The following is a 57,671-nucleotide window of genomic DNA, read 5'->3' as shown; positions in this document are numbered from 1 at the left end:
AAGCTGCCGGCGCCCACGTACTCTCCGCGCACTTTCATCACTTTGGCGGCGAGCACGGCGTGACAGGTGTCGTGTTGCTCGCGGAGTCGCACGTCACGATTCACACGTGGCCCGAGCATCGCTTCGCCGCGCTCGATATCTTCATGTGCGGCAAGGCGCGTGCTGAAGACGCGGTCGCGCAGATCGCTCGCGAGTTGAAAGCGGAAGTACGGAATGTGCGCACGTGTGAGCGTGGGGTTGTGCCGCTGCGATAGATAGATCGGCAAAAGCGGGTTGTCTAAAGCAGCCGCTTGAAGAGCGGCTCGCATTAGACAATCAAAATCAGAAGTAGAAAAGCCGCTTCAAGGCGCTTTCGCTTTCGTTGCCGCCGCTGGCGTTGCCTTAACCGGCACCGCCACCGCAGGCTTGGAACCAACCGAAGTGTCCTGTGGATCAACTTCCCAACCGCCACCGAGCGCGAGGAACAGGTTGACCTGATCGATGGCCACCTGACCATCCGCGGCTGCGGCCTGAGACTTCGTGGAGGTCAACGTGCGCGTCGCGTCCAGATCCGAAATAAACGACTCCCGTCCCGCGCGATACAGCCGGTGCGTTTCATCCGCCGACTCGCTCGCCGACTTGACCGCGGCACGCAGCGCGTCGGCGCGTGCGTAATCCGACGAATAGGTTGCGAGATTGGTTTCGGTTTCGCGCAACGCGGTCAGCACCACGCCATCGAACTTCGCCAACGCGACCTGGCTCGACGCCTGCGCTTCACGCACACGGCCACGCGCGCCGTTCGTGGGGAACTGCCAACTGATCAACGGACCGAAGCCCCAGCGCGCCGTGGGCGATGTGCCGAGGTCTTCCAGAACGCCGGTCAAACCCGCCGACGCACCGATACTCACCGTCGGATACAGCGCTCCGGTAGCGACGCCGATCCGCGCCGTGGATGCCGCCAATTGACGCTCGGCCTCGCGCACATCCGGTCGGCGTTTGAGCAGCGCGGCGCCGTCGCCGATCGGAATCGGCTGGCGCAGTTGCGGCAGCCTGTCGCACGCGAGCACGGCCGGCGGCAGATCCGAAGGCGCGCGCGCGAGCAGCGCCGCGAGCCGGTACTGCGCGATCTTGCGACGCGCCGTATAACGCGGAATATCCGCTGACAACGTATCGACCTGGGTCTGCCCACGTGTCACGTCGGGCTGATTGCCGCGGCCCGCGTCGCGCAGGCGGCGCGAGACATCCACGCGCTGTTTCTGCAGGGCCAGCGACTGTTGTGCGATCCTGAGTTCCTCGGCGGCCGAACATTGCTCGACGTAAGAGCGCACCACGTCCGCCACCACGGTGATCCGCGCGAGATCGGCTGCGGCCTGTACCGATTCGGTGTCCGCTTGTGCCGCTTCCACGCCGCGCCGCAACTTGCCGAACAGATCGATTTCATACGAGATGCTGATGCCGATATCGCCTTCGTTGACGACCGGCAGCTTTTCGGTGAGCAGGTATTGCTCGGCGGATTCCTGCGCGCGTTCGATCAGCGCCGAACTCTTGCCGGAAAAGCCGCCCTGTGCCTGCGCTACACCCAACGCTTCACGCGAACGCGCAAGATTAGCCGCCGCGACGCGCAAGTCGGTATTCGATTGCAGTGCCTGGTCGACGAGTCCGTTCAGCACCGGATCGTCGTACAGCTTCCACCATACGGGCGGCACGCTCTGGCGCGTCGTGAGGGACGTGTCGGCGCCCTCGATCGGCGCATTGGCAAGCGGAGCGTTGATGAGTGCCTGTTGCGGCAGTGAGTAGTTGGGACCGACATTCATGCAGCCGTCGAGCGCAACCGCCAACGGCAGCAGAGGCAGCAACGGCAATAAGGGCAGGGCGCGCGACAGCTTCATTGCGAGGCGCCCGATGATGAGACCGCCGCCGACGCCGGCTGTGCAGCCGAAGCAGTCGAGCCAGTCGAAACAGCAGACGTAGCAGACGCCGCAGACGCAGCAGACGCCGACGAGGAAGCCGCCACCGCACCCGACGCCCCCGCATCCGGATGCTCCTTGCCGCCAGGCGACAAATCACGCACTGACACAGTCGCGGTGCGGCCCGCGATCATGCGGAAATCCGCAGGCACTTCATCGAGCGCCACGCGCACCGGAATCCGTTGCGCGAGCCGCACCCAACTGAAGGCCGGATTCACATTCGGCAGCAGATTCGAACCTTGCGTGCGGTCCCGATCCTCGATTGCGGCGACGATACTCTGCACATGTCCGCGCAACACCGCCGGTTCGCCCATCACCGTGATATCGACCGGCTGGCCGATGTCGATGCCACGCAGTTTGGTTTCCTCGAAATACCCGTCGACGCGGAACGAATGCATATCGACCACCGAGACCACCGCGCGCCCCGCCGCGACATATTCGCCGACGCGCGGCGCGCGGTCGTTCAGATAACCATCCACCGGACTCATGATCGTGGCGCGTTGCAGATTCAGCTTTGCGGTGTCGATCGCCACGTTTGCATCGGCGAGCGCGGCTTCCCCAGCCTCGACACGCGAGCGGCTTTCTTCCGACACTTCCGCCGCGACCAGGTTGCCGAGCTTACGGTTGCGCGCGTCTTCGCGACGCGCCTGATCGAGCGTGGCGCGACGTTGTTGCGCGGTGGCCTGCGCCTGGCGCAGCGCGAGCGTGTAGCGGGCCTGATCGATCACGAACAGCGCCTGGCCTTGCTTGACCTGCTGGTTGTCCACCACGTCGACGGACGAAATCAGTCCCGAGATGTCCGGTGCGACCTGGATCACGTCGGCGCGCACGTGTCCGTCGCGAGTCCACGGCGCGAACATGTAGTAGCCGATCAGTTTCCACAGCACGAGGGCCGCGGCGACGACGACGATCAGGGTCAGCAGAATTTGACCGACGGAGAACCAGGTTTTTTTCACGTTATTAGTCTGTGCGAAACGACGACGACAAGGCCCAGCACCAGCACATAGATGCCGAGATCGAAGATGGAGCGATGCCAGACGAAGCGGTAAAAGCCGACGCGCGCGAGCACCGTGCGAATGGCCAGGTTGATCAGATACGCGATCAACATCAGCACGAGCACGGCAGGCACGAACACGCCGAAGATATCGATTTCACCGATCATCGCGGGAGGTGGGCAAGAGGAAAGGAAATGGGCGACGGCATGAGCGCATCAGGCAGCGGCCTCCGGTTCGGGCGGCGCCGGTTGCGTCAGCGTGGCCGGAAACAGCGAAAGACGCAAGCCGACCAGCGCGTGCAGAGCCTCGCGCAACCGGCGTGCCGACGTTTGTGAGGTCGCGCCCGGCGCCCCTGCGTTGGCGAGCCCTTGTGCCGTTACGCGCGCCACGGCGGTGTCGATCGACGACATCAGGCTCTCCGGCACCGGCTCGCGCTTGCGGCGATCGACGCAGCTTTCATAGTACTGACGCACGTCGTCGAGCACGTGATCGATCGCGGCCGGCGCGTCGCCGCCAAGCTTGTGGGCCAGGCGGCGCAGATCGAGTGCGTTGAAGGCGATGCGCAGATCGCGAAAGCTCTCGATCGACGGATGACGATGGTCGTCGGTCGCAGCAAGGCGCGGGATCAGCTGCATCAGGCGGTCGAGCATGCGCGCGGCGAGATTGCGCGGATCGGCGATCGGCCGCGTCGACGCCGTGAGCGCCACGTCGGCCCAGCTCGAGCGTAACAGACGGGACGCCGCGAGTTCGGCGCCGAACGGCCGCGTTGCGCGCGTCCACAGGTACGCGTAGAGCAAGCCGGCGAGGCCCGCGAGATTGCTGTTCAGGAACACCAGGAAGTTAGCGTCGTAGGCGTCCTGAATGCTGATGAAGGTGGCCGTGTTCACGGCGACCAGCACCGTGGCGAGGTTGAACTGCGGGCGTGGAATCAGCGTGCCGACGAAGATGAACGGCGCGGCGAACATGATCACCAGCATCGGAAAGTCATGCACATGCGGCAGCACGACGAACAGATAGACGCCCGCCGCCACCACGCTAATGGCGGTAGCCACGAAGAAGCGGAAGATGAACGGCGCGGGCTCGTCGAGCGCCGCGAAGAAGCAGCATGCCACGGCCGCGAGCGTGACGGCGCTCGCTCCATCGTTCCAGCCCGAGCCGATCCACAAACTGCACGCGAGAACCACGGCCGCCGCAGCCGTGCCGGTCGAGAACAGCATGATGCCGCGATCGTAGAAGCGCTCCGTACCGCCTAGCCGCCAATGGCGGAAGCGTGGACGCCACGAGCCTTCTTCCCGCGTGATGATGATGCGCAGCGAGCGGCAGTCCTGCCAGACATCGATCACCTGCTTCATACGCCACAACGCGTTCGAAAGCAGCGCGCCATCCCAGCCCGCGAGCGCGGACGGCGGCGGTTGCATCGCCGCGATGCGCTCGCGCAATGCGTCGGCTGTCGGGTCCGGGTGATAGCCCTCGCTCACGGCGGGCATCGGCTCGTTGAACCATTTGATGACGTCGGCGAGCAGGCTTTCCAGCCCTTCGGGCCACGTCTGCCGGCCGCTGTTGTAAAGCGCGATCAGCGGATCGGCGAGCGACGACATGATGGGCAGCAGCAACTGCATGCGCCCGCGCAGTTCCTGCGCGCGCGCCAGTATGTCGGGCCGCGTGTGATCGTAGGCCAGCTGGCTGAGCAGCAATTCAAGGCCATTGATGGTGGCCGCGATGCGTTGCCGCGCGCCCGAAATGGCCGAGCCGGCAAGCCGTCCGGAGAGCGTTTCGGTTGCGTAGAACGCGGCGTCGCGAAACCACGCGTCCGTCTGCTTGATGATGGTGGGTGCAAGCCGGCTCGGAAACAGCGCACTGCCGACAATGCTCGCGCAGACAATGCCGAGCGTAATCTCCTCAGTGCGGCTCACCGCGAGATCGAACACGCCGCCAGGATTGGTCACCGAGGGCAGCGCGATGATCGGCATCGTATAACCGGCCAGCAGGAACACGTAGCTGCGGGCGGTGCGATCGGAGACCGCCAGATACAGCATCGTGCCGGTCCAGAGCGCCACGATCACGCTAAACAGATACGGCGATTCGACGAAGGGCGGCACCAGCAGCACCGCTGCCGAAGCACCGAGCATGGTGCCGAGTGCACGATAGAGCGCCTTGGAACGCGTCGCGCCGACAAACGGATTCGACACGATGTAGACGGTGGCCATCGCCCAATAAGGCCGCGGCAGTTCGAGCGCGAGGCCGATGTAGAGCGCGATCATCGCCGCGGCAAATGTCTTGACCGAAAACAGCCAGTCGCGAAGGGAAGGGTAGACCATCGACCGTTACGCCGGCTCGCCGCTGCGATCGCTGTTCTGATCGGCGCGTTCGGCGGCGTCGGCCGTGAACGCGGCGAGCACGCGCAAGGTCGCTTCGAGATCGCTGCGCGAGACGCCTTTTAGCGCTTGTGCCCGCAGCGTGACCAGTTCCTCTTCCATTTTCGCGGTAACGGCGCGGCCTTCTTCGGTGAGCACCACGGTTTTCGCGCGCCGGTCTTCGGGGTCTTCGTCGCGACGCATCAGGCCCGCGGCGCACAGTTGATCGAGCAGCCGCACGAGCGAGGGCCCTTCGATACCGATGTGATCGGCGAGCGTGACCTGGCGCACGGCCGCGCCGAGCCGGCTGGCGGTCAGCAGCGGCGTGGCGCATGCCTCGGAGACATTGAAGGCCGCCAGCACGCCATGGCTCGTGCGCCGCCATTTCCGGGCGGCGACGACCAGCGTGCTGCTGACTGTCCGGCGCAAGGTATCGAGATTCGACATGGCCGGTATTGTATTTCCAAAAAATTCGTTAGCAAACTATTGATTTCGGAATTTTTTATGACGATGCGGCGACCCCGCGCGCATTCACATGCGCGCGGGGTCGCTATGCCGGAGTGACTCAGGCCGCGAGCCCGAGCCTGACCGTGCGCGCCAGATCATCCAGCTGGAACGGCTTGCGTAAAATCGTGCAGCGCTTCACAGCGAGCCCGGAAATGTCTATGTCCGCATAACCGGTTGCGAGGATCACCGGCAAATCCTCGCGCATCTTGCGCGCCTCGGCGATCACATCGATCCCGTTCATGCCGGGCATCGCGAAGTCCACCATCAGCAGGTCCGGGTTGTCGCCCTGCAAACGGTTCAGGCCTGCGCGTCCATCGGCGGCTTCGGTCACGGTATAGCCGAGCATTCTCAGCGACTCGACCAGCATGGCGCGCACCTCGCTGTCGTCTTCGACCACCAGCACCCGCTTTTCGCCGACCACGTTCGCTTCCGCATCCGACGCCGCTTCGGCCTGCGGCGCCACGCGTTCGCGCAACGGCAGCCAGAGCTCCACGGTGGTGCCCACGCCTTCCTCGCTGAACAGACGCGCGGTGCCGCCGGCCTGCCTCGCAATGCCGTAGACCTGGCTCAAGCCGAGTCCCGTGCCTTTGCCGATCGGTTTGGTGGTGAAGAACGGATCGAATACGCGCGACACCACGTCGGGTGGCACACCCGAGCCGGTATCGGCGACTTCGACCACCACATAGCGGCCCTCAGCGAGTGTCTGATCGGGCGCCTCGCGCTGCTTTACGCGAATGCCGAGTTGGCCGCCGCCCGGCATCGCATCGCGCGCGTTGATGGCGAGGTTGAGAATGGCCAGTTCGAGTTGATTGGCGTCGGCCTGAGTCCACATCTCCTCGCCGTCGAACTCGTTGGTATAACGGATGCTCGATCCGAGCGACACGGTGATGATGTCGCGCATGCCTTGCAGCAACGCCACTACGTCTACCGCTTTCAGATCGAGGTTGCTGTTGCGTGAGAAAGTCAGCAACTGTCCCGTCAGTTTCGCGCCGCGTTCGGTCGCGCGTTTGACGGTGGCGGCCATGCTGCGAAGGCGCTCATCGCTGCTCACTCGCGCGATCAGCTCTGCGTTGACCATGATGACGTTCAGCAGATTATTGAAGTCGTGCGCGATGCCGCCGGTGAGTTGCCCGAGCGCTTCCATCTTCTGCGATTGCACCAGCACCGCCTGGACTTTGGCGCGCTCGTGAATTTCCATCATCAGCCGGTCGTTGGCGGAGGCAAGTTCCTGAGTGCGTTCGGCGATACGGCTTTCCAGCGAGTCGTTCAACTGCACCAGCGCCTCTTGCGCTTCGATCCGCTCGGCCAGATGACGGCGCGATTCATATTGCCGCGCGCGTGCGCGCAACGACGACGCCACCGCGCGCCGCAGCGTCTCCGAATTCAGCGGCCGTTCGAGCACGACCACGTTGCCGAGCCGTTCGAGCACTTCGAGGCCGCGTTCGGAGCGATGTCCGAGGCGTGAGGCGGCGAGCAGAATGAATGGGAAATCCGACCACGCCGGCTGCTGTTCGAGCCAGTCGAACAAGCGGGCCGCATGATTGCCCGCGAGCGCCTCCTCGGCGATCAGCGCGCTGCCCGCACCGGCGTCCAGCGCCGCGGTGAGCGCGTCGGCGTCGCGGCATGCCACGCAGAGGCGCTTATCTTTGTGCAGCACTTCGGCAATCACATCGGCGTCGCGGCCGAACGGCGCCAGAATGAGGACGCGTTGCTCCATAACCTACTGCCCGGACGATTCGATGACGCGGTTTGTCGCGCCGAGCAGCGCGGTGCTGCCGCGATAGGCTGGCAGTCCGGAGAGCACGCCCTCGAAGTCGCGCAGTGCCTCGCCGACTTCCAGGCCGCCGCGGCTGAGCCGGAACTGGCGGATCGAGCGCTCGTGAGAATTGGCGCGGCTCTTGACGGCCGTCACGGCCGTGAGCACTTCGCCGTGGTGCTCGAAGTAGCGGAACAGTACGACCACGTCGCTCAGATAGCTGATGTCGATATCGCTTTGCACCTCGCCGATAATGCCGTGCTGTCCCAGCACGAGCATCGTGATGACGCCCTGCTGATTCAGGTAGCCGAGCAGTTCGTGCATTTGCAGCAGCAGATAGCGCTCGCCGGGCATCGCCTGGAGATAGGCGTTCAGGCTGTCGATCGCGACATATCGCGCACCGTTCTTCTCGACTGAGCGGCGTACATCGCTGGCGAATTCACCGGGCGAGATTTCCGCCGGATCGATCTGACGCAGCGTCAGCAGACCGCTTTCGACGTGTGGCGCCAGATGCATGCCGAGCGCCGCGCAGCGGATCGTCAACGTGACGAGGGTTTCGTCGAACACGTAGTAGACGCAGCGCTCGCCGCGTTCCAGCGCCGCGATCAGGCACGACACCACCGTGGTGGTCTTGCCGACGCCCGAAGGACCGATCAACAGCGCATTGGTGCCGGGAATCAGACCGCCGCCGAGAAGCGCGTCGAGGCCGGGCGTGCCGGTGCTGGCCACCCCGGCATCGAATGTCGTGTGGTGTTCTGCCGCGACGAGGCGCGGATAGACGTGGAGGCCGCCGGTGTCGAGCGTGAAGTCGTGGTAACCCTCGCGGAATTTGATACCGCGCATCTTGGCGATGCGCGTGCGCCGCCGGTTGCCGCCGTAGTCGTGCACGAGATTGTCGAGGCTGATCACGCCGTGCGCGATGCTGTGCAACTGCACGTCGCCGGGATCGGACGAATTGTCGTCGAGCAGCAGCACCGTGCATTCACGGGTGGCGAAATAGCGCTTGAGCGCGAGAATCTGCCGCCGGTATCGCAGCGGGTTCTGCGACAGCAGACGCAACTCGGAAAGGCTGTCGAGCACGATGCGCGTCGGTTTGAGTTCATCGACCTGCTGGATGACGTTGCGCACCGTCTCGCCGAGTTCGACCTCGGCCGGATGCAGCACGGTCTGCTCGTACTGCGGGTCGAGACCTTCGTCCGAAACCAGTTCGAGAATATGGAAGCCGCTGATATCCCAGCCATGGCTTTCGGCCACCGAAATCAGTTCGGAGCGGGTTTCGGACAGCGTGATGTATAAGCCTCGCTGCCCTTCTTCGACACCCTTGAGTAAGAATTGCAAGGCCAGGGTAGTTTTACCCGTACCGGGCGCACCTTCCACCAAGTACATGCGGTTTGGGGTGAGACCGCCTCCCAGGATGTCGTCGATTCCATCGATCCCCGAGGAAAGGCGGGCCGGCATACCGGCAACGTGTCTGTTTGACATGGCGTAGCGTCTTGGTGTCGATAAGAGGCTGATGGATGCTCAGCCGGTACGGCCAGAATGCAATTTCTGTGCCCATGGATGGCGTCATGCGCCGGCGCGCTCCTTCACCAGTTGAATGAAGCGCGTGGCCGCGCTGTTGTGCAATGCCCTGGGATAGGCGAGGTGCAGCGGCGCGCTGAGCTTCGAGGGGTTGCCGAGCGTGCAGTATACGGTGCCCACCTGGTCGTAGCGCTGCATGGAAGCGGGCACCAACGTCACGCCCAGACCCGCCGCCACGAGGTTGATGCCCGACACCATGCGCGGCACTTCACGGGCAATGCGCGGGACGAAGCCCGCTTGCCGGCACGCGGCGAGGATATCGGCATACATGCCGGGTGCGCCTGGACGACGGACCAGAATGAAGTCTTCGTGCGCCAACGCTTTCAACGACACTTGCGGGCGCTTCTTGCCCTTGAGCAACGGATGACCGACCGGCAACACCACGACCATCGGTTCGTCGAGCAGCAGCTCGAACGCCACGCCTTCGCGCGCGTCGACTGGCTTGCGTAGAAAAGCCACCTGAATCTGACCCGCGGCCAGACGCTCGATGATCTCCGCCGCGTTGAGTTCGGCAAGCTCCACGGCGACCTCGGGGCAGACCGCGCGAAACGCGCGGATCGCCTCGGTCGTGAATGGGTGGAACGCAGCGGAGCTGGTCAGTCCGATCGAAATCGTGCCGAGTTCGCCGCGCGCAATCCGGCTCGCCTTTTCGACCGACTGCTGCAGATTGTGCAGCAAGCGTTGCGCGTCTTCCGCGAAGGCCTGACCGGCCGGCGTCAAGGTGACGCCACGCGGCATGCGCACGAATAGCTCAAAGCCGATCTCTTCTTCCAGTGTTCGAATCTGCTGCGAAAGCGGCGGCTGTTGCATGGCAAGCCGCTCAGCCGCGCGCGTGAATTGGCCTTCTTCGGCGACCGCCAGAAAGTAACGCAGATGCCGCAGCTCCATGGTGTTTCGTCTCCTGGGCGGCGCTCCCACGGTCGGTTCGCTGCCATATTCATTACATATGGATTGTACATAAAACGGGTATTTTACATTTGCCACGGCCCGCCCTACGATCTCGTTTCTGTCGAAGCGAACCGATGTGTATGCAACCGTCGCGTATGCCGCGTCCACGCACTACGCCGACGATCAGTACACGCCCGTCGGCTTGACGAGCGACACCGCGTTCGGTCCGAACCAGACCGGTGTGACGCTCGGTATTCGCCACCGGTTCTGAGTATCCGGTTTTTCAGCGGCGGATTTGACGACCCGCCGCGTTCAAGACAGTGCACGGTGATCAGGAGCAAGCTGCATGACTTTCAATCTTTCACGACGTCTCGCGGTGCTGTGTGCGTCGACAGGCGCGGCAGTGTTGGTGACGTTCGCGCAACCCGCGCTCGCGGTGCATGCCTACGAGCCGCATCTGAAGCCGGTGGCGACGATCTCGGATACGCGTTTCACGCTCGACACGCCGCAAGGGCAAGCGGAATTCCCGCTGTATCTGTCGAAGGATTGGAACGTCGCACAGCCGCAGGTGACGCGTGCGGTAATTGTGATTCACGGCAAGCTGCGCAATGCGGACGTGTACTTTCGCACCGCGCAGAATGCCCGCGATGCCGCACATGCTGACCCCGACGCCACGCTATTGATCGCGCCGCAATTCCTCGCCACGCTCGACACTCGCGTGCACGACGAGCCCGCCGATCTGCTGCGCTGGACCGGCGACGCCTGGATGGGCGGCGAAGCGGCGCGCGCGCCGTTGCCGATCAGTTCCTACGAGGTGCTGGACGCGATCGTCGCGCGTCTCGCCGATCGCAAGCTGTTTCCCAATCTGCGGCACGTGGTGTTCGCCGGGCATTCGGGCGGCGGGCAAGTCGTGCAGCGTTACGCCGTAGCGGCACGCAATATCGCCGCGCTGACCGGAGAGGGTATCGATGTGCGGTACGTCGTGGCGAGTCCGTCCACGTACGCATATTTCGATGCGCAACGGCCCAACGCGCAAGGCATTCCCGCGCCGTTCGACGCCCCGCAATGTCCCGACTTCAATCAATGGAAATACGGCATGGACAATCGGCCGCCGTATCTCGACGACCGGACGCCCGCGCAACTCGAAGCGACTTATACGGCGCGGCGGATCGACTATCTGGTCGGCGGCGCGGATGACGATCCGCAGCAGAGCGCGCTCGACAGAACCTGCGCCGCTAAAGCGCAAGGTCCGCAACGCGTCGCGCGCGCCGAGGCGTACTACCGGTACATTCAATCGCGGCATCCGCAAGGTCTCAAGCAGAGCTTTCATATCGTGCCGGGCGTGGGGCACGACGGTGCGCGCATGTTGACCTCGGTATGCGCGTTGTCAGCAATGTTCGACACTCCGGGATGCGAGCAATGAGCGAAGCGACCTTCAATCAGCGCGACGGTGCCGCGTCTGAAGCCGATGCATCGAACGGCCTGAGTCCGTCGATGGTGCGGCGCGCGATCTTCGCCTCCGTCCTCGGCAACGGCCTCGAGTGGTTCGACTTTCTGATCTACGGTTACTTCGCGAAGATCATCGCGCAAGTGTTCTTTCCCGGCGGCAGCGGCTTCGTGTCGATCATGCTGACGCTCGCCACGTTCGCCGTCGGTTTTATCGTGCGGCCAATCGGCGGCATTCTGCTCGGCATCTACGCGGACCGCGCGGGGCGCCGCAAAGCGCTCTCGCTGCTGATCATTTCGATGGCGGCGAGCACTTTGCTGATGGGACTCACACCGGGCTATGCGCGCATCGGCATCGCCGCGCCGCTGTTGGTGGTGCTTGCGCGCCTGTTGCAAGGACTCTCCGTGGGCGGACAGTTCGCGACGGCTTCCGCGATGCTGGTCGAGTATGCGCCGCCGCACAAGAAGATGTTTTACGGCAGCTTCAACATGTCGGCGCAGGCGTTTGCATTGCTGCTGTCCTCCGGGGTCGGCTATCTGTTGACCACGCAGCTCACGCATGAGCAACTGGTGGCTTGGGGCTGGCGTTTGCCGTTTCTGTTCGGCGCGCTGGCGGGACCGTTCGGTTTCTATATCCGGCATCGCGTGGCCGAGTCGCCGGAGTTCGAGCGGCTGCTCGACCACAAGGACAAACCGCCGCGCGTCACGATCCGCCAGTTCTTCCGCGATAACGGCGATGCGGCGATTTGCGCGATGGGCGTGATCATCGTCGGGGCGGCGACTAACTATGTGTGGCACTCGTATCTGTCGGTGTATGTCGAACGGCAATTGCACCTGCCGCTCTCCACCGCGTTGCTCGGCGCGTTCGTGTCCGGCGTGCTGAATCTGTTTCTGTTTCCACTGTCGGGCAAGCTCGCCGATCGTTATGGCGCATACCGGCTGTTCTATCCCATCGTGATCGCGTGGATGGTCTGCGTGTATCCGCTCTATCACTTCGTTGTGACGAATCCGACGCCGGGGCATCTGTTCATCGCGCAAATGATCGCGACGCTGTTCCTCGCGGCGATGTCCGGCGCGCATCCCGGCATGCTCGCGACCTTGTTCCCGGTGCGCAGCCGATCGGCGGGCGTGGCGCTGTCGTACAACATCGCGGTGACGCTGTTCGGCGGCATGGCGCCACTCACCATCACCGGCTTGACGCGCGTGACCGGCAGCAGCCTTACGCCCGCGTTCTACCTGATTTTTGCCGGCTTCGTGTCGCTCGCGATGGTGTACTTCACGCGCGCCGGGCGCATGTCGGGCGGCGCGGCGCCAAGGCCCGTCACTCATTGATCAACCAAGAGCCTATTGCATGACCGAGCCTTTCATCACAGACGACGAACGCGCGCCGAATGAACGTCCCGTCGCGGTCGTCGCGAGCCGGCATCTGAGCGTCGCGACGCAAGCCGGCAGCGGCACCGTGCCGGTGTTTTCGAACGGCGACTGGCTTGCGCCGACGCGCGAAGTCCAACGCGCCGTGATTCTGATTCATGGCCGCCTGCGCAACGGCGACACGTATTTCGAACTCGCGCAGCGTTCGTGCGCGCTCGCCGGCGGCAGCGCGGCCGATACGCTGCTGATCGTGCCGCAGTTTCTCGCGACCGCGGATGTCGTCGCGCATGACCTGCCGCCGTCCACGTTGCATTGGGACTGGACGAGCTGGATGGGCGGCGAGAACGCCGAAGGTCCCGCGCCGATCAGTTCGTTCGATGTGCTCGACGCGATTCTGCATGCGCTGGCGTCGCGCGAGCAGTTTGCGTCGCTCGCCGAAGTGGTGATCGCGGGGCACTCGGGCGGCGCGCAGGTCGTGCAGCGCTATGCGGTGGTGGCGCGCGACGAGGCGCCACTCGTGGCGCGCGGAATTGCGCTGCGCTATGTGGTCGCGAATCCTTCATCGTATGTGTACTTCGATGCGATGCGGCCGGTCGCGTCACCTGTATCCGGCGAGTTCGCGGCGTTCGATCGGGCGCGGTGTCCGTCGTTCAATCGCTGGAAGTATGGGCTCGAGGATTTGCCGGCTTACTCTGGCGATGCGGCTTCAGCGGCAGCGCTCGAAGCGCGTTACGCGCAACGTGACGTGACCGTGCTGCTCGGCGGCGCGGATTGCGATCCGCAGCATCCGGCGCTCGACCGTTCATGCGCCGCGCTCACGCAAGGTGAACACCGGCTCGGGCGCGGGCTGGCTTATGCGCGCTATATGGCGTTGCGACATCCCGACGGACTGGCGAAGCATCGGACGTTTGTGATCGATGGTGTTGGGCACGACGCCAAGGGGATTTTCGGGTCGGCGCAGGCGCTGGCGGCTTTGTTCGGTACTGGTCTGTGATGACGGTGACTGTGGCGCGGTCTTGAGATAGCCGGCGTTGATGGGCATGAAGCGTGCTACCGCGCTAATACTTGTGAGTGACTTCAAGGACCGCGCCGACATGAACAGAATCCGATTGCTTGCCACAGCACTTGCTGCTGCGTCGCTGGGCGTCTTGCTGGCCGGCGGCGCGTATGCCGACGATGCGCCGAGCCCCTGCACATCGCTGAAACGGATCGTCGCGGCCGCCCCTGGCGGGCTCGCCTCATTGACGCCGGACGACGGCAAGGGCGTCGCGCAACCTTACGGCGACGACGCGCAATGTTCGGCGAGCCGCGGCGCGTATCAATGCACGTGGACGCCGCATCACGATGCCGGTTCGACTGCCGACGCGCTGCAAGCTGTCGCGGCGGACATCGCATCGTGTGTTCCGGACGCGACGCACGATCAGAACTCGCCGGCACGTCAGCACTTTTATCTGGGCGCGAAGGGCAAGCGGACTGATATCACGCTGACGCCGACCGGGTCGAACAAGCTGCGTCTGATGGTGTCGGGCGAGTAAGCCGCGGGCGAGAGCGCCTAATGTGACGCCGGCCACCATGTCCAGCCGCGCGGCGAGCGCCGCAACTCGATCATCGAAAGCGGTGCGATTTCAATGCGTGAAAAAATGTCGGGCGATGCACCGAGCGCATACACGATCGCTGCTCGCAGCACCGGCGCATGGGTGACGGCGATCACGTCGCGAGGACGGGTGGATGCACCGTCCATCTCGCCGTCTGACGACGCTTCGAGCCATTCTCCCACCCGTTTCACGAGTTGACTGAACGACTCGCCGCCGTGAGGCGCGGCCTCGGGATCGCGCGTCCATGCGGCGATGTCTTGCGGCGCATCGGCAGCGAGATCGGCGAGCCGCCGTCCTTGCCATTTGCCATAGTTCAGATCCGCCAGGCCGGCTTCGACCGATGCCGCGAGGCCCAGGGCCGCTGCCGTTTCGCGCGCGCAGGCGGCCGGGCTGACGAAAGCCAGCGCGTTGTCCGCCATCGCCGGGGGTAGGCGTGCCGCGTGGGCTTCGGCGATGCCGCGGGCGTCGAGCGGATCGTCGGCCGGAAAACGGCCTGCACGCTGGGCGGCGGTCGATGCGTGGCTGACCAGTAACAGCCGGGTGTCCATTCTGTGCATGTCCTGTAAAGGCACGGCCCAAAGCCGAACGGCGGCGGGATGAAGCGTACGTTTTGCGTTGCCGGCTGCCGAAGTTTAGCGCGTAGAATAGCGTGACTGCGAAGCGCGGAAGCCGGTGAGAGCCCGGCGCGGTCGCGCCACTGTAATCGGCAGCACAAGCCGAAAGCCAGACCTGAGCTTCGCACCAATCCTCTGCAATGACTATCGGGGCGCGTTACCCCAGGAGATGTCCATCATGACCGAAGCTGTTTTCGATCCCGCCAATCAGCCTGTTGCCCAACCCACGCCGATTCCGCTGCGCGAGTTGCTGCCTTGGGTCGTGTTCGGCGGTTTGCTGTTGTTGCTCGCGCTTTACTTCGTGGGTGCGGAACAGGGCGCCACCTCGCTGGTGCCGGGCATGTACGTGCATGAGTTCGTGCACGACGGCCGCCATCTGCTCGGCTTTCCCTGCCACTAACGGAGTCGACCATGGTTGGTAAATTGTTGGTACGCGGCATGCTCGCAGGCATCGCCGCGGGACTGCTCACGTTCGGCTTCGCCCGGGTGGTGGGCGAGCCGCAGGTCAATCAGGCGATTTCGTTCGAAGAGAAGGCCGACGCAGCGAAAGGCGAGGCGCCTGAGCCTGAGATCGTGAGCCGCGATACACAGCGGGGCATCGGCTTGTTGACTGGCGTGCTGACTTACGGCGCGGCTTTCGGCGGGCTGTTCTCGCTTGTGTTCGCGTACGCCTATGGGCGAGTGGGTGCGTTGAGCCCGCGCGCGTTGTCCGCATGGCTCGCGCTTGGCGCGTTCATTGCGCTCGCGGTCGTACCGAATCTGAAGTATCCGGCGAACCCGCCCTCGGTCGGCGACCCTGAGACCATCGGCACGCGCACGGGGTTGTTCTTCCTGATGATTGCGATTTCGCTGGCTGCGATGGTGTTCTCGCTCAAGGTGCGGCGTCGTGCGGCGATGAAGCTTGGCGCGTGGAACGGCTCGATTGTGGGGGCGGTGGTGTTCATCGTGATCATCGCTGCGGTGCAGTTGTCGATGCCTACGATCAACGAAGTGCCGGAGGCTTTCCCGGCGGTGCTGCTGTGGAAATTCCGCATCGCGGCGCTCGGTATGCAGGCGATTATGTGGGCGACGATCGGGCTGCTGTTTGGGGCACTGGTCGAGCGGAGTGTGTTGACGCGAGTCGGCGGACGGGCGGCGGTTAAGTCGGCTTGATTTGCATGGCGTGAGCGCGACTGGTTTGGTGGTTACGCTTTGCGCTTTGCGGTTTGCTCTCCGCGCGTCGCTTTTCGCGGTTTGCGCGCAGTGGTTGAGATGGGTTCTGCGTCAAGGAGTTGGGGCGGCGGTGCTGGAGATACATCGCTGGGCCGGGTTGGGCGAAGGCCGTGTGTGCAGCTTGCGCTCGCGCAGGTGGATCGTGACGAACCGGGTGCGCGCTGGTACGAGAAGGACGGTAAATCATAGGATGTGATTTTTGCGACCCTATCACTGACGGCGACTAGTTGCGCATGTCATGCACTGCATGAACTCAGGGGCGGCTGCGGCCGCCCCTTTTCTGTTTTCAAGTCTCTTGTTCCTTTCGCCGGAGTTGCCTTATCGCTACTCCGTCGCGCCATACGTACAGTGGCCGCGTGTCCGTTACCTGTCCAACTCTCAACAGTGTCCGCCTTCTTCGGCGGTTGCTGCTTTGCCTGCCTCGTGCGGGCTGCCTCACAGTCTGTCGGGACTTGTCCTGCGTCAATCAAGCCGTTGCCTGGCTATGCATAATACCTATCTGGATTTTGTTTTACGAATCTGTGACTGTTTTTAGCTGTACACCGGCTTGAGCGGATTTGATAATGCATAGGCAAGCCGACACCGCGAACATGGAGCGCATCTCTGGATATTTTGTAGGATTCCGTAATACTTGGATTCGATAAGACTTAGAACCCCAACTTTCCGAGGGACAGGCAATGTCGTGGCTTATAACCGCTTCCCACTGTTTCCTGACCCGCTGACGCGAGGCACGCATGACCCGGTGGACCACCCAGACGCGCACCCTCACGTTCAGCGGTGCCGCGCTTCCCGAAATCATCGGCGTCGATTACCGCAGCCGGCAATGCATCGAAATCAGGGAGCCGATGCTCACTGTTCGTCGTCTCCGGGGACGCGAAGCGGTGGGCGAGCTGTTCGAATACGTCGTGGAAACAGAGGTCGAAAACCCGGACTTCCTGCAGGACCCGGAGAGCGTCGCGCAGCTCGATCTGGCGGCCATCGTCGGTACATCCGGCACTGTCGCGATCCAAGTCGCTGGCATCGGCACCTTTCGAGCCGGCGCGAAAGGCGACACGGGGCGCGCGAATGTCGGCGCTGATACGCGCTATATCAATGGCGAAATCGTTTCAGCGCGCATCCGGTGCATTGAGGATCGCGCGGCGGTTTTCGAGTTCGTATTGCGCCCGTTTGTGTGGCGTGCGACGCTGAACTGCGATTCGCGCATCTTCCACGGTACCGTAATCGAGGTGCTTGAAGAAGTGCTGCAGCCCTATGTGGGCACCGTCGAGTGGCGCGTTGGCGGAATGTGGCCCGGCAAGGGCTATCCACCGCGCGACATGATCCGGCAGGCATGGGAGTCGGACTGGCAATTCGCGTCTTTTTTAATGGAAGAGTTCGGACTCTTCTACTGGTTCGAACACCGTGACGACTTTCACTCCCTTGTCATCTCTGACCTGCTGAGTGGTTTCCGTCCACATGGCGTAGCCTATGAAACGCTTCGCTATCACACCGGAAGCCGCATTGATGAGGAACACATCAGCGAACTGTCGATCGCGTACACGCTGACACCAGGCAAGGCCACGGTCAACGACCATAACTACGCGGAGCCGCGCCTTGCAAAAAGTCTTGTACCGGACCGCGAAAACTATGAGGACGCGCGCGGCACAGCGAGCCTGGACATCGAAATCTATGAACCTGCCGACTTTGCCCAGCCCGAGGCGCGGCGCACGGCAGCCGATGCGAACGACGAGAGCGGCGAAGGCCAGCACCTTGCGCGGGTCAAACTCGAGTCGCGGCGTTGCCAGGGTTTGCGCGCAACCGGTAGAGGCCATCTCCAGGCACTTCAGCCGGGGCGCACGTTCACGCTTGCGGGCTATCCGCAGGAGCGCGCGAACTGTGAATACATCGTTCTGAGTTGCGATCTGGACATGACCGAAGTCGGCACGTCTTCGGGTCCGACGCGTCAATACACGGTCAACACGGAGTTTGAACTGCAACCGGCCAACGAGTATTTCCGGCTGCCCCAAGTCACGCCCCGGCCGCGCATCGACGGCTATGAATATGCCGTGGTGGTCGCGCCGCAGGATAAGGAAATGTACATCGACTACCGCAACCGGCTGCGCATCCAGTTCGACTGGGACCGGCAGGCGAATCTCGATGGCGCGACTTCGATCTGGGTGCGCGTCATGACGCAATGGCAGGGTGGCGAGCTGGGCGTGGTTGCACCCGGTCGCGCGGGTCAGATGGTGCTGGTGTCGCACGTGCACGGTGACCCGGACCGGCCTGTCGTCGCCGGATTCGTGGTGGACAAGTTCAACATGCCGCCGTGGGAACTGCCGGCCAATGCTGCGTTGAGCGGCATGCGCAGCAAGAGTCTTGGGTATGGTCTGCGCTCCAATCATCTCGCGTTGGACGATACACCCGGCAAGATGCAGGCGCAGCTCGCAAGCGACCAGGCGAATTCGCGGTTTGTAGCGGGCTTCAACACGCGCATTGATGGCACGAAGGGGCGCACCGAGGCGCGGGGTGAAGGGATCGAGATTGCCACCGATGCGCACCTTGTAGGCCGTGGAAACCGGGGCGTGCTGCTCACTTCAGAGACGCGTGTGGGCGCGAGCGCTCCCGTGAAGGATATGGGCGAGACGGTGGCGCGGCTCACGCAGGCGCGGCAGCAGCATGAGGACCTGTCAAAACTGGCGACGCAGCACAACGCGCAGACAATCGACGCTAGCCAGAGCGATGCGGCCAGCACGATCAGGACGCAGAACGACGCAATCCGGGGTGGACAGAAGACGGAGGAGAATCCATCGCCCGAAATGACTCGGCCGGACGTGGTGATGGCGAGTGCGGCGGGTATTGCGACCACTGCGGCAGACAGCACGCACATGGCGAGTGTAGGCGATCACGCGATTACAGCGGGACGGGACGTGAGTGTGTCTTCGGGGCGCTCGCTGTTCGCATCAGTGCGCGGAGCATTCAGAGTGTTTGCCTATCAGCTCGGCATGAAGCTAATCGCGGCGAAAGGCCGGGTGGACATCCAGGCGCAAAGCGATCAGATGGCATTGGCGGCACTCAAGGACCTCACGATCAGCAGCACCGACGGCAGGATCGTGCTGACGGCTGCAAAGGAAATCTGGCTCGGTGCAGGCGGGTCGTACATCCAGATCAACGGTGGCGGGATCATCAACGGGTCGCCGGGGGCAATTCTGGAGAGAGGTGCGGCCTGGGACGTGCCAGGGCCGGATACACAGCGCGTGCGCGTGCCTGATCTCCCTGGAGACAAGATTCACAGTGCGCAATTTGTTGTCCGCGACCGCAGCGGTAACCCGTTACCTAACTACCCCTATCAGATCAAGACGGAAAACGGCCCGGCCTGGTTCGGGCGCACAGATGAGCACGGGCATACGGAGCGGGTCTGGACGGCAAGCCCCCAGGATGTCGCCGTATATCCCGTTCACGGCTTGGCCGAGGCGGAAGAAGAGGACACGACGGACGATTGCTGTGACGTTAAACCTTCAAAATACGAGTAACTAATGCCAGCTACGCCGCAGACTTCATCCGCAACCATGACAACCGCCCAGGACATGCCAACGTATGATGTGACGGTTACCGATCGCGTAGTCATTTTTATCATTTATTGCGCACCCTTGGACGCAGGCAATAGTATGTATCAATTCGTCCATCCAAATGATTCTTCTTTGTACGGAGTAACGGATTCGGCGTCGTTTCTAACGCGAATGCCCTATGTTGTAGTTGATGCCGATACGAAGAAGGTTATTTTCCCAAGAGTTAATGAAAACGGGGAGACAGCGGCGATTCAGAGCGTAAGTTCCACAAACGTTCTTCATGATGGCGCGCGCAAGGTGCATGCGTTGCCAGCAATTCATATTCCGCATGATGTTCATAGAATTGCGTTGCACATTGCAAACGATGCATTTCACTACAACAGGAAATTTCAATTATTTGCATGGACCGTTCCTGACGTTGCGCATAGCAAAGTTCATATTTATGAAATGCGATCCGACTTAAAGGGTAGATTTTCATCTGTAAATAATATTACGTCTCCAGCCGATAATAGCTTGGTTCAGAAGCCGGCGGTCACCGACGAATACTATGGATACTTGGACGGTGATCTTTGGCTTAACATTAGCCACGAATTTACCGACCAGGACATTACGAGGCTTTGCCCGCCAGAAACCTTGTCACGAAATGTCCTTGCGGGAGCGCTCCAACAAACCACGCCAGTCGGGTCAATTGCTTCGGCTGGCGCGACTCAGACTGGTACTGGAATTGTCGCCAGCAGTACGGAACAGGTTCACATTGACTGGCTGGTTGCGCTCGCTCCGCTGTATGCATCGGGCAATGGATCGCGTTCAATGGCGTCTTTTACCGTCGAGATTACTATTTTAAACATTACGCTAATTTTCAGTGCGCGTGCGTTGGCGAACGCTATTAACACGAGCGCGCACACAACGGTTCAGGAAGCTCTCCGTCGCACGTCGCCGCGAACCTTCGCGGCAATATTAAAAGCCGCTTGGCGATTGCATATTAATACCGTCTCACTTTCGAGTTCATGGCGGCCAATGCTAGGGTCCAGATTGCACAAGATGGGCCTCGGTTTAGATGTAACAAAAATTGAGGACTCAGCCGAACATGTCACATTCACCATTCACAATAGTGCCACTACTGACCGTGGGCAACATTTTCCAACTGGCGCTGCAGGCCAAAAAATGGCACGGCTGTATCAAGAGTTAAACGGCGACCATGAAGTCTTGGGCGGTGCCGTTTATACACCGTGGGTGAACTGGGTCGAACCGCACGACGCGCACATGCATATAACGGTTAAAGATGAGTAAAAATAAGGTGATTGTTAACATGCGGGGTGATTAATGAAATTTAGCCGGCTGTCCATTGTGTTAATGGCGTTTATTTTGTGTGCTGCTAAGTTCGCCGCCGCGAATGAAATAAAGGTAAATGATGTGCGTATTACGTATGGGGAGCTTTTAAAGCCTCGTTGTGAGTTGTTTTTGAGACATCCTTTAGGGACGTTGCCAGAAGGATATGGAAGCGGTTACGACTGGTGCCGTCAGTATTCGAACTATAAAGATGACGATGTAATAAATTCACTGAATGACCCGGCCAGTGCATCGCCTGTCCAAGTTTTTAAGAGGGAATATATATCGCTTGATGAATTTATGCCATGGACAGGTACTCCGCCTATTCGCGCCCGGTTTTCAATAGGTGCTAGACATGAAGATCCCGATCCTGATCAGACTCCTTCCTATTTGCCATATATTTCGAAAAGCAGAGTGGCTGACTATATTCTCATTGATGAAATAGGATATGAAATTAATCCAAAAAATAGAAGAAGGACTGGTTATAGATTTTATGAGTTTGTAGGTAAATGCTATTTGGCGACAGTTACCAAACCGCGTGTTTACAAGTATTCAACTGCTTGTCAGTTGAAAAAAAGCTATGAAGGATTTCCAAAATCCATTGATACGTCGAGCCTTCCGTGGATCAACATAATGACTCAGAACACGGTCGATCTTGATGAACGTATGCCCGCCGATTCTGTTGAAGTTCCCGGAGTGATGCCGGTTAAACCGTTGATTTACTCAGACTTTCCGCTCACGCATGACGGAAAAGTGAGTAAGGGCAGAGCTATGTGCATGGCAGATTGTGCATCCGGCATGCTTATGAAACTGCTGCATGTCGGGCAAAGCATCTGGGGGCCGTCAAGAAAACCGCCAGTCATCGAAACTCATGGAACATCGCAATGATCGACCTTATCCGCCTCAACGACACCACCGATCACGGCGGCGAAGTCGTTACCGCCTCCGACACGATGCAGTATGGCGGCCGGCGCGTTGCCCGCAAGGGCGACCGTGTGACATGTCCGCAGCATCCCGACGTGGAGCCGAATGTCATCATCGAGGGCGACGACAAGATCACCGACCACGGCATACCGGTTGCCCGACACGGCCACCACGCCACCTGCGGATGCAGCCTGATTTCCAGCATTGTGTAGATGGCGTGTCCGCGCCCCATGAACGGCGTGGATGGTACTGGCTGTCAAAAAGATTGAGCACATTGCGATGGCCGCAGTTAAAAGGACGCCGAGGGCAGGCACGCGGCACCCTCGAAGACATGCAGACGCTCGCACACGGTCATAACGGGCGCTGTCCGTCCCACCTATCGCGACACGAAAAAAGCTGCTCTGGCGGTGCAACCAAGGCCATACATGGCAGTCGACATAGAGCAACGTGAAGGCGGAACCTGGTGCCAGCTCGGCGGCGAGGCGCCGCGTCTCCTGCGAATAACAGCGCTGTGTAACGATGATGCGAGCGAAGAGGACCGACTTATCAGGTCCAGTCCAGGCTAATACAGGTTAGCGCTGGGCTCTGCAGCCCTATCACCGTGCTCGATGGGGAACGGCCCACACATTCCCACGCTGTATGCACGGCAGCATCGACAACTCACCTGTTCAGGCTTTAGACAAGCCACTTGCCTTGTCAGGGTGGGTTATGGGTAACGTTACCTTGAAATTTAAAGGCGACACATGCCCAATATGCAGGGCCGTCCCGTTGAAGGGGACGAAGGTTTCCCGCGCCGCTACCACCATTCCACGACCTCCCTACACGCCCCTTCCCCGCACCCCCCAATTGAAAACCCGCCGCGTATCCGAAACCGGCTGCATCAACCGATCGCACAACTGCGCAACGGCGCCATCCAATTGTGCAAGCGCCGGTGCCTTGTTCACATCGAAAGCAATGGCGGGCATCATCGCTCCACGTTCATCCGATTCATTGCGCGCAGCGCCCCCCACACCGCCGCCATAACGCGCAATCAAAGTATCAAGCCGCGCCACGATCGACTCGACATGCGCCGCACCCACCTCTGCCGCGTTAAGCGCTACCGCGTCCTGCAATCCGCCGCGTCGCGCAGGCCCATTCAGTACGCGCGCCCAATGCAGGCAACACAGCAGCGACCCGGTCGCCAGCTCGACATCCGGGTTCCACACCACCACGCGTTGCGTCTGCAGTGGCCGCAGCGCGATCCGCAGATCATGCCAACTGCGATCGAGCTTACGCATCGCCGCAACCGCATCAGCAGCTTGCGCACCTGCCCCCGAGAGCCGCACCACGTCGCGTAACGTGCCCAGCACCGCCGCAAGTCTCGCCTCGACATGCCGCGTCGCTGCAAGCGGCATCATGAGCATCGCGACGGCGAACGACACGAGGCAACCCACCAGCACTTCTTCGATTCGCAGTTCGACCAGCGGCCCCATCGCGAACCCCAGCTCGCCGTAAACCAGGCCGACGAGCACGGTGATAAAAAACACCCCCGGCGCGTACGCGCTCAAGATGTAATAAGCCCAGCCGAACACGCACAACACCATCGCGATCACCAGCAATACCGGCGAATCATGCAACGGCGCGACCAGCAACACGCTGACGAGCGCGCCGGCGAGCGTCCCCACGAGGCGCTGCGCGCCGCGATACACCGTATCCGCGCGCGACCGCGTGCCGAGAAACACGACGAACGTCGTAATGACCGCCCAGAACCAACGCTCCGGCGAAAGCGAATGGCCGATCAGCATCGCGAGCAATGCAGCGGTCGTGGCGCGCGTGGCGGGGAGCCAGCAGAGCTTGCTGCGCAAATCGGCGAAGCGCTGCGGCGCGGTCAGCGTAACTAAAGCGCCCGTTAGTGCGGACGAATCGCGTCGCATGGCGCCTCGCTGCGCAATCTCCTTGAGCCGCGCAATCGCGTGACGTAATACATCGGTACGCGCCTTGACAGCATCATCCGCGGGTCCGGATGCAAACGCATACTGCCCAGCCGCCACTTCCACTTCGACGATCCGTTCACGAATCGTCTCCGCTTCCGACGGATTGAGCAGCGCCAACTGTTCTTCGAGCGATAGCGCAGCTTCGTTCAACGCGGAGAGATGCGCGGCAACGGGAGCGTGAAGCACACGCGACGCGCGCAGCGTCACCGTATGAACGGCGAGGCGAAAACTTGCCGCGACTCGCATCGGCACGATCACGCGGCCCACCAGCGCGACCATCAGCGGGCCGAACGCGGACAGCAGAAGCGACTGCACGAGATGCGCCGTCGAAGGATGCAGATAGAGGCCGAGATAAAAACACACCACGCCCAGCATCGCGCAGCCCAATGCGCGCGGTCCGCATGCCTGGCACAGCATGCCGATGAACATCACCAACAGGAAGCCCGCATCGCCGGCCAGCGGATAAAGGCTCAACACGCTCGCCATGGCAAAGCACACGCAAGCGCAGAGATAAAGACAGAAGAGCGTGCCGAACCAGGCAGTCCGCCGCGCATCGCGTACGAACAACGGCGCGACCATCGCAAAGAGGATGCCGGGCGCGGCGAGCGTAATGGGCTGATCCTGGGAAACGGTCCACGCGATAGTGGCCACGCCGGTGAGCAGGCAGGCGAGCGCGACGCGCAGCGCGGTATGGAGGCGCACGAGTCCCGGGTCCGCAGCTAGCAGGCGGTCGGCGACGCGCGATAACGCGGCAGCAATCATGATCGATGATGTCCAGGCTAATTGGCCGCGACCGGCTTTTGGCCGATCGCGGCAGGGCGGGCGCGTAGGCCCGCCACCTTCGTATCGTCGAACGGGGCCGCCACACCGGGATCACCGGCTGACAGCCCCGTCCGTCGACGGGCGATAACGCTCGAACAGACACGCCGAATGCGCTGCAAGGGTGGCGCAGCGCATCCAGCGGGTTCGGGTTTTCCCGAATGATACCTGGTCAAAATTGCGACTGTCGAATTTTTGCCGCAGCGCGGCAGTTCAGTAATTCAGCAGTACATGGCGCACGTCAAACCAAGGCAAGCGAAACGCGCACGCCTCAAGTCGCGTCGTGGAAAATCACCCCAAGCGTATGCCGTTGGCCTGAGCGCAAGCGGCTCACACCGTGCCGCAGATTCACCCGGTACGGACCGCGCGTCCCCTGAACCGGCCGGTGATGAACCGCGAACACCACCGCATCGCCCTTGCGGAGCGGCACCACTTCCGTACGCGACTGCATGCGCGGCCGCTGCTCCGTCATGACGAATTCGCCGCCGGTGAAGTCCACGCCGGGTTCGGACAGCAGAATCGCGACCTGCAGCGGGAAGACGTGTTCGCCGTAGAGATCCTGATGCAGGCAGTTGTAGTCGTCGGCTGCGTATTGAAGCATCAGCGGTGTTGGGCGCGTCTGACCTGCGGCGTGGCAACGCTCGATAAATTCCGCGTGCGTAGCCGGATACCGAACGCCGATCCCCATTGCCTCGTTCCAGCGATTCGCCACCGGCGCGAGATGCGGATAAAGCGCGCAGCGTAAATCGGTGACCAACGGCGGCAGCGGATAAGCAAAGTACTTGTATTCGCCGCGGCCAAAACCGTGCCGCGCCATCACGACGCGGCTACGAAACAACGCATCGTTCGGATAGAGCGCGCTCAGCGCATCGCATTCCTCCGAGCTGAGCAGATTGCGCAGCATCGCGCAGCCGTAAGCATTCAATTCTGCTTCGACCTCGAACCAGTCGATCGCACCGATACGCTGCGCGTGCGAGTCACCCGTGCCCGCTTCTGGCTTCTGGCCTGCGCCAGCTTTCAAGTCCAGCGCCAATTCCAGCGAGCGCGACTGCATACCCTTCGCGACCGTATCCATAAACTTTCTCCAATCAAGCGATCACCAGAACGATGATTGAGTGTAAGGACGGGCGTGATGCCGCGCACTCCGACTCTTGCTTTTCAATTCCGTGCTGTTCACAGCCCGTGCCTCGACAATAAGCGCATGATGTTCAGACCGGTCCGCTAGCACCGCCCCGCCACAGGGCGGTGCAGCGAGCCTTAAGCAAATCCAAACGCCCGCTTCGAAAATGCAAACTTCGCAGGACATGCCGCGTCGTTCATAGTAAGACCCTATTAAGCCCAATACGCGTATCCGGAGACTGTGCCCATGTCTGCTTCCCCGCAGAAACTCGACGACTGGCTCGACAAGCAAGAGGTGCTCAAGGACGACATCACCGCCTTTCCGCTAAAGGCGATGGCCGCCACGCTCGATCGCGAAGAAAGCGGGGACAGCGTGCCGCCGCTGTGGCACTGGCTGTACTTTCTGCCGGTGGCACCGATGTCCGAAGTCGGCCCGGACGGCCATCCGAAGCGCGGCGGTTTCCTGCCGCCCGTGCCGCTGCCGCGCCGCATGTGGGCCGGCGGCCGCCTGACCTTTCACGCGCCGCTGAAAGTGGGCGAACGTGCCACGCGTACTTCGACGATCGCCAATATCGAAGACAAGACCGGCCGGTCCGGCCGTCTCGTGTTCGTCACGGTGCAGCACACGATCGAAGCCGGGGGCGAACTGAAGCTCGAAGAGGAGCACGACATCGTCTACCGCGACGCGCCGCAGGATGGCGCGCGTCCACCGCAGCCGCAGCTCGCCCCAGAAGGCGAAACGTGGCGCCGCACAATCGACGCCGACGCCGTCATGCTGTTCCGCTACTCGGCGCTAACCTTCAACGGCCACCGTATTCACTACGACTATCCCTACGTCACGGAAGTCGAAGGCTATCCAGGCCTGATCGTCCACGGTCCGTTGATCGCGACCCTGCTGGTCGACCTGGTGCGCCGCGAACAACCGCAGGCCACGCTGCAAAGTTTCGCTTTCAAGGCGGTGCGTCCGACCTTCGCCGGCCAGGCTTTCACGGTATGCGGCAAGCCTTCCGCCGACGGCAAGATCATCGAGTTGTGGGCCAAAGACCACGAGGGCTATCTGACCATGCGCGCCACGGCCGCTATTGCCTGAGCTTCGCCCGAGCTTCGCCTGAACTCCAAGAGATTCGATTATGCAAACCACGCAGCAGGATTCCTTTCAGGACATTCGCGAAGCCGTACGCGATCTGTGCCAGCAATTTTCCGGCGAGTACTTTCGCAAGATCGACGAAGCGCGCGGCTACCCTGAAGAATTCGTCGACGCGCTCACCAAAGCCGGCTGGCTGGCCGCGCTGATTCCGCAGGACTTCGGCGGCTCGGGGCTGGGGCTGACCGAAGCGTCGGTCATCATGGAAGAAATCAATCGCGCCGGCGGCAACTCGGGCGCCTGCCACGGCCAGATGTACAACATGGGCACGCTCTTGCGCCACGGTTCCGAAGAGCAGAAGCGCAAGTATCTGCCGAAGATCGCGTGCGGCGACTTGCGTCTGCAATCCATGGGCGTGACCGAGCCGTCCACCGGCACGGACACCACGAAGATCAAGACCACCGCCGAGCGCCGCGGCGACCGCTATGTCATCAACGGACAGAAGGTGTGGATCTCACGCGTGCAGCATTCGGATCTGATGATCCTGCTCGCGCGCACCACGCCGCTTACGGACGTGAAGAAGAAATCGGAGGGCATGTCGATCTTTATCGTCGATCTGCGCGAAGCGATCGGTCACGGCATGACCGTGCAGCCGATTCTGAACATGGTCAATCACGAAACCAACGAACTCTTCTTCGACAACCTCGAAATCCCCGCCGAGAATCTGATCGGTGAAGAAGGACAGGGCTTCAAATACATCCTCGACGGGTTGAATGCGGAGCGCACGCTGATCGCCGCCGAATGTATCGGCGATGGTTACTGGTTCGTCGACAAGGTCACCGGGTACGCGAAAGAGCGCATCGTATTCGGCCGTCCGATCGGTCAGAACCAGGGCGTGCAGTTTCCGATCGCGCGCTCGTTCATCAATGTCGAGGCGGCCAGCCTGATGCGCTTCGAGGCGGCGCGCCGTTTCGATGCGCATCAACCGTGCGGCGCCCAGGCGAACATGGCGAAGCTGCTCGCGGCTGACGCCTCCTGGGAAGCGGCCAACGCGTGTCTGCAATTCCACGGCGGCTTCGGCTTTGCCTGCGAGTACGACGTCGAACGCAAATTCCGTGAGACGCGTCTTTACCAGGTCGCGCCGATTTCCACCAATCTGATTCTTTCGTACGTGGCCGAGCATATTCTCGGGCTGCCGCGTTCGTTCTGACCTTCGGGCGCCAACAACATGAGACCACTCGACGGTATCAAGGTCGTCACGCTCGAACACGCAATCGCCGCGCCGTTCTGTACCCGTCAACTCGCGGATCTGGGCGCGCGGGTGATCAAGATCGAGCGGCCCGGCGTCGGCGACTTTGCGCGCGGCTACGACGAGCGCGTGCATGGACTGTCGTCGCATTTCGTCTGGACCAATCGTTCGAAGGAAAGCCTTGCGCTCGATCTGAAGCAGTCTGCCGCTGCGGAGATTCTCGATGCACTGGTCGCCGACGCGGACGTATTGGTGCAGAACCTCGCCCCCGGCGCAGCGGACCGGCTTGGTCTCGGTTACGACACGCTGAGCGAGAAGTATCCGAAGCTGATCGTCTGCGATATTTCCGGCTATGGTTCCGACGGACCGTATCGCGACAAGAAAGCCTACGACCTGCTGATTCAGAGCGAATCCGGTTTTCTGTCGATCACCGGTTCGCCGGGCGAGCCGGCCAAGGCCGGATGCTCGATTGCGGATATTGCGGCGGGCATGTACGCGTACTCGAACATTCTGAGCGCGCTGCTATTGCGTGGCCGCACGGGGTGCGGCTGCCGCATCGACGTATCGATGCTGGAGAGCATGGTCGAGTGGATGGGTTATCCGCTCTATTACGCGATCGACGGTCAAACGCCGCCCGCGCTCTCCGGCGCGGCGCACGCCACGATCTATCCATACGGCCCGTTTCCCGCGGGCGACGGCAAGACCGTGATGCTCGGTCTGCAGAACGAGCGCGAATGGAAGCTCTTTTGTGAGCGCGTGTTGATGCAGCCGGAACTCGCCACCGACGAGCGCTTCAACTCGAACTCGAAACGCACGTCGGCGCGTGACGCGTTGCGCGAGGTGATCGTCGCGGCCTTTGCGAAGCTGAGCGCGGCGCAGGTCATTGAGCGGTTGGATAACGCCGGCATCGCCAACGCGCAAATGAACTCGCTCGGCGATGTGTGGGCGCATCCGCAATTGCATGCGCGCGAGCGCTGGCACGAAGTCGGCACGCCAGCGGGCGTGGTGCCCGCGTTATTGCCGCCGGGTTTGCCGACAGATGTCGAACCGCGCATGGATCCGGTTCCCGCGCTCGGCGAGCATACCGACGCGATTCTGCGCGAACTCGGCTACGACAGCGCGCGGATCGACGCGCTGCGAGCCGCCGGCACGATCTGAATGTTTTTAGCTTCGCCGGCGCGTGAGCGACGCCACGCCGGCGACCTGAACGAATACGAAACGACCTCATCATGAACGACCATCCCAGTCTGACGCTTGCCACTTTCGCCGCTCAGCTCGACTTCGACAGCATTCCGCACGCGGTGGTGGAGCGCACCGTCAACCTTTACGTCGACTGGCTCGGCTCGGCGTTGGCGGGCAAAGGCGCGCGGCCGGTCGAGACGATCGCGCGCTTTGCCCGCCAGGCCGGCGGCGCATCGAACGACGACGCGTGCGAAGTGTTGATCGACCGCAGCCACACCACGCCGTATTTCGCGGCAATGATCAACGGCGCGGCGTCGCACTTCGCCGAACAGGACGACGTGCACAACGGCTCGGTGTTTCATCCCGCGACGGTCGTGTTTCCGGTGGCGCTTGCGCTGGCGCAGGCGCATCGCAAGTCCGGGCGCGAGTTGATCGCGGCGGCCGTTGCCGGCTATGAAGTGGGCATCCGCATCGGCGAATTTTTGGGGCGCTCGCACTACAAGGTGTTTCACACCACGGGCACGGCGGGCACGGTGGCCGCGGCCGCGACAGCGGGACGGTTGTTCGGTTTGTCGCCGGCGCAGATGCTCGACGCGTTCGGCTCGGCGGGCACGCAGGCAAGCGGCCTGTGGGAGTTTCTGCGCGATGCCGCCGACTCGAAGCAACTGCACACGGCCATGGCAGCGGCCAACGGACTGATGGCCGCGCAACTCGCCGCCGATGGCTTCAAGGGCGCGACGCATATTCTGGAAGGCGCGCAAGGCATGGCCGCAGGCATGTCGAGCGACGCGGATCCGGCACGCCTCGTCGACCGCCTGGGCAGCCGGTGGGCGACGGCGGAGACGTCGTTCAAGTATCACGCGGCGTGCCGTCACACGCATCCCGCCGCCGACGCGTTGCTCGCCGTCGTGCAGGAACACCGTCTCGCGCCGCGCGATATCGCGAAGGTCGTCGCGCACGTCCATCAAGGCGCGCTCGATGTGCTCGGCGCGGTCGTCACGCCGCGCACCGTTCATCAGGCGAAGTTCAACATGGGCACGGTGCTCGGACTCGTCGCGCATCACGGCTATGCGGGCGTGACCGAATTCGAGGAGGGTTTCGACGCGGATGCGATCGCCGCCTTCCGCGACAACGTCGAGATGGCCTTCGACGCCGAAGTGGACGCCGCTTATCCCGCGCGCTGGATCGGCAAGGTGACGGTCACGGCCACCGACGGCCGCACGTTCAAGGGCCGCGTCGACGAACCGAAAGGCGATCCCGGCAATACGCTGTCGCGCGATGAAATTGCCACCAAGCTGCATCGGCTGGCGGCATTTTCGGGCGCGGCCACCGAAGGCGAGGCCGCGCGATTGCTCGGCAACGCGTGGCAAATCGCGGAGCAGGCGCAGGTCGGATCGGTCTTTAGCGCAGAGTGCAACGCGATGGTGGCCGCATGAGCGCCGCACTGCCGCGCTCCTATCTATTCGTGCCGGGCAACCGCCCTGAGCGCTTCGAAAAAGCGCACGCAGCCGGTGCGGACGCGGTGATTCTCGATCTCGAAGATGCCGTGCAGCCCGATGAAAAACCGGCGGCGCGCGCGGCGGTGCTAGCCGCTGTATCGAGCGAAGCATCACGGCCCGCATGGGTGCGCATCAACGGCTCGGACACGCTCTGGTTCAACGAGGATGTCGCCGCGCTGTCCGGACAGCCGGGTATCGCAGGGATCGTGTTGCCTAAAGCGGAGACGCGCGAGCAGATCGAGGCCGTGCTGGCGACGGCGCATGCCACTTTAAGCGTGTTGCCGATCGTTGAAACGGCGTGTGGGTTTGCGAGCGTCGCGGTGTTGTGCGCCGCGCCGCGCGTGCAGCGCATTGTGTTCGGCACGCTGGATTTTCAGATCGATCTCGGTATCGACGGCGACGGCGAGGAACTGCATCTGTTCCGCTCACAGATCGTGCTGGCATCGCGGCTTGCCGGAATCGGCGCGCCGGTGGACGGCGTGTCGACAACCATCACCGACACCGACGCCATCGAAGCCGACGCGCGCCGCGGCCGGCGCTTCGGCTTCGGCGGCAAGCTGTGCATTCATCCGAAGCAGATCGATGCGGTGCACCGCGCGTACGCGTGGAGCGGCGCGGACAAGGCATGGGCGCAACGTGTCTTGGCCGCAGTGGAAACGAGCCACGGCGCGGCTGTGGCGGTGGACGGCAAGATGGTCGATATGCCGGTGATCCTGAAGGCGCGAAGGATTCTTGCGGGCGCATAGGCTGCGGCGAGCGCATCGCCGGCGCGATGTCGCGCGCCGTCCATTAACCGCGACGAAACATCGGCTTCCAATAATGCCAATACCCTGAAGGCGCAGCGTGACGCAAACTTGACGTCACGCGGGGGGACGCATTCGCGCCGTGTACTCAACATCATGCAACGAGCTGTCGCCATAAAAAGATAGCCATGCATCACTGTTTTGCGCGCGCGGTCCCACCGCGCGCGGACCCATGAGGAGACAAAATTTGGCAACCGTCAATTCCGGCGCGCGGCTCGACCGCCTGCCCATTAGTCGCTTTCACTGGAACATTCTCGGCCTGATCGGCGCAGGCGCCTTCCTCGACGCCTTCGACATCTATCTCGCCAACGGCGCGTTAGCCGCGATGGTCAAAAGCGGCTTCACCGATTTGCGGCTCGGCTCGTTTTTCATCTCCGCGACCTTCATGGGCATGATGATCGGCGCGGGTCTGTCCGGTTATCTCGGCGACAGATTCGGCCGGCGTTATTCGTATCAGGCGAACCTGGCGATCTTCGGTCTCGCCTCGATCGCCGCGTGTTTCGCGCCGAATATCTACTGGCTGATTCTGTTGCGTTTCATCATGGGTGTGGGGCTTGGCGCGGAATTGGTGGTGGCGGCCGGAACGTTGTGCGAATTCGTGCCGCCGGCCACGCGCGGACGCTGGACGTCATTGCTCGCTTTGATCATCAATTCCGGCCTGCTTGGCGCGACGGCGATCGGCTACTGGGTGATTCCGCATCTCGGCTGGCGCTATATGTTTGCGATTGCCGGGATCGGTGCGCTCGTCGTGTGGTTTCTGCGGCATCGGATGCCGGAATCGCCGCGCTGGCTGGAGACGGTCGGACGCCTCGACGAAGCCGAGGCGACGGTGTCGGCGATCGAGCGGCAGGTGGAGGCACGGGTCGGCAAGTTGCCGCCGGTGGCGCGCGTGATGAGCCATGAGGTGCCGGCCGCGCCGTTCTCGGCGCTGTTCGCGCGCGGCATGATCGGCCGCACGCTGGTGGCGGCGCTCACCTGCATGGCGATCAACATGTCGCTGTACGGGTTCGTCGCGTGGCTGCCGACGTTCTTCGTCAAGGAAGGGCTGACGATCGTGCAGTCGCTGGGATTCGTGCTGCTGATGTCGTTCGGCGCGCCGGCCGGCGCGGTGGTCGGGTATCTGGTCACGGACCGGATCGGCCGGCGTAACGGTATCGTGCTGTTCTCGCTCGTGACGATCGCGCTCGGGTTCGTGTACGTGCAGATGCGGGCGCCGGCGGTGATTTCCATCGTGGGTTTCGCACTCGTGACGGCGATCTATACGGTCTGCACGCTGGGATTGTTCGGGTATATCCCGGAGTTGTTTCCGACCGCGCATCGGTTGCGGGGGACGGGTGTCGCGGGCACCTGCGGACGCGCCGCCTCCATGTCGACACCTTATGTGGCGCTGCTGTTGTACACGCACTTTGGCGTGACGGGCGTGCTGACGATGGTCGGCGGCGTTCTGCTGTTGCTGAGCGTGGCGATCCTCGCGCTGCGGATCGAAACGAGTCAGCAGACGCTCGAGGACATCTCGCCCGATGCCGATCTGACGCCGAGCGGAGAGTTGTTCGAGAAGTCGGTTTAGGCCGTTGAGCGCGTGAGCGCGGGCCGTCGATTCGCTCTTTCGGAGCGACCGCGCTTACGGTAAGCGCACCTCGATGCCGCATCACTGCGCTCGCGGAACCGGTGCGTGCCCCGCTTTTGTGCGCGAGGCCTGGCGGGCAAATGTATCGACGACGCTCGCCAGCGGCTACGAAGCGGTCAGCAGACGGCCGGCATCGCCGCATCGCTTTCGCATTCGGCCAGCAACGAGAGCAGCTTGTCCAGCGCGAATGGTTTCCTCAAAAAGCCTTTGACGGGGAAGGCGGGCGCTTCGCCGCTGCCGCTCGTCAGAATGACGGGTACGGAAGCTAGTTCACTGCGTGCCTGCATCGATTCGATCAGTTCGGCGCCGTCCATGTTGGGCATGCGCCAGTCGCACACCACCGCGCTGACGCGCGTGCGTTGCAGTCGTTCAAAAGCTTCGGCGCCGTCCGCCGCCGTGGCGACCGTGTAACCACGGCCGACCAGCACGGCGCGCAGCGCGGACAATGCCTCGGGTTGGTCGTCGACCAGTAATACGCGACTCATAATGCTTATGCCTGAAATGTTCGGTTGGACTGGGCCTCGGGTGTTCGTGGCGCCAGCCGTGACAGGGACGTGGGCTGAATTGCCGTGTCTGCTTGCCTGTCGAGCCGGTGGATAAAGCAAGCGCTGTGCCTGCTTGTGTGCGGCGCCGCAGAACATGGCTTGCGGGGAGGCGGAAGATGCGCCGATCAAATCTGTTTTGACGTAGCGCGGAGGGATGGCGAGAGTCGCATTGCCGGGCACTGATAGGTCGCACGCGCCGATCCGGGCACGGTCGCCGGAGCGCGAGCGGCGAGCGGCAAGCGGCAAGCGGCAAGCGGTTCAACGCTTACCTGCATCGCTGCGTCTAAAGCATGCAGTCGCAGACGAGACCGGCAGCTTTGCCGAAACAGGCTAGCGTTTCCCTTGCGCCCGGTTAAGATTGGCCTTTGTCTTGAGAGCGCTACGGCGCTTCAACTCTGGCCGTCATCATGCATTTCGATTTCGTAGACTTGCGCTTGCTCCTCAATATCGCCGATACGCAGAATCTGGCGCGCGCCGCGGAGCGCTCGCATCTGTCGGCGCCGGCGGCAAGCAACCGGGTCAAAAATCTCGAGGAACAACTGGGTTTCAAGCTGCTCTACCGCACCAGCCAGGGCGTGACGCTGACGCCTGCTGGCGAAGCTTTCGTGCATCACGCGCGGCTCGTGCTGGAACGGGTCGAGCATCTGGCCGGCGACATGCAGGAGTACGGCGAAGGCATCAAGGGACACGTGCGCATCTGGGCCAATACCACCGCGATCAGCGAGTTCATGCCGGCCGTGCTGAGCCATTTCTTGCGCGATCACCCTGACGTCAACATCGATCTGCGCGAAGTGCTGAGCGGCGAAATCGTCAAGGGCGTGGCGGATAGCGCGACGGATATCGGCATCGTCGCGGGCAACGTGCATGCGGAGCATCTTGAAATGCTGCCGTATCGCGACGACCGGCTCGTGCTGGTCACGTCGCGCGATCATCCGTTGGCACGTCTGGCGTCGGTGGACTTCGCGCAAGTGCTGGCGGCCAACTTTGTGAGCCTGCCGACGTCGAGCGCGATCCACGCGTTCATCACCAGTGCCGCCGATGCGCTCGGCGCGCGTCTGAAATTGCGCATACAGGTGGGCAATTTCGAAGCCGCTTGCCGGATGATCGAAGCGGGCGTGGGCATCGGCATCGTGCCGGAATCGGTCGCGCTGCGGCACAAGAAGACGATGCAGATCGCCACGGTCGGACTGAACGACCCTTGGGCTGAGCGCAAGCTCAAGATCTGCGTGCGCAGCCTCAGGGACTTGCCGCCGTTCGCGCGCGTGTTGGTCGACCGGTTGATGGCGGGCGTTTAAGGCCAATAGGTGCCGGCGTTCAGTCGCGCGCATTGATCTGTAACGCTCATGCGGCCGGTCCAGATGTCGTTCCGGATGCCTTTGCTGGGGCGCTATGTATTTCCAATAAGAAACTAATGTGTCAGAGCCCGCGTGCGGGCGCGGGTTGACGCTGACGCCCGCGATAATGCGAAACAGTCGATTCCACGGACGGAACCATATAGACGCAGCAAGCCTTCGCGGGCCTTCCTCCAGCCAGTTCCGGGCAAATACCCTTGCCGCCACAAAAGCCCGCGTGTATAGTTTCCGAACTTACTCTTGTTTCGCATCGGAAATTAAAGGGATTCTCATGGACGCTTCCACCATCCTCGCCGACCTCGGCATCGCCCACGCGGCGCAAGCCGGCGACATCGCGGTTCATTCGCCTATCACCGGCGACCTCATCGGCCGCGTGGCCAGCAACACGGTGGCGGAAGTCGACACGGCCCTCGCCCAGGCAAAAGACGCTTACACCGCCTGGCGCAACGTGCCGGCGCCGCGGCGCGGCGAACTGGTGCGTCTGCTAGGCAACCGTCTGCGCGAGAAGAAGCAGGCGCTCGGCAGCATCATCACGCTCGAGACCGGCAAGATTCTCCAGGAAGGCTTGGGCGAAGTGCAGGAAATGATCGACATCTGCGATTTCGCGGTCGGTCTGTCGCGTCAACTGTACGGCCTGACGATCGCCTCGGAGCGTCCGGGGCATCGCATGGCGGAGACGTGGCATCCCATGGGCACCTGCGTCGTGATCTCGGCGTTCAATTTCCCGGCCGCGGTGTGGTCGTGGAATGCGGCGCTCGCGCTGGTCTGCGGCAATGCCGTCATCTGGAAGCCGTCGGAAAAGACGCCGCTCACCGCGCTCGCCGTCAATCAGATTCTTACCGAGGCGTTGCAAGAGTTCGGCGACGCGCCGGCCGGCCTCACCGCCTTGATCAACGGCGGCCGAGATGTCGGCGCGAAGCTGGTGGCCGATCCGCGCGCGTCGATCGTCAGCGCGACGGGCAGCACGGAAATGGGCCGCACGGTCGGCGTGGAAGTGGCGAAGCGTTTTGGCCGCTCGCTGCTCGAACTCGGCGGCAACAACGCGGGCATCGTCACGCAAACAGCGGATCACGAACTCGCCATGCGCGGCATTCTGTTTTCGGCGGTGGGCACGGCGGGTCAGCGTTGCACGTCGCTGCGCCGTTTGTTCGTGCATGAGAGCGTGTACGACAAAACCATCGAGCGTCTGAAGCAGTTGTACAGCAAGGTGCCGATCGGCAATCCGCTCGAAAAGGGCACGCTGATGGGCCCGCTGATCGACAAGCAATCGTATGGCCGCATGCAGGAAGCGCTGCAACAGGCCACGGCGGAAGGCGGCAAGGTGTTCGGCGGCGAACGTGTCGACGTGAAGGGCTATGAAAACGGCTACTACGTGCGTCCGGCGATCGTCGAAATGCCGTCGCAAACGTCGGTGGTGCTCAAGGAAACCTTTGCTCCGATTCTCTACGTGTTGCGCTACACCGATTTCGCCGATGCAGTCGAAGCGAACAACGCAGCGGTGCACGGCCTGTCGTCCTGCGTGTTCACGACCGATCTGCGCGAAGCGGAACGTTTCCTGTCCGACTCGGGCAGCGACTGCGGCATCGCGAACGTCAACATCGGACCGAGCGGCGCGGAAATCGGCGGCGCGTTCGGCGGCGAGAAGGAAACCGGCGGTGGCCGCGAGTCGGGTTCGGATGCTTGGAAGGCGTACATGCGCCGCGCTACCAACACGGTCAATTACTCGTCCGCGTTGCCGCTCGCGCAGGGTATCGACTTCAATATCGGCTGATACGGCTCGCTTCAATCCGTGAGAAGCAGCGGCGCATTGACACGCCGCTGCGGCCGTGAATAAACCCTCTTTAGCAGTCCGTTTGCGCCGCCGGCGTTTGCGAGCGGCCACGCTACTCGTGGAGTGAGACGTGAGTTCCAAGGTCGTGATCGTTGGCGGTGGGGTGATCGGCAGCTCGATTGCGTATTTCTTGCGGCTGTCCGATCCGACGGTCAGCGTCACGGTGATCGAACGCGATCCGACTTATGCGCGGTCTTCGTCGGCGTTATCGGCGGCGTCGATCCGCCAGCAATTCTCCACACCGCTTTCCATACAGATGTCGCTGTTCGGCATCGAGTTTTTGCGCTCGATCGGCGAACGGCTCGAGGTCGACGGCGCCAAACCGTCGATCGATCTGCACGAAGGCGGCTACCTGTTTCTCGCGACGTCCGCCGGCGAGACGACGCTGCGCGAGAACCACGCGCTGCAAACGAGCCTCGGCGCGGATATCAGCCTGCTCGACCAGCACGCGTTGCAGTCGCGCTTTCCCTGGCTCAACACGGAAGACCTCGTGGCCGGCGCGTACGGTGAAAGCGGCGAGGGCTGGTTCGACGGCTATGGACTCGTGCAGGCTCTGCGCAAGAAGGCGCAGTCGCTCGGCGCGCGCTACATCGCCGCCGACGTCACCGCCATCCATCGCGACGGCAAACGCGTCACGCAAGTGCAGACCGCGAACGGCGAGACTTACGCCTGCGACGTGGTGGTCAATGCAGCCGGCGCATGGTCGCGCAAAGTCGCGCAGATGGTCGGCATCGACATTCCGGTCTACGCGCGGCGCCGCAGTATTTTCAACGTTACCTCTCCGGGGCAACTGGAACGGTGTCCGTTGCTGATCGATCCGAGTGGTGTGTATTTCCGTCCTGAAGGCAAATCGTTTATCTGCGGTACGTCGCCGTCGGCGGATAACGACCCTGACGATCTGCCGCTCGACGAAGTCGATCACGCGCTATTCGACGACGTGATCTGGCCGACGCTCGCGCATCGCGTGCCGCAATTCGAAGCGCTGCGCGTGCAGAATTGCTGGTCCGGCTATTACGAATACAACGTGCTCGATCAGAACGCGATCATTGGCTATCACCCGGATATCGATAACTGCATTTTCGCCAACGGTTTTAGCGGGCACGGTTTGCAGCAAGGGCCGGCAACGGGACGTGGCATCAGCGAACTGATTCTGCACGGCCGCTATACGACGCTCGATCTGGGCTCGTTGAGCTTCACGCGTGTGCTGGAAAACCGGCCCATCGTGGAGAAGAACGTGGTGTAGCCGGGTGCATCGGGATGATGCGGAAAACGCAATATGTAGTGCGTAGATATCGTTTGCCGCCCACCTCGGCGATGGTCACAATCAGCGACGATCTTTCCTCCTGAGAAGCGGCCCGTCACCATGTTCACGTTCAATCCCGCATTCGAAGCGCCGAGCGGTTCGCCGATCCGCGAGCTCTTCAAGTATCTGGCGCAACCCGGCATGATCTCGTTCGCCGGCGGCTATCCGGCGAGCGATCTGTTCGATCGTGAAGGGCTCGACGCCGCTGCATCGCGCGCGTCGCAACACGCCACGCTCTGCCTGCAATACGGCCCCACCGACGGCCTCCCTGTCCTCAAAGAACAACTCGCGCACCTGATGGCGCGCCGCGGCGTGTCTTGCATGCCGCAAGACATGCTGGTGACGACCGGCTCGCAGCAAGGCTTCGATTTGCTGCTGCGCGTGATGGTCGCGCCCGGCGACGTGGTGCTGGTCGAGCAGCCCGCTTATCCCGCGACCTTGCAGGCGCTCAAGCTGCAAGAGGCCGACGTGGTGACGATTCCGGTCGATCAGGACGGCCTCGACGTCGACGCGCTCGCCGCGTTGCTCGACTCGGGCACGCTGCGCCGCGCGCCGAAGCTGTTGTACACGGTGCCCACGTTCGCGAATCCGACTGGCGCGACCTTGTCGCTCGAACGCCGCACGGCGTTGCTGAAGCTGGCGGCGCGCCACCGCTTTCTGATCGTCGAAGACGATCCCTACGGCGATCTGCGCTTCACTGGCGCGGCATTGCCTTCGCTGCTTGCGCTGAGCGAACAGGTGCCGGGATCGCGCGATTGGGTCGTGCATTTCTCCAGTCTATCGAAGATCGTCGCGCCGGGCTTGCGAGTGGGCTGGATGCTCGCGCACGCGGAGATTCTGCGACGCTGCATGGTCGCCAAGCAGACGGTCGATCTGTGCAGCTCGCCGTGGACCCAGGCGATCGCCGCGGAGTACCTCGCGAGCGGCGCGCTGGAGCGGCATTTGCCGCGCATCGTCGACGCCTACGCCGTGAAATGCCGCACGCTATGCGACGCGCTCGAAGCGCAACTGGCTGATCAGATCGCGTTTTATCGTCCTGCGGGCGGCATGTTCGTATGGGCGCGATTGAGGGCCGGTCAGAATGCGTCCGATTATCTGCGCGCCTGCATCGAGCGCAATGTGATGTTTGTGCCGGGCGTGGCGTTCTATAAAGACAATATCGATTCGTCGGCACTGCGCTTGTCATTTGCCGCGCCTGGCATAGCGGATATCGAAACCGGCGTGCAGAGAATGAAGCAGGCGCTCGAACATTTTTGACCGCGGCTTAGGTAGTGTTCGCGTCAAAGCAGTAATCTCGATGCTTGAAATAACCCGGCAAGCACATTGCGTGCAGCCGGGTTTTTTTTACGCGTACGCTAAATTAAGCGGATTTAGGATAAAGGCTGCGGACAACTAATGCCGTCCAGGCCGACGGAGACCATTCACAAAGCGGCGCGGCCATCTGTCACGTGTTTCTGCATATAAGCTTCCCGCTGGCTCGCGCCGGTTTAGCGAATCGAATCGCCATGTCCAATGGATGCGTTTCCAAATCCCTTAATCAGGCATGTTTTTGATTTTGTCAAACTCCTGAAGCAAGTCGGACTGTTAAATAGGAAGTGTCGCTGGTTTTTAGATAAAAATATCGGTTATCATCGCTGCCTTCGGAGATTGATCCCGCTGGCTTAATCCAATGGGCATCCGCGTTAATACCGTCGCATCGAACCAGAAGAAATCAGATGAAGATGTCGCGCAAAAAGATTGCAATCCTGGTAGTCGGTCTTCTGGTCGTGGCCGGCGTGGTCATTCAGGCGGTTTGGCGTCCTTTTGGTCATCGCAAAGTCGCGGAGAACAGCGAAGTCGTCCTGGATATTCATCACCCTGACGCGGTGATCGACAGCGAAGCGCTCTCGCGTTTGCCGCGCGACATCCTGCGCGTGCCGCTGCTGCATGACGTGCTGACACAAGACTTCGTCGACTATTACGAATCGAGCAATACGCGCCTGTCCGCCGAAGGCGCGCTGCGGCGTCTCGCGTTCGAACATCAACTCGACTGGCGCGACGAATTGATCCGCCGCGTCTTCGACGAACCCGCGCACGTGCTGCTGTGGCGCTCGCCCGACGGCCGCCTCGGCTACTGGGTGATGTCGATGCATCGCAACGGCTTCGCCAAGCTGCTGCAAGGCGTGGGCAATGTCGCCACGAGCGACGCGCAACTGAGTCAGGTGGCCAGGCTTTCCGGCGACGTGCCCGTCTATGCGTTGAAGCTGGCGGTCGGCCGCACGCTGCTGTTCGCCACCAAAGACGATCGTCTGGTGGTGCTGTCCGCGCCCGGCGTATTGCTCGACGGCAAGGGTGCGCTGCTGAGCGAGCGCGCCGATGCCGTCTCGGAGATGCTGTCCTCGGGCCGCGACGACGCCGCACATGCCTATCGGCTCGACGCAGCCGGCGACGCGCCGAAGGGCCACCGGCTGGTGGTGTCGGCGAATTACTTGTCGTTCGGTTATCAGGCGTTCTTCTCCGGTATCGACGCATTGCGCTTCGACTTTTCGCCGAACGGCAACGGCAACGCCGCAGCGAACTGGCAAACGTCGGCGCTGATCGATCCGGGTAAGTTGCCGCAGCAGTGGAACGGCGCCGACCTGTGGCGCGCGTTGCCGGCCAATGCCGCCGCCTGCACGAGTTTGCCGGCGGACTGGAAAGAGGCCTCGGGGCTGTTGGGCAAAGTGGCCGGCGGCGGCGCGGACAGCGCTGCGGCGATCGGCGATCAGCTCACTGGCCCCGCGGCGGTGTGCTGGTATGCGAAGTCCACGCTGGTCGCGCCGGTGTTCGTCGCACGCGTGAAGACGCAGGACGCGGCCGGCGTCGCCGCATTGAAGACAGCGCTCGGCAAGACTTTCGGCGATGTGATCGGCGCTTATGAAGCGAAGGCCGCCAAAGCCGACGGCGCCGACTCGGGTTATCGCCGCTTGCCGGTCACCACGCGCGACCAAGGCGCGGACGTCACCGTGTGGCAGCGTCCGGTGAGCGCGCGTTCGGGCACCGCGGTGACCAGCAAGGCGTCGTTTGCGTCGCAGTTGTCGGCGGAACGTTATTTCCCGGTCACGCTCGCGCTCGCGCACGGCTATCTGATTTTCTCGCCAGACGGCCGTCTCGTCGACGACACGCTCGCGGTGCTCGACAAGCGGTACCCGGCGCTCGCCGACACGCTCGCGCCGCAACGTCTGCAGCGCACGATTCTGACGCTCACGCCGTCGTCGGCGGCCGCGCTGATCGAACGCGAGGCCGGCGCGGCGTTGCCGGCGGATCAGGAAGCGGTGTTCCGCAACGCGTCGCGCACGCATCTCCTGCCGAAACTGCACGCGCTCGCTCATTACCCGCCGGTTTCGCTGACGCTGCCGCAGAACCTGCCGGGCTCGACGGGCTGGGTGCCGGTGGAATGGTGGTTCGATCGCGCGAAGGCGGATGCGAATTCGAATACGAGCGCTGCGGATACGCCCGCGGATCAACCCGGCACCGAGGGCGACTGAGTGCGCCGCCTTCGCGTATTTGACGCGACAGTCGCGGCGCACGCGCTTGAGCGCGTGGCGGGGCGCGAGGACGCTGCGCAGCCCGCGCATGCTGCGCAGTCGACGCGCGCCATGCTGCCTACCCATGTTGCGCAGTCGACGCGCGCCATGCTGCCTACGCATGCCGCGCAGTCAACCCACGCCACGCAGCCCGCGCATGCCGAACTCCCCACGACCCACGCTTTCCCCACATCGCGCCGAGCGTGGCTCGCGAGCACGGGTGCCGCCTTCGCCATCGCGACACTCGCGCCCTACGCGCACGCGCTCACCAGCACCACCGCATCCCCCGACCCCGACGCATTCTCCCCGCAACAATCCGCGGCATTTCGCGCGTGGTTTGCGCGCATCGTCGACCAGCAGATGCGGCGCGGACCGACGCCGCGCTGGACCCAACGCGATTGCGCGGGCCTCGTGCGCTTCGCGGTCGGCGAGACGCTCCGTCCGCACGACACCCGGTGGCTGCGCGCCAACGGCATGACCAGTCTCGCGGATACCAGCAGCATGCCGCCCGAACTGCAACTGTCCGCGTCGCAGCGCGGAATCGCCAACCGCTGGACCCAGCTCGACGGTTCCACCGGCGCGTACGCATCGGCGATCGCACTGATTCAACGCAATAGCCGGTTTGTTTCGAAGGACGTGAACCAGGCGCTGCCCGGCGATCTGCTGTTCTTCGACCAGGGCGACGACCAGCATCTGATGATCTGGCTGGATCGCTATATCGCTTACCACACAGGCACCGTCACGCCGACCGATACCGGTCTGCGCGCCGTCGCCGTCTCCGACCTGATGCAATGGAAAGACTCCCGCTGGCAGCCGCTCGACGGCAATCCGAATTTCGTTGGCGTGTTTCGTTTGGACTTTCTAACACCATGACCCGAATGATTTCCGTCACACGATCGAGCGGTTGGTTGGGCAAGGCGCGCCGTCGCGCGGCATGCACGTTCGCGGCGCTAGTCGCAGCGTTGACACTGGTCGTCGCACCGGCCGCTTATGCGGACGACGAAGCGTCGAGCGCTGCCGCCGCCGATGCCAATATCGCCGGGAATCCGACGCTGCAGACGGCGCCGTCGAGCAATTTCAGCTCGCAGAAGGTGGACGGCCAACCGTTCTTCCTGCTCTCGGATGCGAGCTTCGGCAGTGATCAACTGGCACAAGTGCGACTCGAAGCGCCGGGCCGCGATTTCAAGGATGCACTGCAAGCGTACGGCGGTGCGGACATCGTCGTGTATCGCGTGCCGAAGCCGCTGGACTTTCTGAAGGCGCAAAAGAATCTGCATCGGCTGAATGTCGCGCCGAACTATCAGGGCGAAGGGCTCGCAAATACGCTCGCGTATCTGTGGGACCGCTGGTTCACCGAAGCACGTCGCGCATGGCAGCGAGTGTTGTCGTTCGCGACCCGCAGCAAGGCGACCGAGGCGGCGCCGCAATTCAAGCTCGGCGAACAGACCGGCAAGCCGACGCAATTCGAACCGAACTCGCAATTCGCGCCGCTCAAAGGCTACGACATGGTCGCGCGTTTCCGCTATCCGATCTGGGACGCGAAAGTGATCGAGCCGCCCAAGGGCGTGAATCTCGCGGGCAGCAGCAATAACTTTATCGAAGCCAGTTCGGGCAACGTGATGATTCCGGTCGGCAAATTGCCGCCGGGGCTGTATATCGTCGAGGCGGTGATCGGCAACTATCGCGCGCATACGCTGCTGTTCGTGTCGGACACGGTGGCGGTCGTGAAGGCGGCGTCGAGCGGCATGCTGGTGTGGACCACGCGGCGCGATAACGGCAAGCCCGTGGCGAATACGGAAGTGAACTGGACCGACGGCGTGGGTGTTCTGCAAAGCGGGACGACCGGCGGCGACGGCGCGCTGGTGCTGCAACACGTCAGCCCCGAGCGCAGCTATGTGCTCGGCGCCGATCCGCAGGGCGGCGTGTTCGTTTCCGAGAATTTCTACTACGACAGCGAGATCTACAACACGAAGATCTACGCAGTGACCGATCGGCCGATGTACCGGCCGGGCGATCCGGTGCATGTGAAGTTCATCGGCCGCACGTTCCAGAATGCGACGCAATCGTCGGCGCCGGCCGAGGCCGATATCAAGCTCGATGTGCTCGATCCGAACGGCGCGCCGGTGGCGACCAGCAAAGTGCATTTCGCCTCCGATACCGGCGCGGATGCCGCGTTCACGCTGCCCGCCGACGCCACCGCCGGCGGCTACACGCTGCGCTTCGACTACAACGGCGATGTGTATGGCAGCGCGTTTCGCGTCGCCGAATATGTGAAGCCGCACTTCGACGTGAACCTGTCGATGGATAAAGCCGACTACGCGACCGGCGAGGCGTTGAAGGGCAAGATCCAGTTGCGCTATCCGGATGGCAAGCCGGTGCGCGACAGCAAGATTTCGGTCACGCTGCGCGCGCAGAAAGTGACGATCGTCGACGGTGAATTGCGTTATGCGGGACTGTTCCCGGTCAAGCTCGACCAGCAGGAACTGAAGACGGATAGCGACGGCAACGCGAGCCTGACGCTGCCGGCCGCGAAGGAGCCGAGCCGCTACGCGTTGACGCTGTTCGCACAGGACGGCGCGGCGTACAAGGTGCGTGTGACGCGCGAAGTGCTGATCGCGCGCGGCGCCACGCCGTATCGTTTGACCACGGCCAAATCGTTCTCGCAACCGAAGCAAGCGGTCAGCTTCGATTTGCAGACGCTAGGTGCGATCGATCCGGCGTCACATGCGCCGTCGAAATACGAGTGGACGCGTCTCGAATCGCAAACGCATGGCGAAGGCGCGTTGAAGGGCGCGAGCGCGGGCGGCAAGCTGTCGTTCCCGGTGCAGTTCGACGAACCGGGTTCGTACATGTTGTCGGTGAAGGACGACTTGGGCAACCTGCTCGCCGCCGCCAGCCACTGGGTCGCGGGCGATGGCCTGAAGGCGATTCCGGGCAGCGTCGAAATCGTGTTCGATCGCGACAAGTACAAGATCGGCGATACCGCGGAAGCATTGATCACGTTCCCGATGCCGGTCGACGACGCGCTGCTCACACTCGAACGCGACAACGTCGAGCGTCGCGCGTTGCTGACGGCGGGCGGCGACTGGCTGCAATTGCAACGCGTGGCGCCATCGCAATGGAAAGCGCGCATCAAGGTGGGCGCTGACTTCGCGCCGAACATGACGTTCTCTGTGTTGTACGTGCACGCGGGCGAATACGTGTTCCAGAACGCGGGCATCGTGGTCGCGCAACCGCAGATCGAATTGAACGTGAAAAGCGACAAGCCGGTATACGGGCCGGGCGACACCGTCACGCTGAATTTCGACAGCACGTTGAACAGCAAGCCGGAAGCGGCGAACCTGACTGTGAGCGTGGTCGATGAAATGGTCTACGTGTTGCAGCCGGAAATCGCGCCGAATATCGTCGACTTCTTCTATCACCCGCGCCGCAATAACGTGCGGACCTCGTCGAGCCTGTCGTTCATTACCTACGACCTCGCGCGCTCGCCGCTGAAGGGCGCGCCTGGCGGACCGCAGCGCGCCAACTACAACGAGCGCGGCGTGAAGGTGCTCGAACGGCCGCGCCGCGACGATCAGGACACGGCCGCGTGGGAAGGCAATCTGAAAACCGACGCGAACGGCCATGCCACCATGACGTTCAAGATGCCTGATTCGCTGGCGCGCTGGCGCATTACGGTGCGCGCGGCGGCGCCGGATGGCATGGTCGGTCAACGCACTGCTTACCTGCGCTCGGACAAGGCGCTGTATCTGAAGTGGAGCGGGCCGTCGCACTTCCGCGTCAACGATCAGCCGGCCATCGATATGATCGCGTTCAATCAGACCGACGCGGATATGGACGCGCAGTGGGCGGTGGACGGCGGCGGGTTGTCGCTCAATCAGAAGGTCACGCTCAAGCGCGGCGTGAACTATCTGCGGCTGCCGGGCGGCGCGCTGAAGGACGGCGTGATCAACGCGTCGCTGCGCAGCGCGGGTAAGGACGTCGATCGTCTGCAAACTACGATTCATCTCGACGCGAGCGGCTGGCTCGATCTGCATCAGAACACGGTGGCGCTCGACGGCTCGAACAAGCCGCTGAATTTGCCGCAAGACGCACAGGATGTGAGCGTGCGTTTCATCGGCAGCGCGCAGAGCCAGTTCATGCGCGTCGCCGACGATCTGATCAACTATCCGTACGGTTGCGCCGAGCAAACGTCGAGCCGTCTGATTCCGCTGGCGCTTGCTCACGATGCGATCGGCCACGGCGACAGTGCGAGCTCGACGCAAGGACTCGAAGCGCTGTTGCGCAATCAGCGCCAGCGTCTGGCGATGCTCGCGGGCGTCGGCGGCACGTTCGGCTGGTGGGGCGATACGACCGGCGGCAGCGCACTGATTACGGCGTACGCGTATTACGCGGATTGGCTCGCGAGCCGCAGCCTCGGCATCAGCCTGCCCGCCGACAACTGGCAGCACGCCATGGACGTGTATCGCGACGCCGGGGCCAAAGAGCCGCTGTTGCATCGCGCGCTGGCTTTGTGGCTGATGCAGCAGATGGGCCTGCCGGTCGCGACGCCGGTCGCGGGCGTGGCCGCGGATCTGACGAGCGATGCCGCAGCCACCGCTAAAGCGCCCGCGCGTAGCGGTACGTACGGCGCGTCGGACAGCATCGTGTTCGCGCAGGCCGATTCACCGCGTGGCAAGCAGATGGCGACGCTGCTGATCGCGAGCATGGCGCGCAGCACGAGCGCACAAATTCCCGACGGTTTCGACGCTGCGGCGAGCGCAGCGCGCCTCACGCTCGTGAACGATCCCGCGCCGCTGGTGCAAAGCCTCATCGCAATGACGGGCGACGGCGGAGCGAGCGCCGATGCCCCGGCATTGCTGGCAAAAAGCAGCGCCGACTATCCGACGCTCGATCGCGCCTTGACGCTGCTGTGGCTGCGCAAGTCGCTCGGCGCGGATCCGACTGCCGCGTCGCTGCCGTCGCTCCAGGGCACGGGCTGGACACGCGCGACGACGCCGACCGGCACGCCGCTCTACAAGTGGACTGGCGCGGCGCAGCCGACCACGCTCGATGCCGGCGTCGAGCGCACCGACGTCAACGCGCTGGTTTCGTTCCGCAGCCATACGAGCGAAGACAGCCGCTTGAACATCACCGTCGAGCGGCGTTTCTACAAGCTCGAACCGGTCGAAGTCGCGGTCGATCCGAAAAAGAAGGAAGCCGCCGGCGAGAGCCAGTTGGGCCGCTCGGCATTCACCGCGCGTCTGATGAAGCAGGGCGACGCGATCGACAGCAATGCGCTCTACGTCGACGAAGTCACGCTCACGCCGCGCTCCGGCAACGCTTACCACTATGGTCTGCTCGACGTGCCGCTGCCGCCGGGCGGCGATGTCGAGGCGACGAGCTGGGGCGTGTCGATCGACGGTCTGCCGGTCGCGAAGGACGGCGCCAGCGGTCCGCAGCCGTTCCAGCGCGTGGCGTCGTACGAGATGGGTGAGCTGGCTTATCACCAGCCCGTGCCCTTGCTCGACCGGCCCGTCACGCTGCGCCAACTGGTGCGCTTCGCGTTGCCCGGCACGTTCGCGTTGCCGCCCGCGCGCTACTTCCGCATGTATCAGCCGGACGCGAAGGCGTTCGAAGGCGGCAAGAGCGATCGCGTGACGACGTTGCGCATCCAGTAAGCGAGACGAGACCGCCATGTTCCGCGCGCTTCGGCCTCTACGCGATCGTTTGGCAGCCAGGCTGCGGATCGCGCTTGCCGTGGGCGTGGGACTCGGTTGCGTTGGGCACGGCGCGTCGGCGTATGCGGTGGCTTCGTCTTCAGCCGCATTGGCGAACGCAACGGATGCCGCTACTGGAATGAGCACCGTGACGTCCGCTGGAATGTCAGCGCGATCTTCATCGCAGATGCTGCGCTTCGCCTGGTTGCGCGACGGCCAGACCCGGCTTTGGCAAGTCGACGGCAGCGGCGCCGCGCCCGGCTTCTCGCCGCAGGCCGCGGGTGTCTTGCCCGCGAAGCTGGAGACGCCGCTCGGCAGCGTCTGGAAGCTGTTCGTCTACGGCTATCTGCTGGACCGCAGTATCGCCACGCCGGATTACGCCTGCAACGGCGGCGATCCGGAAGAAGTGTATTGCTGCATGACAGGCGGTCATATCGACCGTGAACATGCGCTGGTGCAGTCGTGCGGACTCTTCTTCGAGCCCGCGCGCCTGCAGCTCGATTCCGCCGACTGGCGCAAGTATTGGACCGCCGCACACGCGCCGGCCTGGCTACGCGATCTGCGCGCCATGACGCCCACGCATCGCGTGCCGGTGGCCGAACTGCTCGCCGCTTTGCAGGCGATGCCCGCCCGGCCGCGCGAAGCGGCAGCGAGCACGCTGGTGTCGGTGCTGACCAGCGGACGCGGTGAAGGTACGGTGTCGCTTTATGGCAGCGTGTTGCGCGCCAAGACCTGGACGATGCCGGATCCGGCGCGTCCGGGCGCTTCGATCGGCGGCGCGGCCGGCTGGCTCGCCGACGGCACGCCGCTGTGGCTCGGCGGTCCGGGCGGCAGCGCGCGCGTGCTGGCGGCCGCCGCGCCGCGCATCGCGCCGCTGCTCACGCAAGTCACCGTGCCGGACGACAGCGCCTGTGTGCTGGTCGATTTCTTCAGCCGCTATCCGATTCGCGAAGTGCTCGGCGACAAGGGACCGGCCGCCGTGCCCGAGGGTCCGTTGCGAGGCGATTTCCGCGTCGGCTTCGTCAATGGCAATTGGGCGCGGGTGACGAGCCGCGGCGAGTTGCGGCTCGATCGCGATGCGGCCGGTGCGCCGCAAGTGGTCGGCCGTTTCGGCATGAACGACTATGTGGCGCGCGTGGTCGAGCGTGAAGGCGACACGAGCCAGGCTGAAGCGGCGAAGGCGCTGGCGGTCGCGGCGCGCACATACGTCGTGCAGCACGGCAGCCACGACCACGGCTGTTTCCGTATCGACGACAGCAGCAGGACGCAGCGTGTTCTGCCACGTGCGCCGACAGCCGCCGCGCGCCATTCCGCCGACCTCACCGACGCGCTCGTGCTGACCGGCGTGCCCGTTCAGTATCACCACGACAAAGCGGCGCCGGGACAAATGAGCTGGCTGGCGGCCAAAGCGTCGGCGCAAACCGGCCTGACATTCGACGCCATTCTCGCGCGCACGTGGCCGCAAGCGACGCTGACTTCGTTCCAGAGTCCGCTATCGGGCGATTGCGTCGAAGTGGCCGGTGCTCAGGCATGGTTGCAGCGCAACGCGCCGATATGGGCGCGGCGCATGGACGGCGCGGCGGGCTACGAAACGCCCGATCTGCCCGCTGTGTGCGCCGTGCGCGAAGGTCGGCCGTATGCGGATGCGCAGCGCAATCGCGTGTACGTGTACCGGCTGCAGACCGAAGAGGACCGTATCGCGTTGGCGCATGAATACATTCACCTCGCGTTTCAGCATCATCCGCGTGGGCTCGACGAGACGTTTGTCGAGCGCACCGCGCGTACGCTGATTCGCACCGACAATCCGATCCAATGAATACCGTCTTGCGCTCGCCGATACCCTTGTTGCGCTGGCCGTCTCTACGGCGTGATCTCCATGGCCGCGCCGTCGTGACGTTTGCCGCAACCGTGGCTACGCTCGCGATCTGCACGATCGCACCGAACGCCCAAGCCGCTGACGCGGACGGTGCGATTGCCGACTTGACCGGCGCGTTCGGCGGCTGGCGTCACAGTGGATCGACCAACGAGGGCGAGCATTTCGTCGCGGCCTATCCGCGACCGCCGGTCGATCGCGGCGCGCAGCGTTATCGCACGCTGATCGAAGGGCGCCTGAAGCGCATCGACAAACACGCGCGTAAGCCGCCGACGCTCGTCGTCAACGGCAACCCCACGCCGCTCTACACCGACGACGAAGGCGCGTTCGCGCGACCGTGGGCGTTCGGCGCGGGCTCGAACAGCATCGAGCTGATTTCCGCCGATGGCAAACAGCACCAGCGCATGCAGTTCTACGAGGCGGACCGCAGCAAGCCGCAAGCGAAACTGCGCACGATGGTCACGTGGGACGATCCGCATGCGCAGGTCGATCTGCATGTGATCACGCCGGGCGGCCTGCACGCCTTCTTCGCGAACCCGACACTCGAAGACGGCAGCGGTTTCGATGTCGACTCGGTGGACGGCGCCGGGCCGGGCATTTTTTCGTCGGCGGCGCCCGAGCATTGCACGTGGCTGTTCTTTCTGAATTACTGGGGCAATTTCGATTCGACCGGCTATAACTTCGATGCCGCCGCGCACGATCGCGACGTGATCACGGCGACGTTGACGCTGGTGTTCAACGAAAACACGCCGAACGAACGGCGTGAAACGATGGTCGTGCCGCTGCGCAAGATCGGCGACCTGATGCTCGTGAAAAGTGAGCGACTCTGACAGCGGGATGGGAGCAGTGACGATGAAGGTCCACACGACGGGTGAGATAAAGGCGAGCCGCACCTGGCTCGCAATGGCCTGTTCGGCCGGTTTGGCCTGCTTGCTGGCAGCGCCGGCGGCGTACGCGAGCGACATCGACTTCGCTGCGCCGTTGAACGGCTGGCGCAACACGAGCGGCGACAGCGAGCGCTATACGCAGGACGTGCATTACCCGGCGGTGGCGGTGTCGACGCCGGAAGGGCAGTCCAGATTCGCGCTGATCGAAGGGCAGATCCGCAACACGCCGAAGAAGAAGGGCACGTCGGTCGGCACGCTGGTCGTAGACGGCACGCCGCTGCCGCAGCGCGTGGAAGAGGACGGCAAATTCTCGCGTCCGTATGCATTTCCTGCCGGCAGCAACGGCGTCGAACTGCGCACGCCGGACGGCAGCCGCAAGCGCGTGCAGTTCTACGACGCATACAGCGGCAAGACCCAGCCGAAGCTGCGCGTGCTGCTCGCGTGGGACACCGACGGCACCGATCTGGATCTGCACGTCGTCTCGCCCGACGGCGCGCACACCTGGTACGGCGAGCGCGTCGCGCCGAACGGCGGCGCCCTCGACGTCGACGTGACGACGGGCTACGGGCCCGAGATTTATTCGTCCGCGGCGCCGTTGAAGGGTACGTATCTGGTCTATGTGAATTACTACGGCAGCGGCAATAGCGGCGCCGATATGACCGTCGCGCAAGTGACCATCATCACGAACGAGAATACGCCGAACGAAAAGAGCGAAACGATTCGCGTGCCGATGCGCAAAGCTGGTGAATTGACACTCGTGAAAACTTTTGTATTGCCGTAAAACAGGGAACACTCGTTGGTCAGCGGCCCGCAACGCTTACACCAACGCGGGCCATAAAAACGTCAGTTCGTGAATGGGGCAGAAGAAAAATGAATTCACTCGACCAGAAGCAGCCGCTCTTGACCTATGACGGCAAGATTGGGGAGTTGTATGGGATCTTCATCAAAAATCTGTTGCTGCAGATCGTCACGCTAGGCATTTATCGATTTTGGGCGACCACTAATACTCGTCGCTATATCTGGTCGCGCATGCGGTTTCAAGGTGAGCGGTTTGAATACACCGGCACCGGCGGTGAATTGTTCAAAGGGTTTTTGCTGGCGATCGCGATTATGATTGGCGCGATTGTCGGCGCGGGCATTCTCAGCGCGGTTCTGCGCGCCGTCACGGGGAGCGCGTTGCTCGGGGCGTTGCCGCTTCTTCTTCTGTATGTCGTGATCGCCGTGGTCGCGGCGGGCGCTTATTTCAGCGCGCAGCGTTATCGCCTGAGCCGCACGCAGTGGTGCGGCATTCGCGGCGGCATGACCGGTTCGTCGTTCGTCTATGGCGTGTATGTGTTGCTGTATGGCCTGCTGTGCATCGTCACGCTCGGTCAGATGGTGCCGTGGGTGTCGATGCGCCTCGCTGAACGCCGCATCAACGCGAGCAGTTTCGGCAGCTTGCCGTTTCACTTCGAAGGCCGCGCCCGCGCGTTGTATGCGGCGTTTGTCGGGACGTTTGTCGGCGTGCTCGTGCTGCTGGTCGTGCTGGGGGCGATCTTCCTCAAGAGCTTCATGGCGCTGCTGCCGATCGGCCACGCTCCGCTCAAGGGCAACGATCCCGCCGCGCTCGCCGCGATCGGCTCGGTGTTTCTGTTTTACTTACTGTTTATCGTCGGCGCGTTGCTGATTCAGTGCTTCTACCTGGCGCTGGTCACGCGCCATGTCCTGGGTAATACGACGCTGGGCTCGCAATTGCGCTTCGGCAGCAGCATTACCGCAGGGCGTCTGCTCGGCATGATCCTCGGCAATCTGGCCATCGTCGTGTTCACGCTCGGTTTGGGTTTGCCGATCGTCCTGCATCGCGTGATGCGGCTCGCGGCGGATACGCTGCAAGTGTCGGGTCAGCTCGATCCGCAAACGCTGGCTCAAAGCGATCAGGCGCCGCCACGTACCGGCGAGGGCATGCTGAACCTGCTCGATCACGGCGGCGCGTTCTGATTCTGAGGCGGAGTTGACCCACTCCGATTCAGAGGGCGCGCGCTCGGCTGGCACGCGCTTTTACGACGGCCGCAGCGCCGCGGCTCATGTGGCCACGCTGCGTTGGAGCGACGCGTATCTTTCCATCGACGGCGCAGCGGGTGAACTGGCGGTGTGGCCGCGCGCGCGGCTGGTCGTCGGCGAACCCGATCCGGATGGGCGCGTTGCGTTGTCGTGCAAAGGCGAGCCGGGTCGCGTCTCGACCGATCCCGCCAGGTTGCCGGCGCAGATCATGCCGCCGCGCATGAAGCGTCGACACTATCTTGGCTGGATGGCGGTCGGTGTGGTGGCGCTGGTGCTCGCGTTCGTGCTTGTCGTGCGACTGCCGACGGTGGGCGCCGCGCTGGTGCCGAGCGGCGCGGAAAACCAGCTTGGCGAGATGGTGGAAGCAGTCGTCGTCGGCAAGCACAAGGTGTGTCGCGGTGAAGAAGGACAGCGCGCGCTCGAGCAACTCGAAGCGCGGCTCGCTCGCGCGGCGGGCATCGCGCAACCCGTTCGTCTGGAGGTGGTCGACCGCAAGATGGTCAATGCGCTGACGCTGCCCGGCGCGCGTATGGTGATCATGCGCGGTTTGATCGAGCGGGTCGGCAACGCCGATCAACTGGCCGGCGTGATGGCGCACGAGACCGGCCATATCGCGCGGCGTGATCCGATGGTCGCGTTGTTTCGCGGCGCGGGCATCGGCGTGATCAGCGCGACGCTCGGCATCAATTTCGGTTTTGCCGATGTGTCGTCGCTGGCTGGGCGACTCGTGGGATTGTCGTATAGCCGCGAGATGGAGCGCCTCGCCGATGCGAACGGCGTGGCCTATCTGCAAGCAAGCGGTTTGCGCAGCGACGGACTCGCCGGTTTTTTTGCGCTGACTGACAAGCGCAACGGCAGTGCCGGCGCGGCTGTGGAGTTTCTTTCCGATCATCCGCGGACGAGCGATCGGCAAAAGCAAAGCCAAGGATCGCCGCTTGGCGAAAGCGCGTTGACGCCGCAAGAATGGGCCGCTGTCCGGTCGATGTGCGGCAAGCCGTGAGGCACGCGACTTATTCGGAGCGCGGTGGTGAAAGCCAACGCGTTCAAGGAGTTGGGTGAGTCATGCGCAGGTTGTCCACAGGCTTGCGAACAGTTTCTGTGGACAAATGCCGTGGACAAGTTCGACCGCGAGCGTACCTGTGGAAGAGGCGGCCCGGCAGATCGACGTGGCCCGTCTGACGATCAAAGGTCGGTGTCCAATCGCCGCTCTTCCACTACGTCACGCGTGGCAGCCCAGTACGGCGGGCGTTTGTAATACTCGTGCACGGCCGTGCCCCATTGCATGTCCGCCATGGAAGGCCAGTTATCCTTATCGAAACCGGGTGCGTTCTTGATCCGATCCGCGCTTGCATCGATCACGAAGCACTTGTCGTCCGTGTCGAGCGTGAGCGCGCTCCACGGAATCGCGTGAAGCGTGTCGCCGATGCCGAGAAAGCCGCCGGTGGACAACACCGCGTAGGCGATCCGCCCGCCGCGCACGTCGAGCATGATGTCGGAAATCTTGCCGACATGTTCGCCGTCGGACGACATCACCTTGTTTCCTTCGAGCGTGGCTGCCGCCATGACATCCGGTCCGGGACCGTCGCCAATGCCGACTCCAACAATATTTGCGCCCTGCGTGCCGGCGGATGCCGGGACTTGGGGATCGAGCGTAGTCATGATGTGCTCCTCGTAAAAAGCGTACACAGGGAGCGCGCAACGACTATGCCTGTTAGCTGGGCGATGGTTGGCGCGGGGGCGGTTTGCAGGTGGTCGCCGCTGCTGCTGGCCGTGTGGCGGTTTTTGCGCGTGCGGCTGTGCGGCGAGGCATGCGTGCAATTGGCGGTTGTGGGCAGCGTTTGCCGGACAAAGGTGCGCGGACGGTGGTTGGTTTCGGGCGGTTCAGCGCGCGTTCGACCAAAAGATCGGCAACACGTGGACGCGGCGATCCAGTAGAAAGTGCTTCCCCTTTCTTACCGGTGCTCAAGTTTCGACGAACCGAGGTCGATAGGATTTATAACCGGCTGCGTGACGTCGACAGACTGTTTGCGGCGCGACTGTATAGGCGCTCATTTTGCTGTGCGTGGGGCGGTGGCCGGCGGATCAAAAAAGCAAAATCAACGGAGGTTGCTATGCAAATCGACAGTGCGTTGTCGTCGGCACTGCCGGGACCGGACCGCGCGACGACGAAAAGCCCGTCCGCGGCGCACGACGCTGTCGCGCAGACATCGACTGCGGATGCACTCACGCAGGACGACGCCGTCCACATCTCCGCGGAAGGCGCGGTAACGGCGGCGCAAGAAGGCAATTCGGGTCAGGGTGACGCGGTCAGCGATTCCGCAAGTGAGAACACACCGGCATCCGGCGTTTCAGCGGTCAAATCGTTTGCGTACGGCACGCTCGGGCTCGAGCGTCCGGATCAGCCTCGGGAAGCGCACAACGCGTTCTACACGGCCGGGCGATGGCTGGCAGCGGGAATCACGATCGGGGGGATCATTTCGCTGCTTGCCTGAAAGGGGCGCGGGAAAAAGAAAGCGCTTGCCGTGCGTGACGCACGGCAAGCGCTATTGACGGCTTACCGGTTGATTTAGCGGTTGGCTTAGCGGTCGAGGAACGACTTCAGGCGGTCGGCGCGGCTCGGGTGCATCAGCTTGCGCATGGCCTTGCTCTCGATCTGACGAATCCGCTCACGCGTGACGTCGAACTGCTTGCCGACTTCTTCGAGCGTGTGGTCCGACTTCGTATTGATGCCGTAACGCATACGCAGCACCTTGGCTTCGCGCGGCGACAGCGAATCGAGCGCGTCGTCGATGGCGGCGCGCAAGTCGGCTTGCATCGCGGCGTCAGCCGGCGAGGACGCTGCCGAGTCTTCGATCATGTCGCCGAGCGTGGCGTCGCCGTCGTCGCCGACCGGCGTTTCCATCGACACCGGCTGCTTCGCGATCTTCAGAATACCGCGCACCTTCTCTTCCGAAAGTTCCATGCGTTCCGCGAGCACGGACGGATGCGCTTCCTGACCGGTCTGCTGCAGGATTTCGCGCGAAATGCGGTTCAGCTTGTTGATCGTTTCGATCATGTGCACCGGCACGCGGATCGTGCGAGCCTGGTCGGCGAGCGAACGCGTCACAGCCTGGCGGACCCACCACGTTGCGTACGTGGAGAACTTCCAGCCGCGACGGTATTCGAACTTGTCCACCGCCTTCATCAAGCCGATGTTGCCTTCCTGGATCAGATCGAGGAACAGCATGCCGCGGTTCACGTACTTCTTCGCGATCGAGATCACGAGACGCAGATTCGCCTCGATCATCTCGCTCTTCGCCTTGCGCATCTTCGATTCGGCCGCGACCATCTGGCGGTTGATCTCTTTCAGATGCTTCAGCGGCAGCGAAACCGTTGCTTCAATTTCGATCAGCTTTTGCTGTTCGGACTGAATTGCCGGCAAATGACGCTCTAGCGCCGCGCCGTACGACGACGCACCGCGCGCCGCACGTTCCGTCCAGCCGAGGTCGGCTTCATGACCGGCGAACGACTCGATGAACTTCTCGCGCGGCATGCCGCTTTTCGAAACGACGATTTGCAGAATGTTGCGCTCGATCGCGCGAACTTGCGCGACCTGTTGCTGCACGTCGCCGCACAGGCGGTCGATGGTGCGTGCCGTGAAGCGGATCTTCGCGAGGTGCTGCTGGATTTCTTCGCGTGCGCGCTGGTACGCCTTCGAGGTGACGTCGCCGCGCGTGTGCGATGCGTTCATCTGGTCGGACAGCATGCCGACCTGCGCGAAGATTTCGAGGCAGTCGCTCGTGAGTTGCTTCAGGCGCGCTTCGTCCGCTGCCGAGGAGTCGGCCGGGCCGACGTCGTCGTCGCTGTCTTCGTCGTCGTCGCTGTCCGTGTCGGCGTCGACGTCGGCAGATGCGTCCGCGCTGGCGCTGTCTTCTTCGGCGGCGAGGGTGTCTTCGTTCAGCCCGTCGACCAGTTCGTCGATGCGCAGCTCGCCGTCGGCAACCTGCTGGGCGCTCGCCAGAATGGCCGAGATCGCGAGCGGGCAAGCGGCGATCGCCTGCACCATTTCATGCAGGCCGTCTTCGATGCGCTTCGCGATCGCGATTTCGCCGGCGCGCGTCAGCAGTTCGGTCGCGCCCATTTCACGCATGTACATGCGCACCGGGTCGGTCGTGCGGCCGAATTCGGAATCGACGGTGGACAGGGCGACTTCGGTCTCCTCGTCCGCCTGATCGTCCGACACGACGGCCGGGGCGTTCGAGTTGAGCAGCAGCGTTTCCGCGTCGGGGGCCTGTTCGTAGACCTGCACGCCCATGTCGTTGAACGCGCTGACGATGCTGTCGATAGCGGCCGTCTGCGCGAAGTTGTCGGGCAGGTGGTCATTGATCTGCGCGTGGGTCAGGTAGCCTTGCTCCTTACCCAGCTGGATCAGCGCGCGCATCTGGCGCTGACGCTCTTCGGCTTGCTGCGGCGGCAGTTCGGCCGCCACGGGGATCGCTTTACCGGCGCCCTTGCCCTTGGCCGTACGGCCCGAAGGCGCTTTGGCGGTGTAGGCGGCGGTTTCGTGTTGCGAATCTTCGCGATCAAAAGGGTTCACGTATTCTCCTCTAGAGGCTTCGCTATGAGACGCAAGACGCGACCGTCAGGCGTTTCGAGCATGGCTCAACATCACCTGAGTGACTCAACGCGGTTGTTTGGCTGTGCTCTGGGGAGCAAAAAAGATGAGCCCGCTCGAAGCGGGCCGATAGAAATGTGCGAAATTCGCGCGGCTCGCATTATATCCGAGCTTGGGGCTTTGCGCTCATCGTGTGCACATCTTTTCATCATGCGCGTTTGTCGCAGGTCCGTCCTTGGGCCGCCGGTCGGGCGTAGCGGTCGCCTAACCGATGCATCTAGGTGCGTGCACATTCGCTGTTTTCAAGCTCCTCACTATAGAGGAGTTCGGTTGCCCTCACACGGCGGGATCACGTTTGCACAGCTCTCCCTATATGTAGGGGAAGCATGTTCTGGCGTCGATCAGCGCCAGATCAAAAGAAAATTCACAAAAGGGGGTTGACGATGTGTCAGTCGTTCTCCATAATCTCGTTTCTCTGCTGCTGATGCAGCGACGCAGAACGAAGCGGTGCCGGGGTAGCTGAAGTGCGGTGCCGGTTTGGTGGTGAATGCGGAATCGATCTTTAAAAATTAACAGCCGATAAG

The 57,671-nt window shown here is 62.9% G+C and carries 46 protein-coding genes and 1 riboswitch (1 of these 47 running past the window's edge); of the genes, 31 read left to right on the top strand and 15 right to left on the bottom strand.

Translation table 11 applies throughout. The annotated features are described in order from the left end of the window. Positions 1 to 254: the 3' portion of an adenosylmethionine decarboxylase gene (gene speD / locus B0G75_RS36440; protein ID WP_374956948.1), read on the top strand. Its footprint begins 130 nt before the window's first position; the window shows 254 of its 384 coding nt (coding positions 131-384); its start codon lies beyond the left edge, outside the window; it ends in the stop codon at positions 252 to 254. Positions 255 to 341: 87 nt separating this feature from the next. Here the strand turns inward: speD and B0G75_RS36435 are convergent, their stop codons facing one another. The 8 genes from B0G75_RS36435 to B0G75_RS36400 all read right to left on the bottom strand — a co-directional run bounded on the left by B0G75_RS36435 (position 342) and on the right by B0G75_RS36400 (position 10,027). Continuing rightward, positions 342 to 1,868, bottom strand: coding sequence for an efflux transporter outer membrane subunit (locus tag B0G75_RS36435; RefSeq protein WP_106314575.1), 1,527 nt, complete (start codon positions 1,866 to 1,868; stop codon positions 342 to 344). Next, positions 1,865 to 2,902 carry an HlyD family secretion protein gene (locus tag B0G75_RS36430; protein ID WP_106314574.1) on the bottom strand — a complete coding sequence of 346 codons (1,038 nt, stop codon included), beginning with the start codon at positions 2,900 to 2,902 and terminating at the stop codon, positions 1,865 to 1,867. The genes B0G75_RS36435 and B0G75_RS36430 overlap by 4 nt, the downstream gene beginning before the upstream one ends. Beyond that, positions 2,899 to 3,108 carry a DUF1656 domain-containing protein gene (locus B0G75_RS36425; protein WP_007176114.1) on the bottom strand — a complete coding sequence of 70 codons (210 nt, stop codon included), beginning with the start codon at positions 3,106 to 3,108 and terminating at the stop codon, positions 2,899 to 2,901. The genes B0G75_RS36430 and B0G75_RS36425 overlap by 4 nt, the downstream gene beginning before the upstream one ends. 48 nt (positions 3,109 to 3,156) lie before the next feature. Further along, complete coding sequence (locus B0G75_RS36420; protein WP_106314573.1) at positions 3,157 to 5,259, bottom strand: FUSC family protein; 2,103 nt, start codon at positions 5,257 to 5,259, stop codon at positions 3,157 to 3,159. Between the two features lie 6 nt (positions 5,260 to 5,265). Then, positions 5,266 to 5,742 (bottom strand): MarR family winged helix-turn-helix transcriptional regulator, encoded by a 477-nt coding sequence (locus B0G75_RS36415; protein WP_106314572.1) that lies wholly within the window; start codon positions 5,740 to 5,742, stop codon positions 5,266 to 5,268. Between the two features lie 118 nt (positions 5,743 to 5,860). Next, the gene (locus B0G75_RS36410; protein ID WP_106314571.1) at positions 5,861 to 7,519 is read right to left on the bottom strand and encodes an ATP-binding protein; all 1,659 of its coding nucleotides are present in this window, start codon (positions 7,517 to 7,519) and stop codon (positions 5,861 to 5,863) included. Between the two features lie 3 nt (positions 7,520 to 7,522). Continuing rightward, the gene (locus B0G75_RS36405) at positions 7,523 to 9,040 is read right to left on the bottom strand and encodes an ATPase domain-containing protein (protein ID WP_106314570.1); all 1,518 of its coding nucleotides are present in this window, start codon (positions 9,038 to 9,040) and stop codon (positions 7,523 to 7,525) included. Positions 9,041 to 9,124: 84 nt separating this feature from the next. Next, the gene (locus tag B0G75_RS36400) at positions 9,125 to 10,027 is read right to left on the bottom strand and encodes a LysR family transcriptional regulator (protein ID WP_106314569.1); all 903 of its coding nucleotides are present in this window, start codon (positions 10,025 to 10,027) and stop codon (positions 9,125 to 9,127) included. 136 nt (positions 10,028 to 10,163) lie between these two features. On the opposite strand from B0G75_RS36400, the gene B0G75_RS36395 reads away from it, so the two are divergent. The 5 genes from B0G75_RS36395 to B0G75_RS36375 all read left to right on the top strand — a co-directional run bounded on the left by B0G75_RS36395 (position 10,164) and on the right by B0G75_RS36375 (position 14,379). Beyond that, positions 10,164 to 10,298, top strand: a complete 135-nt coding sequence (locus tag B0G75_RS36395; protein WP_258194884.1) for a hypothetical protein — start codon at positions 10,164 to 10,166, stop codon at positions 10,296 to 10,298. Between the two features lie 75 nt (positions 10,299 to 10,373). Beyond that, positions 10,374 to 11,450, top strand: coding sequence for an alpha/beta hydrolase (locus B0G75_RS36390; protein ID WP_106314568.1), 1,077 nt, complete (start codon positions 10,374 to 10,376; stop codon positions 11,448 to 11,450). Continuing rightward, positions 11,447 to 12,805, top strand: a complete 1,359-nt coding sequence (locus tag B0G75_RS36385) for an MFS transporter (RefSeq protein ID WP_106314567.1) — start codon at positions 11,447 to 11,449, stop codon at positions 12,803 to 12,805. The genes B0G75_RS36390 and B0G75_RS36385 overlap by 4 nt, the downstream gene beginning before the upstream one ends. A 19-nt stretch (positions 12,806 to 12,824) precedes the next feature. After that, a complete protein-coding gene (locus B0G75_RS36380; RefSeq protein ID WP_106314566.1) occupies positions 12,825 to 13,838 on the top strand; it encodes an alpha/beta fold hydrolase in 1,014 nt (337 codons plus the stop codon). Positions 13,839 to 13,938: 100 nt separating this feature from the next. Beyond that, a complete protein-coding gene (locus B0G75_RS36375) occupies positions 13,939 to 14,379 on the top strand; it encodes a hypothetical protein (protein WP_106314585.1) in 441 nt (146 codons plus the stop codon). A 17-nt stretch (positions 14,380 to 14,396) separates the two neighbouring features. Here the strand turns inward: B0G75_RS36375 and B0G75_RS36370 are convergent, their stop codons facing one another. After that, a complete protein-coding gene (locus tag B0G75_RS36370) occupies positions 14,397 to 14,987 on the bottom strand; it encodes a histidine phosphatase family protein (RefSeq protein ID WP_106314565.1) in 591 nt (196 codons plus the stop codon). Positions 14,988 to 15,050: 63 nt separating this feature from the next. Next, positions 15,051 to 15,193, top strand: a riboswitch (cobalamin riboswitch). Between the two features lie 38 nt (positions 15,194 to 15,231). On the opposite strand from B0G75_RS36370, the gene B0G75_RS36365 reads away from it, so the two are divergent. The 6 genes from B0G75_RS36365 (at position 15,232) to B0G75_RS36350 (ending at position 22,275) form a co-directional block, all read left to right on the top strand. Then, positions 15,232 to 15,453 carry a CbtB-domain containing protein gene (locus B0G75_RS36365; RefSeq protein ID WP_012428410.1) on the top strand — a complete coding sequence of 74 codons (222 nt, stop codon included), beginning with the start codon at positions 15,232 to 15,234 and terminating at the stop codon, positions 15,451 to 15,453. 11 nt (positions 15,454 to 15,464) lie between these two features. Next, positions 15,465 to 16,205 (top strand): CbtA family protein, encoded by a 741-nt coding sequence (locus B0G75_RS36360; RefSeq protein ID WP_106314564.1) that lies wholly within the window; start codon positions 15,465 to 15,467, stop codon positions 16,203 to 16,205. A gap of 794 nt (positions 16,206 to 16,999) precedes the next feature. Next, positions 17,000 to 19,774, top strand: coding sequence for a type VI secretion system Vgr family protein (locus B0G75_RS36355; RefSeq protein ID WP_106314563.1), 2,775 nt, complete (start codon positions 17,000 to 17,002; stop codon positions 19,772 to 19,774). A gap of 3 nt (positions 19,775 to 19,777) precedes the next feature. Further along, positions 19,778 to 21,100 carry a hypothetical protein gene (locus tag B0G75_RS40380; RefSeq protein WP_146142582.1) on the top strand — a complete coding sequence of 441 codons (1,323 nt, stop codon included), beginning with the start codon at positions 19,778 to 19,780 and terminating at the stop codon, positions 21,098 to 21,100. 33 nt (positions 21,101 to 21,133) lie between these two features. After that, on the top strand, positions 21,134 to 22,027 hold the full coding sequence (locus B0G75_RS40375; protein ID WP_146142581.1) for a hypothetical protein: 894 nt from the start codon (positions 21,134 to 21,136) through the stop codon (positions 22,025 to 22,027). Next, positions 22,024 to 22,275, top strand: a complete 252-nt coding sequence (locus tag B0G75_RS36350; protein WP_106314562.1) for a PAAR domain-containing protein — start codon at positions 22,024 to 22,026, stop codon at positions 22,273 to 22,275. Before B0G75_RS40375 ends, B0G75_RS36350 begins: the two co-directional genes overlap by 4 nt. Positions 22,276 to 22,881: 606 nt before the next feature. On the opposite strand, the gene B0G75_RS36345 is transcribed toward B0G75_RS36350, so the two are convergent. Together B0G75_RS36345 and B0G75_RS36340 are read right to left on the bottom strand one after the other, a co-directional pair. Then, the gene (locus B0G75_RS36345) at positions 22,882 to 24,798 is read right to left on the bottom strand and encodes an FUSC family protein (RefSeq protein ID WP_106314561.1); all 1,917 of its coding nucleotides are present in this window, start codon (positions 24,796 to 24,798) and stop codon (positions 22,882 to 22,884) included. A gap of 328 nt (positions 24,799 to 25,126) precedes the next feature. Further along, positions 25,127 to 25,930: a 2OG-Fe(II) oxygenase gene (locus B0G75_RS36340; RefSeq protein WP_181309431.1), complete on the bottom strand. Its 804-nt coding sequence runs from the start codon at positions 25,928 to 25,930 to the stop codon at positions 25,127 to 25,129. Positions 25,931 to 26,221: 291 nt separating this feature from the next. On the opposite strand from B0G75_RS36340, the gene B0G75_RS36335 reads away from it, so the two are divergent. The 6 genes from B0G75_RS36335 to B0G75_RS36310 all read left to right on the top strand — a co-directional run bounded on the left by B0G75_RS36335 (position 26,222) and on the right by B0G75_RS36310 (position 33,358). After that, positions 26,222 to 27,064 (top strand): MaoC family dehydratase N-terminal domain-containing protein, encoded by an 843-nt coding sequence (locus B0G75_RS36335; RefSeq protein ID WP_106314560.1) that lies wholly within the window; start codon positions 26,222 to 26,224, stop codon positions 27,062 to 27,064. A gap of 40 nt (positions 27,065 to 27,104) precedes the next feature. Beyond that, entirely contained in the window at positions 27,105 to 28,268 is a 1,164-nt protein-coding gene (locus B0G75_RS36330; protein WP_106314559.1) for an acyl-CoA dehydrogenase family protein, read from the top strand. 18 nt (positions 28,269 to 28,286) lie between these two features. After that, positions 28,287 to 29,465, top strand: coding sequence for a CaiB/BaiF CoA-transferase family protein (locus B0G75_RS36325; RefSeq protein ID WP_106314558.1), 1,179 nt, complete (start codon positions 28,287 to 28,289; stop codon positions 29,463 to 29,465). A gap of 71 nt (positions 29,466 to 29,536) precedes the next feature. After that, positions 29,537 to 30,925 carry an MmgE/PrpD family protein gene (locus B0G75_RS36320; protein WP_106314557.1) on the top strand — a complete coding sequence of 463 codons (1,389 nt, stop codon included), beginning with the start codon at positions 29,537 to 29,539 and terminating at the stop codon, positions 30,923 to 30,925. Then, complete coding sequence (locus B0G75_RS36315; RefSeq protein WP_106314556.1) at positions 30,922 to 31,734, top strand: CoA ester lyase; 813 nt, start codon at positions 30,922 to 30,924, stop codon at positions 31,732 to 31,734. Before B0G75_RS36320 ends, B0G75_RS36315 begins: the two co-directional genes overlap by 4 nt. 244 nt (positions 31,735 to 31,978) lie before the next feature. Continuing rightward, positions 31,979 to 33,358, top strand: a complete 1,380-nt coding sequence (locus tag B0G75_RS36310) for an MFS transporter (protein ID WP_258194882.1) — start codon at positions 31,979 to 31,981, stop codon at positions 33,356 to 33,358. A 176-nt stretch (positions 33,359 to 33,534) separates the two neighbouring features. Here the strand turns inward: B0G75_RS36310 and B0G75_RS36305 are convergent, their stop codons facing one another. Next, a complete protein-coding gene (locus B0G75_RS36305) occupies positions 33,535 to 33,903 on the bottom strand; it encodes a response regulator (protein WP_012428397.1) in 369 nt (122 codons plus the stop codon). Positions 33,904 to 34,370: 467 nt separating this feature from the next. Between B0G75_RS36305 and B0G75_RS36300 the strand changes: the two genes are divergently transcribed. The 12 genes from B0G75_RS36300 (at position 34,371) to B0G75_RS36245 (ending at position 53,493) form a co-directional block, all read left to right on the top strand. Further along, entirely contained in the window at positions 34,371 to 35,258 is an 888-nt protein-coding gene (locus B0G75_RS36300; RefSeq protein WP_106314554.1) for a LysR family transcriptional regulator, read from the top strand. 328 nt (positions 35,259 to 35,586) lie between these two features. Further along, entirely contained in the window at positions 35,587 to 37,086 is a 1,500-nt protein-coding gene (locus tag B0G75_RS36295) for an aldehyde dehydrogenase family protein (RefSeq protein WP_106314553.1), read from the top strand. A gap of 130 nt (positions 37,087 to 37,216) precedes the next feature. After that, positions 37,217 to 38,389: an FAD-binding oxidoreductase gene (locus B0G75_RS36290; RefSeq protein ID WP_106314552.1), complete on the top strand. Its 1,173-nt coding sequence runs from the start codon at positions 37,217 to 37,219 to the stop codon at positions 38,387 to 38,389. A 120-nt stretch (positions 38,390 to 38,509) separates the two neighbouring features. Then, positions 38,510 to 39,706, top strand: coding sequence for a PLP-dependent aminotransferase family protein (locus B0G75_RS36285; protein WP_106314551.1), 1,197 nt, complete (start codon positions 38,510 to 38,512; stop codon positions 39,704 to 39,706). A gap of 458 nt (positions 39,707 to 40,164) precedes the next feature. Next, on the top strand, positions 40,165 to 41,955 hold the full coding sequence (locus tag B0G75_RS36280; RefSeq protein WP_106314550.1) for a DUF2138 domain-containing protein: 1,791 nt from the start codon (positions 40,165 to 40,167) through the stop codon (positions 41,953 to 41,955). Between the two features lie 147 nt (positions 41,956 to 42,102). Then, positions 42,103 to 42,867 (top strand): DUF1175 domain-containing protein, encoded by a 765-nt coding sequence (locus tag B0G75_RS36275; protein ID WP_106314583.1) that lies wholly within the window; start codon positions 42,103 to 42,105, stop codon positions 42,865 to 42,867. Then, positions 42,864 to 47,654 carry an alpha-2-macroglobulin gene (locus B0G75_RS36270; protein ID WP_106314549.1) on the top strand — a complete coding sequence of 1,597 codons (4,791 nt, stop codon included), beginning with the start codon at positions 42,864 to 42,866 and terminating at the stop codon, positions 47,652 to 47,654. Before B0G75_RS36275 ends, B0G75_RS36270 begins: the two co-directional genes overlap by 4 nt. Before the next feature lie 16 nt (positions 47,655 to 47,670). Further along, complete coding sequence (locus tag B0G75_RS36265; protein WP_106314548.1) at positions 47,671 to 49,509, top strand: DUF2300 domain-containing protein; 1,839 nt, start codon at positions 47,671 to 47,673, stop codon at positions 49,507 to 49,509. Next, a complete protein-coding gene (locus B0G75_RS36260) occupies positions 49,506 to 50,396 on the top strand; it encodes a YfaP family protein (protein WP_258194881.1) in 891 nt (296 codons plus the stop codon). The genes B0G75_RS36265 and B0G75_RS36260 overlap by 4 nt, the downstream gene beginning before the upstream one ends. 22 nt (positions 50,397 to 50,418) lie before the next feature. Next, positions 50,419 to 51,234, top strand: a complete 816-nt coding sequence (locus tag B0G75_RS36255) for a YfaP family protein (RefSeq protein WP_106314547.1) — start codon at positions 50,419 to 50,421, stop codon at positions 51,232 to 51,234. Between the two features lie 89 nt (positions 51,235 to 51,323). After that, the gene (locus B0G75_RS36250; RefSeq protein ID WP_106314546.1) at positions 51,324 to 52,430 is read left to right on the top strand and encodes a YjgN family protein; all 1,107 of its coding nucleotides are present in this window, start codon (positions 51,324 to 51,326) and stop codon (positions 52,428 to 52,430) included. Positions 52,431 to 52,443: 13 nt separating this feature from the next. Continuing rightward, positions 52,444 to 53,493: a M48 family metallopeptidase gene (locus B0G75_RS36245; RefSeq protein ID WP_106314545.1), complete on the top strand. Its 1,050-nt coding sequence runs from the start codon at positions 52,444 to 52,446 to the stop codon at positions 53,491 to 53,493. Positions 53,494 to 53,675: 182 nt separating this feature from the next. Here B0G75_RS36245 and B0G75_RS36240 read toward each other — a convergent pair whose 3' ends face one another. Then, the gene (locus B0G75_RS36240) at positions 53,676 to 54,152 is read right to left on the bottom strand and encodes a PRC-barrel domain-containing protein (RefSeq protein ID WP_106314544.1); all 477 of its coding nucleotides are present in this window, start codon (positions 54,150 to 54,152) and stop codon (positions 53,676 to 53,678) included. A 452-nt stretch (positions 54,153 to 54,604) separates the two neighbouring features. Between B0G75_RS36240 and B0G75_RS36235 the strand changes: the two genes are divergently transcribed. Further along, a complete protein-coding gene (locus B0G75_RS36235) occupies positions 54,605 to 54,985 on the top strand; it encodes a hypothetical protein (RefSeq protein WP_106314543.1) in 381 nt (126 codons plus the stop codon). 86 nt (positions 54,986 to 55,071) lie between these two features. Here B0G75_RS36235 and rpoD read toward each other — a convergent pair whose 3' ends face one another. Both rpoD and B0G75_RS41065 read right to left on the bottom strand, forming a co-directional pair. Then, complete coding sequence (gene rpoD, locus B0G75_RS36230; protein WP_106314542.1) at positions 55,072 to 57,069, bottom strand: RNA polymerase sigma factor RpoD; 1,998 nt, start codon at positions 57,067 to 57,069, stop codon at positions 55,072 to 55,074. 387 nt (positions 57,070 to 57,456) lie between these two features. After that, positions 57,457 to 57,671: hypothetical protein (locus tag B0G75_RS41065; RefSeq protein ID WP_219908318.1), on the bottom strand; the 215-nt coding region annotated here is incomplete at its 5' end.

Origin of the sequence: Paraburkholderia sp. BL18I3N2 (genome assembly GCF_003001875.1) — a bacterium.
In the GTDB taxonomy this organism is placed as follows: Bacteria; Pseudomonadota; Gammaproteobacteria; order Burkholderiales; family Burkholderiaceae; genus Paraburkholderia; species Paraburkholderia phytofirmans.
The sequence above is the reverse complement of the archived record's forward strand: the minus strand, read 5'-3'. Positions and strand labels throughout refer to the sequence as shown.

What these genes read in the sequence shown, in the direction of transcription:
- B0G75_RS36385 (WP_106314567.1), top strand. Translation starts at nt 11,447, where the DNA reads ATGAGCGAAGCGACCTTCAATCAGCGCGACGGTGCCGCGTCTGAAGCC.
- B0G75_RS36410 (WP_106314571.1), bottom strand. Translation starts at nt 7,519, where the DNA reads ATGGAGCAACGCGTCCTCATTCTGGCGCCGTTCGGCCGCGACGCCGAT.
- B0G75_RS36400 (WP_106314569.1), bottom strand. Translation starts at nt 10,027, where the DNA reads ATGGAGCTGCGGCATCTGCGTTACTTTCTGGCGGTCGCCGAAGAAGGC.
- B0G75_RS36345 (WP_106314561.1), bottom strand. Translation starts at nt 24,798, where the DNA reads ATGATTGCTGCCGCGTTATCGCGCGTCGCCGACCGCCTGCTAGCTGCG.
- B0G75_RS36250 (WP_106314546.1), top strand. Translation starts at nt 51,324, where the DNA reads ATGAATTCACTCGACCAGAAGCAGCCGCTCTTGACCTATGACGGCAAG.
- B0G75_RS36390 (WP_106314568.1), top strand. Translation starts at nt 10,374, where the DNA reads ATGACTTTCAATCTTTCACGACGTCTCGCGGTGCTGTGTGCGTCGACA.
- B0G75_RS36265 (WP_106314548.1), top strand. Translation starts at nt 47,671, where the DNA reads ATGTTCCGCGCGCTTCGGCCTCTACGCGATCGTTTGGCAGCCAGGCTG.
- B0G75_RS36405 (WP_106314570.1), bottom strand. Translation starts at nt 9,040, where the DNA reads ATGTCAAACAGACACGTTGCCGGTATGCCGGCCCGCCTTTCCTCGGGG.
- B0G75_RS36435 (WP_106314575.1), bottom strand. Translation starts at nt 1,868, where the DNA reads ATGAAGCTGTCGCGCGCCCTGCCCTTATTGCCGTTGCTGCCTCTGCTG.
- B0G75_RS36425 (WP_007176114.1), bottom strand. Translation starts at nt 3,108, where the DNA reads ATGATCGGTGAAATCGATATCTTCGGCGTGTTCGTGCCTGCCGTGCTC.
- B0G75_RS36295 (WP_106314553.1), top strand. Translation starts at nt 35,587, where the DNA reads ATGGACGCTTCCACCATCCTCGCCGACCTCGGCATCGCCCACGCGGCG.
- B0G75_RS36270 (WP_106314549.1), top strand. Translation starts at nt 42,864, where the DNA reads ATGACCCGAATGATTTCCGTCACACGATCGAGCGGTTGGTTGGGCAAG.
- B0G75_RS36360 (WP_106314564.1), top strand. Translation starts at nt 15,465, where the DNA reads ATGGTTGGTAAATTGTTGGTACGCGGCATGCTCGCAGGCATCGCCGCG.
- B0G75_RS36275 (WP_106314583.1), top strand. Translation starts at nt 42,103, where the DNA reads ATGCTGCCTACGCATGCCGCGCAGTCAACCCACGCCACGCAGCCCGCG.
- B0G75_RS36325 (WP_106314558.1), top strand. Translation starts at nt 28,287, where the DNA reads ATGAGACCACTCGACGGTATCAAGGTCGTCACGCTCGAACACGCAATC.
- B0G75_RS36320 (WP_106314557.1), top strand. Translation starts at nt 29,537, where the DNA reads ATGAACGACCATCCCAGTCTGACGCTTGCCACTTTCGCCGCTCAGCTC.
- B0G75_RS36350 (WP_106314562.1), top strand. Translation starts at nt 22,024, where the DNA reads ATGATCGACCTTATCCGCCTCAACGACACCACCGATCACGGCGGCGAA.
- B0G75_RS36335 (WP_106314560.1), top strand. Translation starts at nt 26,222, where the DNA reads ATGTCTGCTTCCCCGCAGAAACTCGACGACTGGCTCGACAAGCAAGAG.
- B0G75_RS36315 (WP_106314556.1), top strand. Translation starts at nt 30,922, where the DNA reads ATGAGCGCCGCACTGCCGCGCTCCTATCTATTCGTGCCGGGCAACCGC.
- B0G75_RS36340 (WP_181309431.1), bottom strand. Translation starts at nt 25,930, where the DNA reads ATGGATACGGTCGCGAAGGGTATGCAGTCGCGCTCGCTGGAATTGGCG.
- B0G75_RS36255 (WP_106314547.1), top strand. Translation starts at nt 50,419, where the DNA reads ATGAAGGTCCACACGACGGGTGAGATAAAGGCGAGCCGCACCTGGCTC.
- B0G75_RS36280 (WP_106314550.1), top strand. Translation starts at nt 40,165, where the DNA reads ATGAAGATGTCGCGCAAAAAGATTGCAATCCTGGTAGTCGGTCTTCTG.
- B0G75_RS36420 (WP_106314573.1), bottom strand. Translation starts at nt 5,259, where the DNA reads ATGGTCTACCCTTCCCTTCGCGACTGGCTGTTTTCGGTCAAGACATTT.
- B0G75_RS36330 (WP_106314559.1), top strand. Translation starts at nt 27,105, where the DNA reads ATGCAAACCACGCAGCAGGATTCCTTTCAGGACATTCGCGAAGCCGTA.
- B0G75_RS36300 (WP_106314554.1), top strand. Translation starts at nt 34,371, where the DNA reads ATGCATTTCGATTTCGTAGACTTGCGCTTGCTCCTCAATATCGCCGAT.
- B0G75_RS36355 (WP_106314563.1), top strand. Translation starts at nt 17,000, where the DNA reads ATGACCCGGTGGACCACCCAGACGCGCACCCTCACGTTCAGCGGTGCC.
- B0G75_RS36370 (WP_106314565.1), bottom strand. Translation starts at nt 14,987, where the DNA reads ATGGACACCCGGCTGTTACTGGTCAGCCACGCATCGACCGCCGCCCAG.
- B0G75_RS36305 (WP_012428397.1), bottom strand. Translation starts at nt 33,903, where the DNA reads ATGAGTCGCGTATTACTGGTCGACGACCAACCCGAGGCATTGTCCGCG.
- B0G75_RS36365 (WP_012428410.1), top strand. Translation starts at nt 15,232, where the DNA reads ATGACCGAAGCTGTTTTCGATCCCGCCAATCAGCCTGTTGCCCAACCC.
- B0G75_RS36260 (WP_258194881.1), top strand. Translation starts at nt 49,506, where the DNA reads ATGAATACCGTCTTGCGCTCGCCGATACCCTTGTTGCGCTGGCCGTCT.
- B0G75_RS36375 (WP_106314585.1), top strand. Translation starts at nt 13,939, where the DNA reads ATGAACAGAATCCGATTGCTTGCCACAGCACTTGCTGCTGCGTCGCTG.
- B0G75_RS36240 (WP_106314544.1), bottom strand. Translation starts at nt 54,152, where the DNA reads ATGACTACGCTCGATCCCCAAGTCCCGGCATCCGCCGGCACGCAGGGC.
- B0G75_RS36380 (WP_106314566.1), top strand. Translation starts at nt 12,825, where the DNA reads ATGACCGAGCCTTTCATCACAGACGACGAACGCGCGCCGAATGAACGT.
- B0G75_RS36285 (WP_106314551.1), top strand. Translation starts at nt 38,510, where the DNA reads ATGTTCACGTTCAATCCCGCATTCGAAGCGCCGAGCGGTTCGCCGATC.
- B0G75_RS40375 (WP_146142581.1), top strand. Translation starts at nt 21,134, where the DNA reads ATGAAATTTAGCCGGCTGTCCATTGTGTTAATGGCGTTTATTTTGTGT.
- B0G75_RS36235 (WP_106314543.1), top strand. Translation starts at nt 54,605, where the DNA reads ATGCAAATCGACAGTGCGTTGTCGTCGGCACTGCCGGGACCGGACCGC.
- B0G75_RS40380 (WP_146142582.1), top strand. Translation starts at nt 19,778, where the DNA reads ATGCCAGCTACGCCGCAGACTTCATCCGCAACCATGACAACCGCCCAG.
- B0G75_RS36415 (WP_106314572.1), bottom strand. Translation starts at nt 5,742, where the DNA reads ATGTCGAATCTCGATACCTTGCGCCGGACAGTCAGCAGCACGCTGGTC.